This window comes from Erythrobacter sp., assembly GCF_040217515.1.
Lineage (GTDB): Bacteria > Pseudomonadota > Alphaproteobacteria > Sphingomonadales > Sphingomonadaceae > Erythrobacter.
The window spans coordinates 167,003-223,072 of sequence record NZ_JAVJPT010000008.1; the positions used below are offsets into that span (position 1 = coordinate 167,003).

Below are 56,070 nucleotides of genomic sequence, written 5' to 3' on the forward strand. Positions count from 1 at the left end.
AACAATGGCGCGAAATGAACCGCCGTCGCTGAACCGGCTCGCGCACGGCCGCGATGCGCGCGCCTCCCGGGGCGCGCCGATGCCGTTCATCGTTGACTGGGCCCGCAATCCTGCTATGCGCGCGCTTCGCAAATGGGCCCCGCACCCCGGTGAAGCGGTGGCCGCGTCGAGGATGAACCTCGCACGGTGCGATGCCGGGTTGGATGTCCACCACTGGGGTGGATCAGCAAATTTGAAGGACACGACTTATGTCGAAGCGCAAGAGCGCCAAGTACAAGCTCGACCGCCGGATGGGCGAAAACATCTGGGGTCGCCCGAATTCCCCCGTCAACAAGCGTTCCTATGGTCCCGGCCAGCACGGTCAGCGCCGCAAGGGCAAGATGAGCGATTTCGGCCTGCAGCTGCGCGCCAAGCAGAAGCTTAAAGGCTATTACGGTGATGTCACCGAAAAGCAGTTCCACCGCACCTACAAGGATGCGACCCGGATGAAAGGCGATACGGGCCAGAACCTGATCGGCCTGCTCGAACGCCGGCTCGACATGATCGTCTACCGCGCCAAGTTCGCGCCGACCATCTTCGCCGCGCGCCAGATCGTCAGCCACGGGCACATCTACGTCAACGGCGTGAAGTGCAACATCGCCTCGCGCCGCTGCGATGTCGGCGATGTCATCAGCCTCGGCAAGAAGGCGCAGGAAATGGTGCTGGTGATCGAGGCGCAGAGCCTGCCCGAGCGGGACATTCCCGACTATGTCGCACCCGACGGCACCGACAAGGTGACCTTCACCCGCGTGCCCAAGCTCGACGAAGTGCCCTATCCGGTCACCATGGAACCGAACCTCGTGGTCGAGTTCTACTCGCGCTGATTTCGCGTTAGCCCTTCGCCCGGCTCCTGCAAAGGTGCGCGAGATGGAGAGCGGCCCCAGCCCGCGACTGGGCTCGCGGCCACGGAAAACGGGCGGTCCCCCGAGGGCCGCCCTTTTCTTTTGCGCGCCGTTTTGCGATCACTCCGGGCAAGGGGGATCGCTGCCGAATGAACATATTGCTGATCGACGGCCACCCGGACGAAGGCCGCCTCACGACGCACCTTATCGACACCTACGAGCGTGCCCTGCCCGCAGGCTGCGCGGTCACGCGTGTGGCGGTGCGCGATCTCTCCTTCACCCCGACCCTGCGCCACGGTTATGCGAAACGCATCGAGTGGGAGCCCGACATCGCCGCGCTGGCCGAGGCGCTCAATGCCTGCGATCACCTCGTGGTGGCCTTCCCGATGTGGTGGGGCAGCGAGCCGGCCGAGCTCAAGGGTCTCATCGACCGCCTGTTCCTGCCCGGTTTCACCTTCGCCTATCACGATGACGATCCGTGGTGGGACAAGCTCATGGCGGGCCGCAGCGCCGATGTCATCGCGACGATGGATACCCCGCCCTTCGTGCTGCGCTGGGTTCACGGCAATGCCCTGATCCGGCGCTGGAAGGGGCAGGTTCTGGGTTTCTGCGGTTTTGCCCCTGTGCGCACGCTTTCGCTCGGGCCTGCGGATGAAAAACAGGTCGCAAAGCGCCTTGCCGGGTGGGAAAAACGGATCGCGAAGCTGGCGGGCTCGATCCGCCAGAAAAAGCCGGGCGACAAGCAGCCGCGCCTTGCCGCCTTCCTCGAACGCGAAAAGGTCAGTCCCTGATCCGGTCCCATTCCTCGAATTCGTAGGCAATCGATCCCTCGACGAGCCGCTCCCACACTTGCGCGATCACGTCGCCCGGAAGCCCGCGCGTCTCGGCGTCCTTGACGGCGGCAGCGATGACATAGGCCTTGCGCTGTTCGTCGCGCACTGCACCGCGCTCAGGCTTGATCCGCGCGGCCGCACGCATGTAGCCGAAGCGCCGGGCGAGCAGGTCCATCAATTCACGGTCGGTCGCATCGACGCCGACGCGCACCTCGATCATGGTTTCGCATTCCTCGGGCGGCTTGGCTGGCACGTCTGTCATGGCGCCCGGCCTTGCCGCGAAGCCGGGCGTTTGTCGAGAGGCTTGGGCCGGCCCCGGTCAGCCCTCCCCCGGCAAAAGCACAGGTCGGACGATCGTCCGGCTTGCGCCCCGGGGCCGGATGATCGTGCGGGCGGCATAGGTACAGGTCAGGCCCCGAGATATTCGCGCCGGAAATCGCCTGCGAAGGCGGCGAAGGTTCCCTCGACGATCGCCTCGCGCATGGCCTGCATCAGCTGCTGGTAAAAGGCGAGATTGTGCTCGGTCACCAGCATGGCGCCGAGGATCTCGCCCGATTTTTGCAAGTGGTGAAGATAGGCGCGGGAATAGGTCGCGCAGGTCGGGCAGGCGCAGCGCGGGTCGAGTGGACCGGTATCCTCGGCATGGCGCGCATTGCGCAGGTTGAGCGGCCCGTTCCCGGTAAAGGCCTGTCCGTTGCGGCCCGAACGCGTCGGCAGCACGCAGTCGAACATGTCGATCCCGCGCTCGACAGCGCCGACGAGATCGTCGGGCTTGCCCACGCCCATGAGGTAGCGTGGGGAGTGCTCGGGCAGCATGTCCGGCGCATAGTCGAGCACGCCGAACATCGCTTCCTGCCCCTCGCCCACAGCCAGCCCGCCGACCGCGTATCCGTCAAAGCCGATATCGACCAGCTTTTCTGCGGAAATGCGGCGCAAATCCTCGTCCAATGCGCCCTGCTGGATGCCGAACAACGCCGCGCGGCCCGCGTGCTCTTCGCCGCTGTCGAAGCCTTCGCGGCTGCGCCGTGCCCAGCGCATGGACAGCTCCATGCTTTCGGCGATCTCGTCGCGGGGGCGGTCGGCGCGCGGGCATTCGTCGAAGGCCATGACGATGTCGGAGCCGAGCAGGCGCTGGATTTCCATCGAGCGTTCGGGTGTGAGCATGTGCTTCGACCCGTCGATATGGCTGCGAAATTCGACGCCCTGCTCGGTGAGCTTGCGAAGGTCCGACAGGCTCATGACCTGGTAGCCGCCGCTGTCGGTGAGGATCGGGCGGTCCCAGTTCATGAAGGCGTGAAGTCCCCCGAGCCGCGCGACCCGCTCCGCACCGGGGCGCAGCATCAGGTGATAGGTGTTGCCAAGGATGATGTCGGCGCCCCCGGCGCGCACGCTTTCCGGCTTCATCGCCTTGACCGTCGCGGCCGTGCCGACCGGCATGAAAGCGGGCGTACGGATCTCCCCGCGCTGCATGGCAATGGTGCCGGTGCGCGCCTTGCCGTCTGTCGCGTGGAGGGTGAATTGGAAGCGGGGGGACGTCATGGCAGCGGGCGCTAGCCGGGTGCGCGCGCGCTGTCACGCCCACACCAGCCAGCGGCGCTCACTCGCGCAGGCGCCATCCGGTGCGGAATATGACGGCGATGATGATGACGCACAGCGCGAGAAAGCCGACCGTGAGAGCGAGCGAGACCGCAATCGGCACATCGGACGTGCCGTAGAAAGTCCAGCGCAGGCCGCTCACCAGAAAGGCGATCGGATTGACCAGCGCGAGCGCATTCCACGGTTCGGGCAAGTCGTCGATCGAATAGAATGTCCCGCCGAGGAACGTCAGCGGGGTAAGGATGAGCAGCGGGATGATGCCCAGCTTCTCGAACGAATCCGCCCAGATGCCGAGGATGAAGCCGAAGAGCGAAAAGCTTGCCGTCACCAGTACGATGAAACCCACCGCCCAGAACGGATGGACGATAGTGTAATCGACGAAGAAGGTCGCGGTGACGAGGATGATCCCGGCGAGGATCAGCCCCTTGGTCGCCGCCGCCCCGACGAAGCCGATCAGAGTCTCGGCAACGCCAACGGGCGCGGACAGCAATTCGTAGATCGTACCGGTGAAGCGCGGCATGTAGATGCCGAAGGAGGAATTGCTGGTGGTTTCGCCCAGCAGCGTCAGCATCAGCAGGCCCGGAATGATGAAGGCGCCATAAGGCACGCCGTCCACCGGCTCCATCCGCCCGCCGATCACCGTGCCGAAGACGATGAAATACAGCGAGGTCGTCAGCACCGGCGAGAGGATAGACTGGAAGGCGGTGCGAAAGGCACGCATCAGTTCGCGGGCATAGATCGACCACGCCCCGCGCGCATTGAAGGAATAGCTCACGCGGCGCTCTCCTGTCCGGCCAGCAGCGAGACGAAAATGTCCTCGAGCGAGGAATCGTGGATATCGATGCCGACATAGTCGATGCCTTGCGCGACCAGCGCCTTTGTCAGCGCGGCGATCTCGGCCCGGCCCCGGCCCTTGCCGTCGCCGCCGCGATAGACCAGTTCGCGCGCCCCTCCCCCTCCCGCGCTGCCGCGCAGTTCGACCGGGAAATCGGCGATTGCATCGGGGAGCGCGTGCATCGGCTCGGCAAGCGCGATCACGGCCTCGGTCGTGCCGAGCCGTTCCATGATCGCCGCCTTGTCCTCCACCATCAGGATTCGCCCGCCCTGGATGATGCCGACCCGGTCGGCCATTTCCTCGGCTTCTTCGATGTAATGGGTGGTCAGGATGACGGTGACGCCCTGTTCGCGCAACGCGGCGATCTGTTCCCACATGCCCTTGCGCAGCTCGACGTCGACCCCGGCGGTCGGCTCGTCGAGAAACAGCAGTTCCGGTTCGTGGGCAAGCGCCTTGGCGATCAGCACCCGACGTTTCATCCCGCCCGACAGCTGGCGAATCTCCGCCTTGCGCTTGTCCCACAGGCTGAGCGACTTGAGGATCTCGTCGATCCGCGCCTTGTCCGGCGGCCGCCCGAACAGGCCGCGCGAATAGGCGACCGCGCGCTCGACCTTCTCGAACATGTCGGTCGAAAGTTCCTGCGGGACCAGCCCGATCCGCCGCCGCGCCGCGCGCCAGTCGGAGTTCATGTCATGCCCGAAGGCGGTGATCGTTCCACCGGTCGGGCGCACCAGACCGCATACCGCGCCGATCAGCGTGGTCTTGCCCGCGCCGTTGGGCCCCAGCAGCGCGAAAATCTCGCCGCGCCGGATCTCCAGGTTCACATCGTCAAGCGCGCGCGTCCCGCCGCTGTAGACCTTGGAGAGATTTTCGATTTTCAGGATGGTTTCGCTCACGCGCACAGCTGTGACAGCGCGCGCGGCGATTGCAAGGGCGCGGGCGCGGCGGTGTTCACCCTCCGGGCAGAAGCAGCGAGGAATCGCCGTAGGAATAGAAGCGGTAACGCTCGGCGATCGCATGGGCATAGGCCGCCGTCATGCGCTCGCGGGTCATCAGCGCGCTCACCAGCATCATCAGCGTGGACTTGGGCAGGTGGAAATTGGTCATGAGGCCATCGACCGCGTTGAAGGTGTAGCCCGGCGTGATGAAGATGTCGGTGTCGCCTTCGAACGGGGCGAGGGTGCGGTCCTCCCGCGCGGCGCTTTCGAGCAGGCGGAGCGACGTGGTGCCCACGGCGATGATCCGCTTGCCCGCAGCGCGCACCGCGTTGAGCCGCTCGGCCACTTCGGGCCGGATGATGCCGAATTCGGCATGCATCCGGTGGTCGTCGGTATCCTCCGCCTTGACCGGCAGAAAGGTTCCCGCGCCGACATGGAGTGTCAGCATTTCGCGCCCGATCCCCCGCTCGTCCAGCGCATCGACCAGCCTTTGCGTGAAATGCAGCGAGGCGGTGGGCGCGGCGACCGCACCGTCCTTCGCCGCGAACATGGTCTGGTAATCCTCTCGGTCCGCTTCGTCGATCGGCCGTTTGGAGGCGATATAGGGCGGGAGCGGCATGGTCCCGGCACGGTCGAGCAGGACCTCGACCGGCTCCTCGCCCCCGAAGAAGAGCGTCACCGAACCGTCGCCGTGGCGCTCCTCTGCGATCGCGGTGACACCGCCGCCGAAGACGATCCCATCGCCCTCCTTCACCCGCTTGGAATTTCGCAGGAAAGCCTGCCAGCGGCGCAGGTCGATCCGTTTGTGCAGGGTTGCCCCCACTTTCGCCTCGCCCCCGGTGCGCCGACCTTCGAGCTGGGCGGGAATGACGCGCGTGTCGTTGAAGACCAGCACGTCGCCCGGATCGAGCAGGTTCGGCAGATCGCGCACGCCCCTATCCTCCAGCGGAGCGGCGGGATCGGTGCCGCGCACCAGCAGCATCCGCGCCGCATCGCGCGGACGCACCGGACGCAGGGCGATGAGCTCGGGCGGCAAATCGAAATCGAACAGATCGACGCGCATGGCTTGCGCTTAATCGCAATGGGTCCGAGCGAAAAGCCGATTCGGGGCGTTGCCAACGCGCGTTTGTCGGAATGGCCGGCTGCCGCGGTGCCTATTGATCGACGGGAGCGCTCAGCATGTCGGCGGTGATGTCCGGCTCCACCCGGGGCGCCGTGCCCGTGGCGGGCGGCGGAACATTGTCGCTTGCAAGCGAGGCCTGGAGGATACGGGTCGGGTTCTGCGGCGGCTCGCCCCGGTTGATCGCATCGACGGCGGCGATGTTGTCGATGACCCGGCCGAAATTGGTGTATCGTTTGTCGAGGCTGAAGCGCGGATAGAACACGATGAAGAACTGGCTGTTGGCACTGTTCTCCTCGTTCGCGCGCGCCATCGAAACGGTGCCGCGCACATGCGGCATGACGTTGAACTCGGCCTCCAGGTCGGGGAGGCTGGAACCGCCCTGGCCAGTGCCGGTCGGATCGCCGCTTTGCGCCATGAAGCCGTCGATCACGCGGTGGAAAATCACCCCGTCATAGAAGCCCTGCCGGGTCAGTGTCTTGATCCGTTCGACATGGTTCGGTGCCCAGTCGGGCATCAACCGGATCGCGACGCGTTCGCCGTTCGACAAATCGAGCAACCAGACATTCTCCGGGTCCTCTTTCATGTCGTAATTGATCGGCTCGTAAAGGCGCGGGCCCGCCGGGGTGACATCCTCGCGCTCCTCTTCCGCTTCCTGCGGGCTCATGTCCTGCGCAAAGCCAGGCGCGGGCAACAGCAGCAGCGTAGCGAAGGCGGTCACCAGCAGCAGCGCGCCTGCGCTGAGCGCTCTGAGCGAAAAAGGAAGCAGGGCCACGCGGCCTTGCGGGATCTTGGTCATGGGCACGGGTCTTATCGGTTCCTCGTTTGGCAGCAGCCCTTAAAGCTGTGCGCCTGACACTTCAATGAATGATGCCGCCGCCGCTGTCATCGTGCCGCGGGCGGCTCAGTAATCGCCCTTGAGCCCGATGGCCTTCACGCGCTCGAGCACCTCGCCTTCGACATCGGCGCTGACGAACCGGGAAATGTCGCCACCGTAAAGCGCGATTTCCTTGACCAGTTTCGACGCGATCGGCTGGAGCGATACGTCGGCCATGAGAAAGACCGTCTCGATCTCGCTGTCGAGCTGCTGGTTCATGCCGGCCATCTGGTATTCGTATTCGAAATCGGCGACCGCGCGCAGGCCGCGAATGATCACGGAAGCGCCCTGTTTCTGCGCGAATTTCACCAGCAGCGCGTTAAAACCGACCACATCGACATTGCTGAGACCCATCGCCTTCACCTCGCGCTCCACCATGGCGAAGCGTTCTTCCGTCTCGAACATCGGGTTTTTCGAAGGATTGGTGGTGACCCCGATGATCAGCCGGTCGACCAGTTTGGAGCCACGCCGGATGATGTCGGCATGGCCGAGCGTGATGGGATCGAAGGTCCCGGGATAGATCCCGACGCGGCCCGTCATTGCCCGGTCCTTTCCCATTCGAACGCGCCGCGCGTTGCCCCCGGTTCGGTGTAGAATGTCAGCGCCTCGGGCGCGGTCTCGTTTTCGAGCACGTAGGTGCCGCCCCGCCCCTCGGCGAAACCGCGCGCGATCGCCGCTTCGCGCATCGCCTCGACGCAAGGCATGGGCGCGCTGTAGGCGAGCATCTGTCGGAAACCCTCGGCATCGGTGCGCTTGTAGGAACCGACGACTCGGACTTCCTCGCAGCTGTCCACCGCGAAGGCATCCATGACGAGCATGATCTGCTCATCGAGCACGTCGGGTCGCGCGTCTCCCGGCTCCTGGCTGGGGATGAGGACGAACAGCACGACGGCGATCACCACGGCGAGCGTGACGTAAATGGCAAAGAGCGGCGCTTTCATGGGCGGGACTCCTCTCTCCCGGTAGGGATCTTGCAATATCGGGTATGGGTCATGATTGTCGCGTTGTTTCGCAAAAAGTCGCGGGTTCAGCGATCCCGTTCGACGATGAAGCGGGCGAGCGCGCGCAGTGTGTCGGCCTCGCTGCCATGGCCGCCGAGATGGGCGACCGCCTGGTCGACCAAGGCGCGGGCCTGTTCGCGGGCCTTGTCGACGCCCATCAGCGTGACGAAGGTCTGCTTGCCCTGCACCTCGTCCTTGCGCAGCGCCTTGCCCGCCTTTTCCGGATCGCCGGTCACGTCGAGCAGGTCGTCGGCGATCTGGAAGGCAAGGCCGATATCGCGCGAATAGGCGCGCAGATGCGCCCTGCCCTCCGGCGGCACCCGGCCGAGGATCGCGCCCATCTCGACGCTCGCGCCCAGGAGCGCGCCGGTTTTCAATTGCTGGAGCCGGGTGACGGCGCGCAGGTCGTAGTCCACGCCGTCCTCGTCGGCGACCATATCCATCATCTGCCCGCCCGCCATGCCGTTCATGCCCGAAGCCGTGCCGAGAGTCGCGATCAGCTCGCTCCTAACGAAGGGATCGGTGCTGGTGTCGGGATGGCTGAGGATGTCGAAGGCCAGCGCATGGAGCGCGTCCCCGGCGAGAACGGCCGTAGCCTCGTCGTAGACCCGGTGCACGGTCGCCCTGCCGTGGCGCAATTCATCGTCGTCCATGCAGGGCAGGTCGTCGTGGATCAGCGAATAGACGTGGATCGCTTCCACTGCCGTGCCGACACGGATCGCCGCCTCGCGGGAGACGCCGTACATCTCCGCCGTGCTCACCACCAGCAGCGGACGCACCCGCTTGCCGCCACCTATCGTCGCATATCGCATCGCCTCGACAAGGCGCGCGCGCGTGTCATCCGGCACGGGTAGGAGCGCATCGAAGCTCGCATCGATCTCTGCCTGCACGCGCTTCAGGCCATCGGCGAGAAGGTCGCCTTCCATCCCGACCAGCGTCATGTCAGCGCGTCTCGTCGAGGGGTGCCGTGCCGGTCGGCTGGCCACCCGCATCCGTGACGATCTTCTCGATCCGCGCCTGCGCCGCATCGAGTCGGGTCTGGCAGGCCGCGCGCAGCTTTTCGCCGCGTTCGTAAAGCGCGATCGATTCGTCCAGCGGCACATCCCCGCTTTCAAGCTGGCGCACCACCTGCTCGAGCGCGGCGAGCGCCTGTTCGAAGCTCATGCTGTCGATATCGCCCGTCCCGGAGGCGGCGTTCGTTCCCTCGTCCATGTCCCAAGCATTGACGGTGCTCCGCGCGGCGGTCAAGGCTGGCGGGTATCTGGCGCAACAGGGAAAGCAGACAATGGTGAAATGGATCACGGCCTATGTGGTCGCGGCAATCGTGTTCGGCCTGCTCGATGCGATGTGGCTGCGCTGGGCGGCGGGGAACCTCTACCGCCCGGTGATCGGCGAAATCATGGCCGAGGATTTCGATATGACCGCTGCCGGCGTGTTCTACGTGCTCTATCTCGCCGGCATGACGTGGTTCGCGATTCGCCCGGGTGTCGAAAGCGCATCGGTCGGATATGCGCTGCTCAACGGCGTGCTGCTGGGCGCGCTGTGCTATGCGACCTTCGACCTCACGAGCCAGGCGGTGTTCAAGGTTTGGGCGACAAAGATCAGCGTGCTCGACATCCTATGGGGAGCCTTCGCCACCGGCACCACCAGCGCCATTGCGACATGGGTGACACTGCGCTTCTTCGGCGCGGAATGATCCGGGCCAGGGGCACGCAGCCATGTTCATCGGTCATTTCGCCCCGGCCTTCGCCGCTGCCGCGCTGAGCGAACGCAGTCCGAAACTCGGCACGCTGTTCATCGCCGCGCAGCTGGTCGATTGGGCGTTTTTCGGCCTCGCCCTTGCGGGAATCGAGAAGATGCGGATCGATCCGGGGGCGACTGCGATGGTGCCTTTCGACCTCTACCACATGCCCTATACGCACAGCCTTGCAGGCAGCGCGGTCTTCGCGCTCGCTTTTGCGCTTGTCGTGGCCCTGTGGCAGCGCAATGCGGCCGGCGGCCTGATCGCGGGCGCGGTGGTGCTCTCGCATTGGGGGCTCGACTGGCTGACCCATGCGCCCGACCTGACATTGGCCGGCTCACCGCCCGCCTACGGGCTCGGCCTATGGGATTATCCGCTTGTCGCGATGCCGCTCGAGATCGGGATCACGCTCGGCGCTTTCGCCTTCTATCTCGCGCGCAGCCGCGGGCCCGTGGGGCAGCCATTGGTGCTGCTCGCTGCGCTGGTCGCGCTGCAGGCTTTCAACTGGTTCGCGCCGCACCCGCAACAGGCGGGCGCGGGGCTCTACATCCAGGCGCTCTTTGCCTTCGGCGTGCTGACCGCGCTCGCGTGGTGGGTGGGGCAGAACCGTCAGCGCATCAGAAGAGGTGGCTTGGCGGCCCGCGCCGCGTGACTTAAAGGGCCCTGCCAAGGAGCCCGCAAATGACCGCAATCACCCCCGAAATCGTTGCCCAGCACGGCCTGTCCACCGAGGAATACGACCGCGTCCTCAACGCGTTGGGGCGAGAGCCGAACCTTGTCGAGCTCGGCATATTCTCGGTCATGTGGTCGGAGCATTGCAGCTACAAGTCCTCGCGGGTGCATCTGAAAAAGCTGCCGACCGAAGCCGACTGGGTGATCTGCGGGCCCGGGGAGAATGCGGGGGTGATCGACATCGGCACGGGGCCGGAAGGGCAGCGGCTCGCCGCGATCTTCAAGATGGAGAGCCACAACCACCCGTCCTACATCGAGCCCTATCAGGGCGCCGCGACGGGCGTGGGCGGGATCCTGCGCGATGTCTTCACGATGGGCGCGCGGCCGGTGGCGAACATGAACGCGCTGCGTTTCGGGCGGCCCGATCACCCGAAGATGAAGCACCTGGTAAGCGGCGTCGTCTCCGGCATCGGCGGCTACGGCAATTGCGTCGGCGTGCCGACGGTCGGCGGCGAGACCAATTTTCACCCTGCCTATGACGGCAATATCCTGGTCAACGCGATGACCGTCGGGATCGCCGATGCGGACCGCATCTTCTATTCGGCGGCGACGGGTGTCGGCAATCCGATCGTCTATGTCGGGAGCAAGACCGGGCGCGACGGCATTCACGGCGCGACCATGGCGAGCGCGGATTTCGAGGAGGACGCGGATGCCAAGCGCCCCACGGTGCAAGTCGGCGACCCCTTTACGGAGAAGCTGCTGATCGAGGCCTGCCTCGAACTGATGGCGACCGACGCGATCGTCGCGATCCAGGACATGGGCGCGGCGGGTCTGACTTCCTCCAGCGTCGAGATGGCGACCAATGGCAAGGCGGGCATCCGCCTCGACATGAACAAGGTGCCCTGCCGCGAAGAGGGCATGACACCCTATGAAATGATGCTGTCGGAAAGCCAGGAGCGGATGCTCATGGTGCTGAAGCCCGGGCGCGAAGCCGAGGCCGAGGCTATCTTTGCCAAGTGGGAGCTCGATTTCGCAGTGATCGGCGAAGTCACCGATACGCGCCACATGGTGCTCGAATGGAACGGCGAGGTCGTGTGCGACATCCCGCTCGGCCCCCTCGCCGCCGATGCGCCGGAATATGAGCGCCCCTATCTTTCCCGCAAGGAATACGCTGCGTGGGTCAACATCCCGCGCCTGTCCGAAGTGCCGGAATCGAAAGACCCCGGCGCGGACCTGCTCAAACTGCTCGCCAGCCCGCACCTCGCCTCGCGCCGCTGGATCGCCGAGCAATATGATTCGCAGGTCATGGGCGACACGCTCCAGACCGGGGGCGATGCGGCGGTGGTGCGGATCCACGGCACGGACCGGGCGCTCGCGATCAGCACGGACTGCACGCCGCGCTATGTCCATGCCGACCCTTACGAGGGCGGGAAGCAGGCCATCGCAGAGGCGTGGCGGAACCTCTGCGCCGTGGGCGCGCGGCCGCTCGCGGTCACCAATTGCCTCAATTTCGCGAACCCGCAGCGACCCGAGATCATGAGCCAGTTCGTCCACGCTCTCGAAGGCATGGGCGATGCCTGCCGCGCGCTCGATTTCCCGGTCGTGAGCGGAAATGTCAGCCTTTACAACGAATCGAAGGCGACAGGGGGCGGCTCGGCGATTCTCCCCACCCCTGCAATCGGCGGGGTCGGCGTGATCGAGGATGCGGCCAGGATGACCACACCCGCCTTCAAGGCAGAGGGCGATGCGATCTATCTCGTCGCGCCCGAATTCTGGGCGACGCCCGACCCGACCCGCTCGCATCTCGGCCAGTCCTTGTGGCTCGCCGTGATCGAGGGCCGCGAGGAGGGACGCGCCCCGCCGGTCGATCTGGAGGTCGAACGCGGCGCGGGCGAAATCGTGCGCCGCCTGATCGATGAAGACCTGCTCTCGGCGGTTCACGACGTGTCGGATGGGGGGCTTGCCGTGGCGCTGGCCGAAATGGCGCTGTCCGGAGGACGCGGCGCGCAGCTTTCGCGCAATGTCGCCTACACGCCCGCACAGTGGTGGTTCGGCGAGGACCAGGCGCGTTACGTCGTCACCGTCTCCCCGCAAAACGCCGATGCCTTCAATCGGATCGTCGCCGAAGGACCGGAAAGCCCGGAGGCCGAACTGGTCGGCTTCACCCGGATCGGCACGGTCGGGGGAGACACGTTGCTGGGCCAGAGCCTTGCAAGCCTGCGCGAGGCACATGAAAGCTTCTTCCCCGACTGGATGGAAGCTTGACCGGAACGGCGATTCCCTAGGCCGCTTCCGCCCCGCCGAGCGTCAGGTCTTCGCGCACATTGCCCTCGGATTCGAGGATCGCCAGGCACTCGCGGTAAACCACCGGCTTAGCGATACCGAGCCGGGCCCGGGCCTCGTCCAGATCGTCGCGCATCAGCGCCTCGATATCCTGGTGCGCGATTTTCGCCGCGGCGCGGCCATTGCGCTGCCCCTCCCGCACGGCCTTGAACAGCGGGGCCTTCGTGCCCGAAACTTTCGCGATCTGCCGAGCGCCGGCATAGGCTATGAACAGCAGGCCCTTGTTGTGGTTCTGCGAATAGGAGAAGCCCAGCAGGCTCGCCTCGCCCAGCGCGTCGCGGCCATAGCCGGTGAGCACGTGGAACAGGTCGTGCGTATCGCGCAGGCGGTCGAAATACCACTGGGTGAGATCGCGCGGCAGGCTTTCCGGCGGGGCCCATTTGTGGCTCTCGGCAACCAGCCCCGCGGCCGTCAGCCCCTCGCGCTTCATGAAGGCGATGTAACGCTGCGCCACGCTGTTTTCGGGAAGGTCGGTCCAGCGTTCGTGATCGTCGAGCATGGCGGGAATGTCCTGCCCTTCGGCGAGGAAGCGCTGGCCCTGCGCCGAAAGGAGAAAATCGCGCGCCTGTGCATGGCTGCGCTTTCCCTTGGTCGCCTCGATGATGTGGAAGACCTGTTCGGTATCCTCCTTGTCCTCGACCAGCTTGCCGAAATGGTGCAACACCTTGAGCGGGCGGATACCCGAAATCCGGCGTTCGGGCGCGACCAGCGGGAGATCGGTAACGGTCATCGGGGCCTCCATGCAGGAACCGCTACTTACATGGCTGTCAGTTGATAGTCCACTTCACAAAACCGCGAGAGGCCCGGATAGTGGGGCCATGAAACCGCACCAGACCGTCCGCTATTCCCTGCCTCTTCTTGATGATCGGGACAGCATCGCCCGCGCCCGCACCATGCGCGACCGGCTGAAACAGCGCCGCACCTGCCGCTATTTCTCCGACGAACCGGTCCCGCGCGAAGTCATCGAAGCAGCGATCGAGGCTGCAGGGACAGCCCCCAATGGCGCCAACCACCAGCCCTGGCATTTCGCGGTGGTCGCCTCTGCGGATAAAAAGCGCGCGATCCGGCAGGCGGCGGAGGCGGAAGAGCGGCGCTTCTACGGCGCGGACGGGGGCGATCCTAAAGCGAGCGAGGATTGGCTTGCGGCGCTTTCGGACCTTGGCACGGACGCCGACAAGCCGTTCCTTGAGACCGCGCCTTACCTCATCGTGGTCTTCGCCCAGCGCAAGGGCGGGATCGAGGAGGACGGCGAGACGCAGAACTACTACGTCACCGAAAGCGTCGGGATCGCCTGCGGCATGCTGATCACGACCCTGCACGAAGCGGGCCTGGCAACGCTCACCCACACGCCCTCGCCGATGGGCTTCCTGCGCGCGGCCTGCGGACGGCCGGAATGGGAAAAGCCGCTGATGATCGTGGTGGTCGGCCACCCGAGCGCGGACGCGACCGTACCGGCGAAGGCGCTGGCCAAGAAACCACTCGGTCGGATTTCGAGCTGGCTCTGAGGTCCAGCGCGAGGGAAGTTTCAAGCCGCGACCGGCTCGGCATCGTCCCGGTCCGTCGCAAGCAGGTCATAGGGGTCGAGCCCCTCCTCGCGCCAGATATGGTGGCATTCGCGGTATTTGGTCGGCTCGGGAATGTTGAGCGCCTCACGCACCCTTTCGAGCGGCTGTTTGAGAAGTTCGCGGATCGGCTGTTCGATCAGGCGCGGCGCGCCCCTGCCGGTCCGCTTGGCCTGGTTGACCGCACCGATGACCGGTGCCTTGGACCCCCAAACCATCTTCCTGACGTTCGCAGCACCCGCATAGCCGATCAGCAGGTGCCCGTGAGTCGGCGACTGGCCATGGGTGAAGAGCAGGACGCATTGTTCACCCAGCGCATCGCGGCCATAGCCGGTCAGGACGTGGAAAAGATCGTGCGTGTCGCGCGACCTTTCGGCGAACCATTGCACGAGATCGGGATATTTCGGCCGCCCGAGACTTTCGGCCTCGGTCACCAGACCAGCCGCCGACAGGCCCTCGCTTTCCATGAAATCGCAATAGGCATGGGCAAGGCTGCCCTTGGCAGTCCGGCGCAGCGCGGCGTGATCGTCGAGAATTTCGGGCAGGTTCGGCTCGGTCCGGCGCAGGAGTTCGCCGCGCTCGGAAAGGGTGAGCGCCCTTACCCGTGGCATGAAATGCTTTGAGGGGAGCGATTCGTAGATCTTGAAGACGAGGCTGGTGTCTTCCTTGTCCTGCATCAGCAGGCGGAAATTCTTCACCGCTCGCGGCAGCGAATAGCGCGGCTGCGGCCGTTCGGGATGGCGCAGCACGGTGCCGTCGGCGGCGCGCAGGGAGGTATAGTCGATTGCCTTGCTCATGATCGGGAGCCTTCGCTTGATTTCGGAGCCGGGATAGCACCGCACTACTTACACTTGTGTAAATAGCGTGCTTCGAGCGCCGAATCAAATGCCGCCCGACGCCGCTTGCCAACGACTCGCCGTGTTTCAGCCCTTCTCAACCCAGTCGGCGCGCGGAATGCCGAACAGCGAAAGGACGGCGGTAAGGTTCCCCCGGTCGATCCTCCCGTTCGCGGCCGCGCGCGCCTTGGGCTTGGCGCGGTAGGCGAAGCCGTAGCTCGCCGCCTCGATCATCGGAATGTCGTTCGCCCCGTCGCCGGTCGCCAGGCTGTGCGCCTCGCTGCCCAGCTGCGCCAGTTCCTCGTCCAGCACGCGCGCCTTGACGCCGGCATCGGTGATGGCCCCATCGAGCTGCCCGGTCAGGACGCCGCCCTTCACCGCGAGCCGGTTACCCACCACCCTGTCGAAACCGAGCCGGGTGGCGACGGGATCGGCGAAATGATGGAAGCCCCCGGTGACAAGCACGCTGCGCGCGCCCATCTCGGCAAGCGTCGCCACCAAGGTCGCCGCACCCGGATTGGGGCGGATTCGTTCGGACAGACAACGCTCTATCGCGGTTTCCTCCAATCCTTCGAGCAGCGCCACGCGCTCGCGCAGGGCGGCTTCGAAATCGAGTTCGCCCTGCATCGCGCGTTCGGTGATCGCGGCGATCTGCGGCTTGATCCCCGCATAATCGGCCAGTTCGTCGATGCATTCCTGCCCGATCATGGTCGAATCCATGTCCGAGACGAACAGGTGCGGCACGATGATCTCGCCCCCCGCCGCCGCACTCCCGACCAGCGCATCGCAGGGGCCGAAATGGGTGTCGATTACCGCGAGCACGGAGGTCGGATCGGCGTCGGCGAAGGAAAGCTGAAGGACGTTGTCGCAATGCTGGAGCATCACGGCCGCGGCGACCGGCATCCCTTCTTGCGCGAACGCGGCAAGCGCAGCATCGAGCCGTGCTTCCAGACCGGGCGCCGGGGCTGCTTCCCCCGCCTGCCCCTGGGCGGTTTCCTGCGGCGACGGGTCTGCTATCAGCCGGGCTATGAGCACCAGGCAATCTCCTGAAAAATCCTCTCGGGGCGGCGTGGATACGCGCCCGCTCGCGCTCATTGCAGGGCCGACCGCCAGCGGCAAGAGCGCTCTTGCGCTGCGGCTGGCCGATGCGTGGGCCGCCGCGGGCACGCGCGAGGCACGCATCATCAACGCCGATTCCATGCAGCTTTATCGGGACATCCCGATCCTTTCGGCAAGCCCGGGCGAGGAAGAGTGCGCGCGCCATACCCACCTGCTTTACGGGGCGTGGAACGGAGCCGAAGCGTGCTCCGCCGCCGCTTGGGCGCAGGCGGCGAAACGCGAGATCGAGGCCGCGCACGCGGCGGGTGCGCTGCCGATCCTGGTCGGGGGGACGGGCCTTTATATCAAGGTGCTGCTCGAAGGGATCGCCCCCATCCCCGAGATCGACCCGGAAATCCGCGCCGTGGTCCGCGCCCTGCCGGTCGAAAGCGCCCATGCCGCGCTGATGATCGAGGACCCGGAGCGCGCGATCGAGCTGGCCCCCACCGACAGCCAGCGCATTGCCCGCGCGCTCGAAGTCAAGCGTTCGACCGGAGTGATGCTCGCCGACTGGCAGCGCGCCAAGACCGGGGGGATCGCCGAGGAGGTGGACCTTCACGCCGCCGTCCTGCTGCCCGAGCGCGAGGCGCTTTACCGACGCTGCGAAGTTCGTTTCGAGGCGATGCTGCGCGCGGGCGCCGTTGCCGAAGTCGAGACGCTGCTCGAACGCGATCTCGATCCCGACCTGCCCGTCATGCGCGCGATAGGCGTGCCGGAAATCGCCGCCTATCTTGCCGACGAGACGAGCCGCGCGGACATGATCACGGCAGGACAGCAATCGACCCGTAATTACGCCAAGCGGCAATATACCTGGCTGCGCCACCAGCCGGGTCCGGACTGGGCGAAGGTTTCCGAAAGCGGTGAATCCCGAAATATCGCGATTCATGATATTTTTGCAGGATTATTACGCAATTAGGGGTTGACGCATTAGAATATGGCGTCTAGCCCCCAGCCCATATCGCTTCGCGCGGTTGCGAAGCTTGATTAAGGTTCCGTCACGCGGGGCTTGCATGGCCGCCTCGTGGCGAAAACGGTTTGAAAGGCCCTTCTTCATGATCGTGCTCGTTATCGTAGGCGGTGCAGGCTGATCCGGGTTCCTTTCGTTCTTGGATATCCTGATCGGCCCGATGCGACCTACGCTTCGGGCCGGTTTCATTTTGGGAGATGTTTGAAGTGCCGCAGCGTTCGGGAGCCGCCCTGTTGATGGATTGCCTTGGCGAGCAGGGAGTCGAATTCGTGTTCGGCTATCCCGGCGGCGCCGTGCTTCCCATCTATGACGAATTGTTCGGACACCCCACCATCCGCCACATTCTCGTCCGCCACGAAGCGGGCGCGGCCCATGCGGCGGAAGGGTATGCCCGCGCGACCGGCAAGCCGGGCGTCGTGCTCGTCACCAGCGGCCCCGGTGCGACCAATGCGGTGACGGGGATTGCGGATGCGTTCATGGATTCGATCCCGCTCGTCGTCATCACCGGGCAGGTCCCGACCGGCCTGATCGGCACCGATGCCTTCCAGGAGGCCGACACGGTCGGCATCACCCGCCATTGCACCAAGCACAATTACCTCGTGAAGGACCCCGCCGACCTAGCCGCGACGGTCGAGGAAGCCTTCCGCATCGCCACGACCGGGCGCCCCGGGCCGGTCGTGATAGACATTCCCAAGGACGTGCAGATCGCCGTGCCCGGAATGTCGCGGCGCGCCGCGCCGGCTCCGCATCGTTACCAGCCCCAGATGGTCGCGCCGGCCGAACAGGTCGCCGAAGCGATCGAGATGATCGAAAACGCCGAGCGCCCGGTCCTTTACACCGGCGGCGGGGTGATCAATTCAGGCCCCGAGGCAAGCCGCCTCCTGCGCGCCTTCCAGGACCTGACCGGCGCGCCCGTCACGTCGACCCTCATGGGCCTCGGCGCGTTCCCGCACGATCACCCCGACTGGCTCGGCATGCTTGGCATGCACGGCACCTATGAAGCGAACATGGCGATGAATCAGTGCGACGTGATGGTCTGCATCGGAGCGCGCTTTGACGACCGCGTGACGGGAAGGCTCGATGCCTTCAGCCCGGATTCGAAGAAGATCCACATCGACATCGACCGTTCCTCGATCAACAAGAACGTGCCCGTCGATCTCGGCATCGTCGCCGATTGCGCCACCGCGCTCGGCCAGCTGGTCGAAGCCTGGGGCCCCTCGCGCAAGGGTCGGGATATGGGCGAATGGAAGGCCCGCATCGCCGGATGGCGCGCGCGCGAATGTCTTGCCTATCCCGAATCCTCGCGAAGGGACCCGGCCGCGATCATGCCGCAAAAGGCGGTCGAGCGGCTGTTCGCGCTGACGAAGGACCGTTCCCCCATCATCACCACCGAGGTCGGACAGCACCAGATGTGGGCGGCGCAGTATTTCGGCTTTGCCGAGCCGAACAAGTGGCTGACCAGCGGCGGGCTCGGCACGATGGGATATGGCCTTCCCGCCGCGATCGGGGCGCAACTGGGCGAACCGGACACTCTGGTGATCGACATTGCGGGCGAAGCCTCGATCCAGATGAACATCCAGGAACTCGGCACCGCCTCGCAATACCGGCTGCCGGTCAAGGTCTTCATCCTCAACAATGAATATATGGGCATGGTCCGCCAGTGGCAGGAACTGACCTATGAAAGCCGCTATTCCAATTCCTATTCGGACAGCCTGCCCGATTTCGTGGCGCTCGCCGAAGCCTATGGCTGGAAGGGCATCCGTATCATCGATCGCGGCGATCTCGATGCGGGAATCGAGGCGATGCTCGCCCATGACGGCCCGGTGATCGTCGATTGTTGCGTCGCGCAGGATGCCAATTGCCTGCCGATGATCCCGAGCGGCGCGGCTCACACCGACATGCTGCTTTACGGAGACCACGTGGACGGGACGATGGACGACGAAGCGAAGGCACTCGTCTGAGATGGGCATGAAAATCGCCGAAGCGCCATCCGAGCGCCATGTGCTGACTGTCATGGTCGACAACGAGCCGGGCATTCTTGCCAAGATCACCGGCCTGTTCACCGCGCGCGGATACAATATCGACAGCCTGACCGTGGCCGACATCACGGAGGACCACGCGATCAGCCGGATCACCATCGTCACCAACGGGCCGCCGGCGGTCATCGACCAGATCGAGGCGCAGCTCGAACGCCTCGTGCCCGTCCACAAGGTTACCGACCTGACCACGGCCGGACCTCACGTGGAGCGTGAACTCGCGCTCATAAAGGTCGCAGGAACGGGCGAAAAACGGGTCGAGGCCCTGCGCATCGCGGAGCTTTTCCGGGCCAAGGTGGTAGACACGACGACCCACAGCTTCGTCTTCGAACTCACCGGCGCGCCCGACAAGATCGACAGCTTCATCGTGCTGATGCGCGAACTCGGCCTCGTTTCCGTGGGCCGGTCGGGCGTCGTCGGGATGCTGCGCGGCGCCGGGGGGGCGTAAAATGGAACTGGACGTTCAAACTGGGGTGGATGGTAAAGGCTCGAAATATATCGAGTGGAAAATCGGAGAAGGAGGATTCAAGCGGGCGTGGATTCAGCACCGTACTCCTGACAAGGATTGGGCAGGAACAGGCCGATATTTGAATGTGGTTAGGATTGAAGGCTTCCATAAGGGTCCTGCCGGGAATGCTACAGATTTTCCAATTTTCAGCGACCTGCCAGATGAGCAGATTTTGAGGAACTTCGTGATCGCAACTGCCGCGGTCACCGGATTGAAGATTTAAGGGGAATACATGAAAGTCTACTACGATGCCGATGCCGACCTGAACCTGATCAAGTCGAAGAAAATCGCCGTGCTCGGCTATGGTTCGCAAGGGCACGCCCATGCCCAGAACCTGCGCGATTCAGGCGTCGCGGACGTCGCCATTGCCCTGCGCGAGGGATCCTCCAGCGCAAAGAAAGCCGAAGCCGCCGGGTTCAAGGTCCTGTCCAACACCGAAGCGGCGAAATGGGCCGACATCCTGATGATCCTCGCCCCGGACGAGCATCAGGCGGCGATCTGGGAGAACGACCTTGCCGGCCACATGAAGCCCGGCAGCGCGATCGCCTTTGCCCACGGGCTCAACGTGCATTTCGGCCTGATCGAGGCGCCGTCCGACATCGACGTTATCATGATCGCGCCCAAGGGACCGGGCCACACCGTGCGCTCCGAATATGTCCGCGGCGGCGGCGTTCCCTGCCTCATCGCCATCCATCAGGACGCAAGCGGCTCCGCCCACGATGTCGCGCTCGCCTATGCTGCGGGCGTCGGCGGCGGACGTTCGGGGATCATCGAGACCAATTTCAAGGAAGAATGCGAGACCGATCTCTTCGGCGAACAGGCCGTGCTGTGCGGCGGGATCACCCACCTCATCCAGGCCGGGTTCGAAACGCTGGTCGAGGCCGGATACGCCCCCGAAATGGCCTATTTCGAATGCCTTCATGAAACCAAGCTGATCGTCGACCTGCTCTACGAGGGCGGGATCGCGAACATGCGCTATTCGATCTCGAACACCGCCGAATATGGCGACATCACAACGGGTCCGCGCATCATCACCGATGAAACCAAGGCCGAAATGAAGCGGGTGCTCGCCGACATCCAGTCGGGCCGCTTCGTCAAGAACTTCGTGCTCGACAACCGCGCAGGCCAGCCCGAGCTCAAGGCCGCGCGCAAGGCCGCCGAAGCCCACCCGATCGAGAAGACCGGGGCCGAACTGCGCGCGATGATGCCGTGGATCGGCGAAGGCAAGCTGGTCGACAAGGAAAAGAACTGACGGAACCGGCGGCGGCCTTGAGCGATTTCCATTGCGATCGACCCGTTCCGACCGGAGAAGCCATCGCATGAAACGACTCGTTCTTGCCGCCGCCGCGACCACCGCCCTTGTCACCGGAGGAATTGCCGCCGCGCCCACGCTCTTCGCGCAAGGGGCACCCAACGTCCCCGGCGCGCCCGAACCCGAGCGCGTTACGGCCGGAACCTATTCCGCCGACCCGTCCCATTCGCTGGTCCTGTTCGAAGTCGACCATTTCGGGTTCAACGAATATTTCGGCATCTTCGGCGATGTGTCCGGCACGCTCGCGCTCGATCCCGACAATCCCGAAGCGGCGGCCGTCGACGTGACGATCCCGGTCGCCTCGGTCACGACTGCGAGTGCGGCTCTCACCGACCATCTGCTGCGCCCGGCCAAGAATGGAGGGGACCCGGACTTTTTCGGCGCCGACCCCGCCCCTGCGCGCTTCGTTTCGACCGGGGTCGAAGTCGACGGCATGACAGCGATGATCGAGGGGAACCTCACGCTCAATGGCATAACGAAACCCGTCACCCTCGAAGCCGAATTCACCGGCGCGGGCACGAACCCGACGAACGGCAAGGAAACCGTCGGCTTCGAGGCGGAGACCGAGATCATGCGCTCGGATTTCAACGTCGATTACGCGCTTCCGCTCGTCAGCGACGAGGTCGAGCTCGAAATCAGCGTCGCTTTCGAGAAGCAATAGGCGCTCTCGACTCGGGCGGCCCGATCGGGCAGTCGCCAGCCATTATGCGCCTTTCCGACTGTCACCGCATCGATGATTTCCGCAAGCTCGCCCGGCGTCGCCTGCCCTTTCCCGTATTCGACTACATCGACGGGGCGGCGGATGACGAGCTGACCAAGGCGCGCAACACCGCCGCTTACGAAAGCTGCGACCTCGTGCCCGACGTGCTGGCCGGGGTGGCCGAGATCGATACGAGCTGCACGATCCTGGGTCGCAAAAGCGCGCTGCCGCTCATGCTTTCGCCGACGGCAGTGCAGCGCGCCTTTCACTGGCAGGGCGAGCGGGCGGTGGCGAAAGCGGCGGAGAGATACGGCCTGTGGTTCGGCATCTCCAGCCTCGCCACGCGCAGTATCGAGGAGATTGCCGCGCTCACGAACGGGCCGAAGCTGTTCCAGCTCTATGTCCACAAGGACACCGGGCTGAACACTCACATGATCGAACGTTGCCAGGCGGCGGGTTTCGACGCGCTCGCGCTGACGGTGGACACGATCGTGTCGGGCAAGCGCGAGAGGTGCCTGCATTCGGGCTTTACCACCCCGCCCCGCTTCACGCCGGCGAGCGTCGTGTCCTATGCGACCAAGCCGAAATGGACACTCGATTACCTCCTGCGCGAGAAATTCCGCCTGCCCAACCTCGAGACGCATGTGACCGAAGGCACAGGCAAGGCGGTGAGCATAGCGGATTATTTCAACACGATGCTCGATACCTCGATGGACTGGGACACCGCTGCGGCGATCCGCGAGCAATGGGGCGGGGTTTTCGTGCTGAAAGGCGTAATGAGCGCTGCCGATGCGCGCCGCGCGGTCGAAATCGGAGCGGATGCGATCATGCTCTCGAACCACGGCGGGCGGCAGCTGGACGGCAGCCGGTCCCCGTTCGATCAGCTGCCCGAAATCGTGGAGGCGGTCGGCGGGGAGATCGAGATCATCTGCGACGGCGGCATCCGGCGCGGGACCCATGCGCTCAAGGCCCTGTGCGCGGGCGCGAATGCAGCCTCGGGCGGGCGGCTGTATCTCTATGCGCTCGCGGCGGCGGGGCAGGACGGCGTCGAACGCGCGCTTTCCATCCTCAAGGACGAGATCGAGCGCGGCATGCGCCTGATGGGCGTGACGAACATCGACCAGCTGTCGACGGAAAGGCTTCGCTGGCGCTGAGAAATCGCGCCCGGACAGCAACGGTGAGCACGGTGCAAAGAGGAATGTCATGAAATTGCAACCTGCCGGGCGCTTTGGCGCTCGCGTAACGCCTGCAGGACCCACACCCATGATCAAGCCTTTCGCACCCGCCGCGCCTACCCTCGCGCTCGCCCTCTTGCTTGCCGCCTGCGGTTCGCAGACGCCGGAAAGCCCTACCGGAAACGAGGCCGATGCCTTCGCCGAGCGGATCAAGGGCGCCTCGCCCGATCCCGCTCCCGCTCCCGCCCCGACCCAGACCCCGCGCATCGCCGCTCCGCGCCCGGGTGCAGCGCCCGGACCCTATGTCCCCGGAACCGCGACCGATCCCGAGGCGCAGACGTGCAATGCGCCGGCAATGGCTCCCTATCTCGGCAAGGCGGCAGACGATGCGACCCGGGCCGAGATCATGGAGGTGATCGGAGGGGCAAACGAGGTGCGCTTCATCCAGGCGGGATCGTCCTACATCAATCCCGATCCCACCAATCCGCGGCTCAACCTGATGCTCGACAAGGGCGGTATCATCCGCGATGCGCGCTGCGGATAAAGCGCGTTTTGTTGCTCGCGAGCGCGATCAGCGCGCACGATACGTGTCCTTGCCCCTTGCACTGGCGGCCCCGATCGGCATAAGGCGCAGCGCATGACCAGTGCTGGCCTCTCGCTTCTACGACTTACGCGCCCTTGGGCGTGACAGTCCGCGCGTGAAGGAAGCGCGGCTTCGCTCCCAAGGGTGACGCTGCCGCTTTTTCTCCCGCCATGTTCCGCAGAAGCGAATCGTTCCATGCTCAAGAACCCTTCCGCAAAATATCGCCCCTTCGGCCAGATCGACCTGCCCGACCGCCAGTGGCCGAGCCGCCTGATAGAACGCGCGCCGCGCTGGCTCTCGACCGACCTTCGCGACGGGAACCAGTCGATCATCGATCCCATGGACGCGGTGAAGAAGCGCCGCTTTTTCGACCTGCTGGTCGAGATCGGCGCGAAAGAGATCGAGGTTGGCTTTCCCAGCGCCGGAGCGACCGAATTCGATTTCATTTCCGGGCTTATCCGGTCCGGCGATATTCCGGACGATGTGACCGTGCAGGTTCTCACCCAGAGCCGGGAGGACCTGATCCGCACCAGCTTCGACAGCCTCGACGGCGCGCGGGCGGCGATCGTCCACCTCTACAACGCGGTCAGCCCCGCCTGGCGCGAAATCGTCTTTCGCATGACCCGCGAGGAGGTGAAAGAGGTGGCGGTAAAGGGCGCGAAAGTCCTGCGCGACGAAGCGGCCAAGCGACCAGGCACCGACTGGCATTTCCAGTATTCGCCGGAAACCTTCTCGACCGCCGAACTCGATTTCTCGATCGAGGTGGCCTCAGCGGTGATGGAAGTGCTCGCGCCCACACCCGACCATCCGGTCATCCTAAACCTGCCAGCCACGGTCGAGGCGGCGACGCCCAATATCTATGCCGACCAGATCGAATATTTCTGCCGCCACCTGCCGAACCGCGAAAGCGCGGTGATAAGCCTGCACACCCATAATGACCGCGGCACGGGCGTCGCGGCTGCGGAACTGGGCCTGATGGCAGGCGCCGACCGGGTCGAGGGCTGCCTGTTCGGCAATGGCGAGCGCACCGGCAATTGCTGCCTCGTGACGATGGCGCTGAATCTTTACACGCAGGGGATCGATCCGGGTCTGGATTTTTCCGATATCGACCGGGTGATCGAGACGGTCGAATACTGCAACGACCTGCCTGTCCACCAGCGCCACCCCTATGGCGGCGAGCTTGTCTTTACCGCTTTTTCCGGCAGCCATCAGGACGCGATCAAGAAGGGTTTCGAGTCGCGCGAGAGGCAAAATGACGAAGCTTGGCGCGTACCTTACCTGCCGATCGATCCGGCCGATCTCGGGCGCAATTACGAAGCGGTGATCCGCGTCAATTCGCAGTCCGGCAAGGGCGGCTTTGCCTGGGTCCTGGAAAAGGACCAGGGGCTGAAACTACCCAAGGGCATGCAGGCCGATTTCTCGCGCGAAGTGCAGCGGCTCGCCGACGAGATCGGCCGCGAGTTGAACGCAGCCGATATCTGGGAGGCCTTTCGCCGGCATTACCACGTGCGCACCCCGGACAAGCATTTCCAGCTCGTCGATTACGAGGAAAGCCGAGCCTCGGACGGCACGCGGGTATTTGCGGGCACGATCGCGGTAGCGGGTGTCGAACAAAGCGTGTCGGGGCGCGGCAACGGCCTCATCTCGAGCGTGATGGGCACGCTGCGCAAGGCGTTCGGAGTCGAACTCGAGGTCGCCGATTACACCGAACACGCGCTTGGTACGGGCACCGATGCCAAGGCAGCTGCCTATCTCGAATGCCGCACGCCGGAGGGACGCGTGCTGTGGGGCTGCGGCATCGACGAGGATATCGCCACCGCGAGCGTGCGCGCCGTGCTTTCGGCGGCGAATTCCGCGGTCGAGCGGGCCGGCTGACGAACGTTCCGCGCGAGAGCTGCTTGATCGCCGGATCGCCCACGCTTGCGCGGGCGCTCCTTTGGGCGCACTATCAGCCGGTGAGACACTGGGAGGGCTGCTCATGGGGACATTTCCTGAAGGGCTGGTCGACACACCGCAGGCCGAAGGCGGAGCGGGCACGTCGCCGCGCATAGCGACCGACCTTACGCTCGGCGATCTGTCGGCGGCGCTGGCGAAAGGCTGGCGCGACTTTCTTGCCGCGCCGCAATACGGGCTGTTTTTCGGCGGGGTCTATGTGCTCGCGGGTCTGGCGGCCTTTTACGTCGCGCTCGTCGGCGGCGAACTGTCCTGGCTGATCCCGGCGGCGGCAGGCTTTCCGCTGGTCGCACCCTTCGTCGCGGTCGGGCTCTACGAGGCGAGCCGTCGGCGCGAGCGGGGCAAGCCGCTTGGCTGGGGCCCGGTGCTCGGCGCGCTGAAGGGTCATGGCGACGACCAGATCCTCTCAATGGGCGTGATCGTGTTCGTCGCGTTTTCGTTCTGGATGATCGTGGCGCATGCGATCTTCGCGATCTTCATGGCCGAAAGCGGAATGGGCGGCGAAAGCCTTGCCGCACTGGTGACACCCGCAGGCCTCGCGATGCTCGCCGTCGGCAGTGCGGTGGGCGGCGCGATGGCACTCGCCTTCTACGCGATGACCGTCGTCAGCCTGCCGATGCTGGTGGACCGCAAGGTCAGTTTCCCGACCGCGATCATCGCCAGCTTCGCCGTCATGCGCGGCAATCTGTTCGTGATGCTGGCCTGGGCGGCAATCATCGCCGCGCTGCTCGCGCTCGCGATGATCCCGGCTTTTCTCGGCCTTATGGTCGCTCTGCCTGTGCTGGGCCATGCGACCTGGCACCTTTACGTGCGTGCGGTGCGCTGAAGGGTCAGGCTCGCCCGCGCACGAAGGCGATCAAGGCGAGGACCAGGAATACGACGAACAGGACAATGGCGATGTCGCTGGCAACACCCGCAATGCCGCTGAATCCGAGAACAGCCGCAACAAGAGCGACAATGATGAAAATGATAGCCCATTTCAGCATGGATAATACCTCCTGTCATACCAATGGACGGTTGACCCGATTGGGTCCCGATATGGAGAGCTTCTCCAAAATAATTGGGGTCTGACAGGGGCGCATCTCGCGCTTGTCACAAAATGACTTCTCACAAATGTTGTCTTTATCTTAGCAAAATTCTTCGGGACATGCCGCGAGGCCGAGGCGAAATTCTTGCCGAAGGAGGCGTGCACCTTCGGCAGCCGCCGTGCCATAGCATTGCACGAATCGAGCGCAGGGAAACTGCGCCGCATGGGGAGAGCGAGAATGACCGATAAAACCGCCCAGGCCGAAGAGATCCTCGAACCGGACCTGCCGATCATCGATCCGCACCACCATCTGTGGGACCTGCGCCCGCTGCTACCGATGTTCCCCGAGCCGCGCCACCGCTTCATCGAGGCGTTGGTGCCCCACGCCTATTACACCTTCGACCATTTCCACGCGCACGCCACGAGCGGACATAACGTCATCGCCAGCGTCTTCATGGAATGCGGTGCCTTCTACAATTCGGGGCTCGGCGACGCGATGAAACCGGTGGGAGAGGTCGAGTATGTCAACGGCGTCGCCGCCCAGGCGGCGAGCGGACTTTATGGCGATGTGCGCTGGTGCGCGGGCATCGTCGGCCATGCCGATCTTACCCGCGGCGGCGCGGCGGGCGAGGTGCTCGACGCGCTGAAGGCCGCAGCACCGCGGCGCTTTTGCGGCATCCGGCACCAGGGCGCATGGGACGCGGACCCGGACGTGCTCGGCCCGCCCTTCCACGCACCCGAAGGCCTTTACCGCGATGCCGCCTTCCGCGAAGGATTCGCCGAACTGGGCAAAAGGGGCATGAGCTTCGATGCCTGGATCCTCGAGCCGCAGATTCCCGACGTAATCGACCTCGCCCGCGCCTTTCCCGACACGCCGATCTGCCTCGACCATTGCGGCACTCCGCTGGGCTGCGCGAGCTATGCGGGCAGGCTCGAGGAACGGTTCGACACCTGGGCAGCGAACATCCGGGAACTCGGCCAGTGCGAAAACGTAGTGGTGAAGCTCGGCGGGCTCGCCATGCACAATTGCGCAATGCCGAATGACGGGCCGGCCGCCGGATACGGTTCCGCAGAACTCGCGCGCATGTGGCGGCCCTATATCGAAACATGCATCGAGGCATTCGGCACCGGGCGCGCCATGTTCGAGAGCAATTATCCGGTCGATTCCTGGGGCGCGACCTACCCCGTCCTGTGGAACGCCTTCAAGCGCATCACAATCGGTGCGAGCGCCGAGGAAAAAGCGGACCTCTATGCCGGGAACGCGGCGCGCTTCTATGACATTGAAGAGGTGCTGCGTTAGGGACACACTGTCACGTTGCAAGCCGAAACCTTCTCAGGAGACCCAAGACAATGCCGCTTCCCGCCCCGTTCGACCGCCTTCGCCTGCCGCTGATCGGCTCGCCGCTGTTCATCGTTTCCGGCCCCGAACTGGTGATCGCGCAGTGCAAGGCGGGGATCATCGGCAGCTTCCCGGCGCTTAATGCGCGCCCTCAAAGCCTGCTCGACGAATGGCTCCACCAGATCACGGAAGAGCTTGCCAAGCACAATCGCGAGCATCCCGACCGCCCGGCGGCGCCTTTCGCGGTCAACCAGATCATCCACAAGACCAACGACCGGGTCGACGCGGATATGGCGACTTGCGAGAAATGGCAGGTCCCGATGATCATCACCTCGCTCGGCGCGCGCGAGGAAGTCTACCAGGCGGTCAGGAACTGGGGCGGGATCACGATGCACGACGTGATCAACAATCGCTTCGCGAAGAAGGCGATCGAGAAAGGCGCGGACGGACTCATCCCCGTCGCGGCCGGTGCGGGCGGACATGCGGGCGCTCTGTCGCCCTTCGCCTTGATGCAGGAAATCCGCGAGTGGTTCGACGGGCTGGTCGCGCTGTCGGGTTCGATCGCGCACGGCGCCTCGATCCTCGCAAGCCAGGCCATGCGGGCGGATTTCGCCTATTCGGGCAGCGCCTTCATCGCGACTGAAGAAGCCAATGCCGATCAGCGCTACAAGCAGGGCATCGTCGAGGGCGATGCGAGCGGCATCGTCTACACCAACCTGTTCACCGGTGTGCACGGCAATTACCTGCGCTCCTCGATAGAGGCAGCGGGACTCGATCCCGAAAACCTGCCCGAAAGCGATCCCTCCAAGATGAATTTCGGCAGCGGCGGCAACACCAAGGCGAAAGCGTGGAAGGACATCTGGGGCTCGGGCCAGGGTGTCGGCGCGGTCAAGTCGGTCGGCACGGTCGAGGATCTGGTCACCCGGATGGAGCGCGAATATCACGCCGCCAAGGCGCAATTGCTCGCCAACTCCCATTATAACGCCTGGGAAAGCCTCGCCGAAGCGGCCGAATAGATCCGCCCTAGCCCGCTCCGCCGGTCGAGGCCCAAAGTGCGTCGGCCATCGCGTCGAGTTCGCTGAAATCGAAGCCGGTGCCGAGCGGGTCCTTGCGATTGAGGAGGAAGCGCCGCCGCTCGGCAAGGAGTTGGCGGCGCAGGGCGGACTGGAGCAGGCCAAGCCGCATCAGCGCTTCCTCCATCGCCGCTTCGGGATCGTCCTGCCGGGCGAGCGCCCAACGCGCCTCGATCCGGCCGACGCGCTCGATCACCATCTCATTATAGCGCCGATGCGGCCCCCGGTGGAGCGGCAGTCCCATGCGCAAGGTCGCTTCCTCGCTCGCGGGCAGCAGTAGGCCGTTGGACCTGAAATCGTCGAAGCCGACCGCGGGACGGCCTATACGCTCGAACATAGCGCCGAAACAGCGGCGCGAAAGCAATTGGCGCGGGAGCAAGTGGTGGCGCTGGAGGCCGGGATCGAAACCAGGGGCATCCCTGCGATTGACGCTTCGGAACGGGATTGCCGTCCGCGTCGCAGCCGCCGCCGCTTTCGCCCCCGCCCGCAAGACTCACTCCCGCCAGACCCGAATGAAGCGGCCATTGCGTGACGGGCGCAGGACGAGCCGCGTGCCGTCGGGGGCGATGATGCGCTCGCTTTCGTCCAGCCCGCCGACAAGGACGAGTTGGTTGACGAGTCGCACGCCGAGCCGCGTCGCGGTGACGCGGTCGGCCGCAAGCGGCGGTTCGATGCGCAGCTCCTGCCCGATCCAGTGATCGAGACCAACGCTCTGCAGCGCTCCGTCGAGCCCTTCGCTGAAGGCGGTAAGGCCGAGGGCCGGGAAGGCCCCGCCCTCCAGCCACGCGGTAACGGTCGATTCGAAAAAGCGCCGACCAATCGCGCTTTTCGCCGGGGGCCAGGCGACCGCTTCGAGATCGCTGAAATGATGCACGATATCGCGGGCCAGGGCGACCATGCCGCGCATCACCGGAACGGTCCGCTCGCCGCCCGCGAGATGCGGGCCCGGCATGATCCGCATCCCCTCGCAGCTAGAGGGCGCGCTCGCCTCCTCCATGTCGAACAGGTGTTCGGCGTGCGCGACGGGACAGGCGCGCCCGGGAGCCATGCCGCGCAGGTCGAAAGTGAGACCGTCACGCAGTAATTCGACCCAGACCTTTTCGGCAAGGTCGGATTGCGCGGGCTCGCCCGGCTCGTGCGCTTGCGCGCTTGCCGGAACAAGCTCGGCGTCGGGGCCATCGAGAGGATCGTAGCTCAGCGAGACGGATGGGTGGCGCTCGGCGAATTGCAGGATGGCATGGCGATCCGGCCGTTTGCCCGCAGCAAACAGCAGATAAAGCCCGAAATTGCCATTCGCTTGCTGAGCGATGACCCTATCCCCCAATGCATCCGGGCAAGGTGTATCCCAAGAGGAGGCTTTTCTGGCGTGTTTGGCAGGAGTCGTCGAGTCCAGATTGTCGAGTGTTCCACCCTGGCATTGTCGAAGTCAGAAGATTCCTTCGCGCAGTCCCGTCGCGAGCGCCTCGCCAAGCTCCTCGCATTGCTCGAGCGTTGCCGCAGGAACCTCTTTCTGCGCGAGAATCGCCTCGGGCGTCTGGGCCGAGAAATTCACGATCATGCGCTCGGCGACTCGTCTTAGCCGCCACCCTTGCGCGATTCGGTCGAGCTGGCGCTGGGCGCCCTCGCCGTCAGACCCGGCAGCGATGATCGTGGCAAAGGGGCGTCCCTCGATCCGGCCGAGCACGGGATAGTAACAGCGGTCGAACATCTCCTTCATCGCGCCGCTCATGGTGGCGAGGTTTTCGGGACAACAGAAAAGATAGCCCCCCGCGCCGAGCAGCACGTCAGGTCCGACCTCGTCGCAGGACAGGAACAGCGCGTCCCCGGCCCCGCGCGCGGCCGCGCGCGCCATGGCTTCGCTCGCCCCCGTGCGGCTGTGCCAGGCAATGATCAAACGGCGCGAACGATCGGTTGCATCCATCGCTCCCGCCTGCCGCTCCAGCCTGTCGATTGTCAACGGCGTGCCCCTGTTGCGCGCCCGCGCGCTGGTGTAGCTTTCGCCCATGGCCACCCGACCGCTTTCCCCTTCATCCGCCCGCAGCGAAGCGCGCGCCTGCGTGCTCGGCGTGACGCAATCGCTCACCGGCCGGGCATGGCATTGGCGCGGGAGCAACATGGAACTGGATGCGCAGGCAGGCGGCGCACCGGGGCTCGAACAGGGCCTCCTCGCCCAGCTGCTCATGACACGCGGTGTCGCGCCTGCGGACGTCGCGCGCAATGCAAGCCCCACATTGCGCGCATTCCTGCCCGATCCTTCCGAATTCCGCGACATGGACCGCGCGGCCGAGCGGATCGCGGCAGCGGTGCTTTCGGGCGAAAGGATCACGATTTACGGCGATTACGATGTCGACGGTGCGACCAGCGCGGCGTTGATGATCGAATTGCTGCGCGCGCTCGGCTCGGATGCCGACTATTACATACCCGACCGCCTGCTCGAAGGCTACGGACCGAGTGGAGAGGCTCTTGTCCGGCTCGCCGAACAGGGCTCGAGCCTGATCGTCACCGTCGATTGCGGGGCCATGGCACACGAAGCGCTCGCCATGGCAAAGGCCGCGGGGGTCGACGTCATCGTCGTCGATCATCACAAATGCTCGCCCGAGCTTCCCGCCGCAACTGCGCTCGTCAATCCCAACCGGCTAGACGAAAGCGATCTCGCCGCCGCGCACGGGCATCTTGCTGCCGTCGGCGTCGCCTTCCTGCTCGCGGTGGCAGTGGTGCGGACCCTTCGCGGACAGGGTTTCTTCGCCGACCGGGCGGAACCCGATCTGATGGCCCTGCTCGATCTCGTCGCGCTCGGCACGGTCGCAGACGTGGCCGCGCTGCACGGGCTCAACCGCGCTTTCGTGGCTCAGGGGCTCAAGGTGCTCGCGCGGCGCCAGCGCATCGGCATGGCGGCCCTGATCGATGCGAGCCGGATCACCCGCGCGCCCATCGCGAGCGATCTCGGCTTTGCGCTGGGGCCCCGGATCAACGCAGGGGGAAGGATCGGCGAATCGACACTCGGCGTGCGGCTGCTGACGACCCGCGACCCGGAGGAGGCCCGCGGTATCGCCGAGCAGCTTTCGCAATTGAACGAGGAACGCCGCGCGATCGAGGCGGCCGTGCAGGAGGCGGCCGAGGCGCAGCTTGTCCACCAGCATAACATGGCGGTCCACGTGCTCGCCGGTAGCGGCTGGCATCCTGGCGTGATCGGCATCGTTGCCGGGCGGATCAAGGAGAAGACCGGCAAGCCCGCCATCGTCATCGCCGAGGACGAAACCGAGAAGACCGGCAAGGGTTCGGGCCGATCTGTTTCCGGCGTCGATCTGGGGGCCGCAATCATCGCCGCGCGCGAGGCCGGCCTGTTGGTCGCGGGCGGCGGGCACGCCATGGCGGCGGGGCTGACGATCCCGACCGAGAAGCTCGCCGCCTTTACCGAATTCCTCGACGAGCGGCTCGCACGCGATGTCGAGCGCGCCCGCGCCGGGGCGGCGATGACGCTCGACCTTTCGCTCGCGCCGGGCGGGCTGACGCCGGAATTGTGCGACACGCTCGAGGCGGCGGGGCCCTATGGCGTTGGCTGGCCCGCCCCGCGTGTTGCGGTGGGGCCGGTGCGCATCGTCAAGGCCGATATCGTGGGCAAGGATCACCTGCGCCTGATCGCGAGCGGGAATGACGGCCGCTCGTTCAAGGCGATCGCGTTTCGCGCCGGCGAGACCGAGATGGCGCAGACCCTGCTCCACCGCCACAAGGGCCGCCAATTCCACCTCGCCGGCCGGGTCAAGCTCGACGATTGGGGTGCGCGGCCCGCAGCGGAACTGCACCTCGAAGATGCCGCTTTCGCCGACTGATATGCAGACCGATATGCAGACCGTTACGAAGGCGCGGGCGGGGCGCTGTCAAAAAATCGAAGCATGGCGGCAAAGCAGGGTTGACCCGTTCCTGCGGGGCCCCTAAGTGCGCGCTCTCACGAGCGACAGGCGCTTCCAGAGGCGCACGTGGCCCCTTCGTCTAGCGGTTAGGACGCGGCCCTTTCACGGCTGAAACACGGGTTCGAGTCCCGTAGGGGTCACCATTCGCTCGCCTGTGTCGCCCGGCTGATGTCGGTCGGTCTTTCCTTCCAAGCTTCCCTGATCGGGCCCGAAACGATAAGGCACATATCGATGGGCCGGATCGAAACCTTCCCCGTGGCCGGTATCAGCCTTGCCGCCGTGACCTTCGTCGCGCTGCTGCTGCTCGGGATCGATGCGGTGGTCGCTCTGGCCGTGCTTGCGGTATGGGTCGGCTCGCTTCTCGTGGCCGCGATCCGTCCACCCGAACCGCCCACCGTTATCGTCGAGCGGCAATTCACCGTCGAATCGATGCGCGACCTGATCGAGAATTCCTCGATCCCGCTGCTTGTCACCGAACTGGGCGCGATCGCGCTTGCCAACCGCGCCGCCCGGAGGATGCTCGGCCAGCATGTCGTCGGGCAGGATGCGCGCGTCATCTTCCGGCAGCCCGAGGCGATCACCCTGCTCGGCGAAGGACGCGACGGCCAGGCGATCGTGCGCGGGCTCGTGCGCAGGCAGGATATCTGGCAGATCAATCGCCAGTCCGTAGACGAGAAACTCGCGGTAATCGAGTTGATCAACCAGACAGCCGAAGCCGACATCTCGCGCGCCCACACCGATTTCGTCGCCAATGCGAGTCACGAATTGCGCACCCCCATGGCGGCCATTCTCGGCTATGTCGAAACCCTGCGCGAAAGCGGCGAAAGCCTCGATTCGCCCACGGCTCAGAAATTCCTCGCCACGATCGAGCGCGAGGCGCTGCGGCTGCAGAGCCTTATAAGCGACCTCATGAGCCTGTCGCGGGTCGAGGCGGAAAAGCACGATCCGCCGCAGGATCGGATCGAGCTCGCCCCCCTTGTCGAACGCGCCGCGCGCGAGGGCGCGGGCCCGGCCCGGGCGGAACGGCTCGAAATCGAACTCGATGCCGACCCCGTTGTGCAGGGCGATCGCCAGCAGCTCGAGCAGGTAGTCCGCAACCTCGTCGACAATGCGCTCAAATACGGTTCCGGGGATATGCCCGTGCGCGTGATGCTCGATCTCTCGCGCGAGAAGCAGGCGAGGCTCGTCGTGATCGACCGCGGCGAAGGCATCGCCCCCGAACAGATCCCGCATCTCACCCGCCGATTCTATCGCACCGATCCCGGTCGCAGCCGGGCTTCGGGCGGGACCGGTCTCGGCCTTGCCATCGTCAAGCATATCGTCGAACGCCATCGCGGGCGGCTCGACATCGACAGCACGCTCGGCGAAGGAACGCGCGTCGCGGTGCGCCTGCCCCTTGCCGAAGCCGGAGCGCGCGCCCGGCAGGAGACACCGGACACCGAGACGCAGCCGCGCGAAGCGCAGGAAATGTCGTGAACCGCCTGTCTTATTTCTTCAACATGCGCCCGCCAAAGGACGAAGACTAGGACGGGGGCCCTCCACCGGTTCGATGCCCACATCGCACACACCCCGGCGCGGGGAAAACAGAGTCGTTCAATGTCGCCGATCACGCTTCTCCTGATTGCCATCGGGCTTGGCCTCGCCGGCTGGCTGGCTGGGCGCGCGCGGGCATGGACCTTCCAGAAGGCCGATCCAGAGAGTCGCCCGATTGCCCGGCCGGTCTATCATGCCTGGTATGTCGCGCTCTGGATCGTCCTGCCACTGCTCGCTTTCATCGCCCTGTGGTCGATCGTCGCCCCCCAGCTTGTCGCGCAGAGCGTTCTGGCAACGCCCGCGGCGGCGGCCTTGCCCGAATTCGGTTTCGAGCGCGAGGCATGGCTGTCCGAGGCGCGCGCGGTCGCGCAGGGCAATGCGCCGGGCGTCTTCAATGAGGGTGCAGAGGCGCTGATAGAGCCCTATCGCGAGGCGATTTCGCGCTACAACGTTATCGGCATCGCGATCGCGCTTGTCATTGCGTTCGGGGGCGGGGCCTTCGCCTACCTGCGCGTCAGGCCGGATTTCCGCGCCCGCACCAAAGTCGAACGCACCGTGCTCGCGATCCTGCTGCTCGCCTCGCTGGTCGCGATCCTGACGACGTTCGGCATTTTCGTGAGCCTCGTGTTCGAGACGGTGCGTTTTTTCGGCATGGTCTCGCCCATCGATTTCCTGTTCGGGACGTTCTGGAATCCCGACCCGATGAGCAATCCCGAAAATCCCGACGGGTCGCGCTATGGCGCGATCCCGCTGTTCTGGGGGACGATCTTCATCGGTGCGATCATTGCCATGGTGGTCGCCATCCCGCTCGGCTTGATGAGCGCGGTCTATCTCACCCAGTATGCCGACCGGCGGCTGCGTTCCTGGGTCAAGCCCATGCTCGAGATCCTCGCCGGCGTTCCCACCGTGGTCTACGGCTATTTCGCCGCGCTGACGGTCGCGCCCGCCTTCCGCGATGCCGCGGTCGCGCTCGGCATGACCAACGCCTCGACCGAAAGCGCGCTCGCCGCAGGGATCGTCATGGGGATCATGATCATTCCCTTCGTCTCCTCGATGGCGGACGATTCGATTGCCGCGGTGCCGGGCGCGATGCGCGACGGGAGCCTTGCGATGGGCGCGACCCAGTCGGAAACCATCAAGAAGGTGCTCTTTCCCGCCGCCCTGCCCGGCATCGTCGCCGGCGTGATGCTTGCGGTGAGCCGCGCGATCGGGGAAACGATGATCGTCGTCATGGCCGCCTCCACAGCGGCGAACCTGTCGGCCAACCCGTTCGACCGGATGACCACGGTCACGGTCCAGATCGTCAAGATGCTCACCGGAGAAGGCAGTTTCGACCACCCGGCGACGCTCAGCGCCTTTGCCCTGGGCTTCGTCCTGTTCCTCGTCACCCTCGCTCTCAACATCGTCGCCCTGCGCGTCGTCAAACGGTTCCGCGAAGCCTATGAGTAGCACGCCCTTGACCCCCGGAATGGCCGCAGAGCCCGCCCGCGAGCGCCCGACCCGCACGGCCGAATTTGAAAAGCGGCTGGCGAAGCGTTACCGCGCCGAGCGCAATTTCCGCGCGCTCGGCCTCGGGGCAATCGGCCTGTCGATCGCCGCGCTGATTTTCCTGCTGGCCAACATGCTGATCAACGGGATTCCCGGGCTCCAGCGGGCCGAACTCGCCGTCGAGATCGACTTCGCCGAAGCCGGCGTGACCGGCGACGAGGTTTCCCTCACGGCGCCTTCGGCAATGCAGGTGCTTGAATTGCAGGGCCTGCCCGAAGTCGTGGACCTCTATGCCGAACGCTCGCTGGGCGAAGAAGGCGCCGAGGAGATATACAAGGACGCCTGGCGCGACGTCGCCCGCGCGCTCGCGGAAGATCCCGCGCTGATCTATGGCAGCGCGACCCTGTGGTTGCCCGCGTCCTCCGACCTAGCCTCGGGCCTCAATGACGAAGGTTCAAGCGAGATGCAGGCCCTTGCCGACCGCCTCCAGGCCGAGGGCAAGCTGGCCAAGAACTGGGACATGGGCTTCTTTGCGCGTTCGGACGCGACGAGCCCGCAAATGGCCGGGATCTGGGGCGCTCTCAAGGGTTCGATCCTGACCATGCTGGTCACGTTCGCGCTGGCATTCCCGGTCGGGATCCTCGCCGCGCTCTATCTTGAGGAATATGCGCCCAAGAACCGCTGGACCGATCTCATAGAGGTATCGATCAACAATCTTGCCGCCGTCCCCTCGATCATTTTCGGCCTGCTCGGCCTTGCGGTATTCCTCACGCTGTTCCCGAACCTGCGGTCGACCCCGATCATCGGCGGCATGACGCTCGCGCTGATGACGATGCCGGTGATCGTCATTTCCGGGCGCAACGCGATCAAGGCGGTCCCGCCCTCGATCCGCGACGGGGCGCTCGCTGTCGGGGCATCGCCGGTGCAGGTGGTGTTTCACCATGTCCTGCCGCTCGCCCTGCCCGGCATGCTGACCGGCACGATCATCGGCATGGCCCGCGCGCTGGGCGAGACGGCCCCGCTCATCCTGATCGGCATGCGCGCCTTCGTCGCAACGCCCCCGGATGGCTTTACCGCGCCGGCTACTGTACTGCCCATGCAGATCTTCCTGTGGTCTGACGAAATCGACCGCGGTTTCGTCGAGCGGACCAGCGCGACGATCATCGTCCTCCTGCTGTTCCTCCTCCTGATGAACGGCATCGCCATTTACCTGCGCAACAAATTCGAGAAGACCTGGTGACTGTCATTCACGAAAACATGGAAGACACCGGCGCCAAGATGAAGGCGCGCGATGTCTCGGTCTTTTACGGGGACAACAAGGCGATCGATTCGGTTTCGATCGACATCTCCCCCGATTACGTGACCGCCTTCATCGGCCCGTCGGGTTGCGGCAAGTCGACCTTCCTGCGCTGTTTCAATCGCATGAACGACACGATCTCGACCGCCCGCGTCACGGGATCGATCGAGCTCGAGGGCGAGAACATCCTCGGCGACGCCATGGACGTGGTGCAATTGCGCGCTCGGGTCGGGATGGTCTTCCAGAAGCCCAATCCCTTCCCCAAATCGATCTACGACAACATCGCCTATGGCCCGAAGATTCACGGCCTTGCGGAGAAAAAGGCCGATCTCGACGTGATCGTCGAGAAATCGCTCACTCGCGCGGGGCTGTGGGACGAGGTCAAGGACCGGCTCGCCGATTCGGGCACCGCGCTGTCCGGCGGGCAGCAGCAGCGCCTGTGCATTGCGCGCGCCATTGCGGTCGATCCCGAAGTGATCCTGATGGACGAGCCCGCATCCGCACTCGACCCGATCGCCACGGCCAAGATCGAGGAACTGATCGACGAGCTTTCGGGGCGCTACGCCATCGTCATCGTGACCCATTCCATGCAGCAGGCGGCCCGCGTCAGCCAGCGTACGGCTTTCTTTCACCTCGGAAAGATGGTCGAATACGGGCCGACGTCGGACATCTTCACCAATCCGATCGAGGAACGGACGAAGGATTACATCACGGGACGCTACGGTTGATGGGTGAACATACGGTCAAGGCCTTTGACGAGGACATAACGCGCCTGCGGGGCCTGATCGCGGAAATGGGCGGCCTTTCCGAAGTCGCGATCGCCGACGCGCTCGATGCGATGGTCCGCGGCGATGTCGAACTGGGCGACAAGGTGGTGGCGCGCGACCGCAAGATCGACGCGCTTGAAACCGAAGTCGACAAGCTCTCGGTCCGGATCATCGCCCTGCGCGCCCCGATGGCAGACGATCTGCGCGAAGTGATCGCCGCGCTCAAGATCGCCGGGGTCATCGAACGCATCGGCGATTATTCCAAGAACATCGCCAAGCGTGTCGGCATGATCGAAGGGCGCGACCGTTTCGAACCGCTCACCCTGCTGCCCGCCATGGGCGAACTCACCAGCGAGATGGTCCACGACGTGCTTACCGCCTATGCGGCGCGCGACCCCGACCTCGCCCGCGAGGTCATCGCGACCGATGCCAAGGTCGACGCCTTTTACAACAGTATTTTTCGCAATCTCGTCAGCCATATGGTTGAAAACCCGGCGACCATTTCGAGCGCCGCCCAGTTGCTTTTTGTCGCGCGCAACCTCGAGAGGATCGGGGACCATGCAACCAATGTGGCCGAAATGGTCCACTTCGCCGCGACCGGGAATTACCCGCCCGAGGACGAACGCTGAGGCGGGACTGTCCTCTCGGCGCATGTGGAAAAGTAAGCGGACCCGATTTCATCAAAGTGCAGCAAAACTGAAACATGGGAACAGGCGTTCGCTCGCGGCGCTGCCGGGGCAGAATCGAGGATTAAAGCCATGTCCGCTGCGAAATTGCTGCTTGTCGAAGACGATCCCGCGCTTTCCGAACTGCTCGAATATCGTTTCCAGAACGAGGGCTACCAGGTCCGCTGCACCGGAGACGGTGACGAGGCGATGGTGCTCGCGAGCGAGGACGTGCCCGATCTCATCATTCTCGACTGGATGATCGACGGCACCAGCGGGATCGAGGTGTGCCGCCGCCTGCGCCGCGACAAGGAAACCGCGCATGTCCCGATCATCATGCTGACCGCGCGCGAGGCCGAGGACGACCGCGTGCGCGGGTTGGAGATCGGGGCGGACGATTACATGACCAAACCTTTTTCGCCGCGTGAATTGCTTGCCCGCGTGGCCGCCGTAATGCGCCGCATCCGCCCGGCCCTTGCCGGCGAGACGATCGAGGTCGGCGACATCAAGCTCGATCCGGTCGCCCACAAGGTCCAGCGCCGCGGTCGCTCGCTCCAGCTGGGTCCGACCGAATATCGCCTGCTCAAGTTCTTCATGGAAAGCCCGGGTCGGGTCTTCAGCCGGGGCCAGCTGCTCGACGGAGTGTGGGGCACCGGCTCGGACATCGAATTGCGTACGGTCGATGTCCATATCCGGCGCCTGCGCAAGGCGATCGGGATCGAAGGGGCGAAGGATCCCATCCGCACGGTGCGTTCGGCCGGTTACGCGCTGGAGACTGCCTGATCCGGTCCTAACGGCACGCGCCGCTCCAACTTGCGCCCTGGTCGAAGTGGAAGTGGTCGGCGTGGGCCGCGTTGTAATCGGGCGAGAGCACGGTCGCGAACGCATCGCACGCCCCGGCGCGCACTTGGCGCAGGAAGCGTGCCTTGTCGGTGTCACTCGCCCAATCGCCGAGCACGCTGATGCGGGTTCCGTCATCGAGAACGAAAGCGCCGATGTCGATCGCGTTTCCGGTTGCGTGTTCGCTCCAAGGGGCATCCGCGTCACCATACATGCGCCGACATGAAAAAGCGCCGAGATGCTCGATCCGCGCCACGCCGGTTCCGAAGATCTGCCGCGCTGCCGGTTCGACGCGTCTCTCACGCCACAATTCGAGTCCGACGGCGAGGGGACAGGTGACGGGCGGTGTTGCGGGGGCAAGGGGATAGGTTTCGAGCCGGGTCCGGTCGGGCCGCGCGCATTCGCCCTCGCCCGCCGGAGCGAGAGCTTGAAAGGCAACGGCGCTGCGCTCGAGCACTGCGCGGCATGCGTCGGCGTCTTGGCGCAGCGCGTTGAGCTTGCCGGCAGTCGCCATGCCGATGGGGTCGTCAAGGTCTAGCGGGACGCGGGGATTGTGCTCGGGATGGGCGCTCAGCCAACTCCATCCCGCGACGACCAGCGCGAACAACGCCAACAGGCCGAGCGCGCGGCGATCCCATCGAAAGCGCCCGATCCGGCGGCTGATCGCGACAGTTTGGCGGCGACGCCCCATGTTCAATGAAAGTCGCGCGACTTGGGAATGATCCGGGCATTGCGCGGATGGCCGCGCGTGTTCGGCAACTGGTCGATGAGGTCGCGCGGAGAGATCGCCTCCCGGCCCTGCCCATCGCCGCCCGCGCTGCCGGTGCGGCTCGCGGGATGCTTGTGCCCGGTCAGCGGCGTATTGACATGGTCGGCGCGCGCGACGGGCGCGTTCAGCATGTCGTCCGACAGGCGATAGAGCGTATCGGTCGCATCGGTCATGTGGTGGGCGATGACGTGAATCACTTCGTCGTCATATTCGACGCGGCCGCGCACTTCCATCAGCCGCGCACCCATCACGACGCGGCGCTGCCTTTCCTTGAGATCGGGCCACACGACGAGATTGATGACCCCCGTCTCGTCCTCCAGCGTGATGAAGCACACGCCCTTGGCGCTGCCCGGGCGCTGGCGGATGAGAACGACGCCGGCCACCTGCACCATGCTGCGAAATTTGCGGTCCCTCAGGTCGCAAGCGCGCACGAAACCGCGATCGGCGAGAGCGGGGCGCAGGAAGGCCATCGGATGCGCTTTCAGCGAGAGGCGGGTAGTCTGGTAATCGGCCACCACCTCCTCCGACAAAGGCATCTGCGGGAGCGCGATTTTCGCCCGTTCGACCCCTTCTTCGCGCTCTTCGGCGGCCCGGAACAGCGGCAGGTCGGGCGCGGCGACGAGGCTGCGCGCATCCCACAAGGCCTGCCGGCGCGACAGGCCAAACGAGGTGAAGGCATCCGCGCTCGCAAGCCGTTCGACATGGGCCGGGCCGATGCGGGCACGTTCGCGCAAGGCGGCGACATCCGCGTAGGCACCGTTCTCCTCACGCTCGGCGATCAGCTGTGCGGCGACGTGTTCGGGCAGGCCGTCGATCTGGCGCAGGCCGAGCCGCAGGGCGATGTGTCGGTCGAAGCGCCCCTCGCACACCTCCCTCGCCTCGCCGACCTCCTCCAAAGTGCAGTCCCACTCACTCAGGTTCACATCCGCCGGGAGCACTTCGACCCCATGCTCCCTCGCATCGCGCACGATCTGTGCGGGCGCGTAGAAGCCCATGGGTTGCGAATTAAGGAGGGCACAGGCGAAGGCGGCGGGGAAGTGGCACTTCAGCCAGCTCGAAACATAGACGAGATGCGCGAAACTCGCCGCATGACTTTCGGGAAAGCCGTATTCGCCGAAACCGCGGATCTGGTTGAAGCAGCGTTCGGCGAAGTCGCGCTCATAGCCGCGCGTCACCATACGCTCGACCATCATGTCCTGAAGCTCGTCCACCATGCCGCGTGAACGGAAGGTCGCCATCGCCTTGCGCAGCCGGTTCGCTTCGGCGCTTGAAAACCTGGCCGCATCCAATGCGATCTTCATCGCCTGTTCCTGGAAGATCGGAACGCCCAGCGTGCGTTCGAGAATGCTCGAAAGTTCGTCGGGCGGACCGTGTTGCGGCGAGGGCGCAGGGATCGTCACGGCTTCCGCCCCGCGTCGGCGCTTGAGGTAGGGATGCACCATGTCGCCCTGGATCGGGCCGGGCCGCACGATGGCGACCTGGATCACGAGGTCGTAGAATTCGCGCGGACGCAACCTCGGGAGCATGTTCATCTGCGCGCGGCTTTCGACCTGGAACACGCCCAGCGAATCGCCCTTGCGCAGCATCGCGTAAGTCTCGGGGTCCTCACGGGGAACGCTCGCCAGCGTCAGGCTGCGCTCGTGGTGATTCTCCAGCAGGTCGAGGCACTTCCTGATGCAGGTCAGCATGCCCAGCGCCAGTACGTCGACCTTGAGGATGCCGAGCGCCTCGATATCGTCCTTGTCCCATTCGATGAAGCTGCGATCGGGCATGGCGCCATTGCCGATCGGCACGGTTTCGGTCAGCGCGCCCTCGGTCAGGATGAAGCCGCCGACATGCTGCGAAAGGTGGCGCGGCATCCCGATCATCTGCTCGGTGAGCTTGAGCACGCGGCGAAGGTGCGGGTCGGTCACGTCGAGCCCGGTTTCGGCAGCGTGCTTTTCGGAAACCTCGCGGCCCCACCCGCCCCACACCGTCCGTGCGAGCGCACCGGTCACGTCCTCGGACAGCCCCATCGCCTTGCCCACCTCGCGGATCGCCATGCGCGGGCGGTAGTGGATGACGGTGGCGCACAGCCCCGCGCGGTGGCGGCCATAGCGGCGATAGATGTACTGGATCACCTCCTCGCGCCGCTCGTGCTCGAAATCGACGTCGATGTCGGGCGGCTCCTTGCGCTCTTCCGAGATGAAGCGGTCGAACAAAAGCTGGTGTTTCGCCGGATCGACGCTGGTGATGCCAAGGCAGTAGCACACCGCCGAATTGGCCGCGCTGCCCCGCCCCTGGCACAGGATCGGCGGGTCGACGCTGCGAGCGAAATCGACGATGTCCTTGATCGTGAGGAAATAGCGCGCAAGATCGAGCTTCGCGATCAGCGCCAGTTCGCGTTCGAGCGTGTCGGTGACGCTGTCGGGCACGCCCCCCGGATAATCTTTGGCGGGGTAGCGCCGCTCTGCCCCGGCCCAGGTCTCGATCTCGAGATATTCCTGCGGTTCCATCCCGTCGGGATAGATTTCTTCGGGGTATTCGTAACGCAGTTCCTCGAGGCTGAAGGTGCAGGCATCCGCCACTTCGCGCGCGGCGCGGATCGCATGCGGCCAGCGCTCGAACAGGCGACACATTTCCTGCGGGGATTTGAGGTAGCGCTCGGCATTGGCGTGGAGCAGGTGCCCGGCTTCGGCCACCGTAGTCTTGTTGCGCAGCGCCGTCATCACGTCCTGTAGCGGTCGGCGCTCGGCCGCGTGGTAATGCACGTCGTTCGTTGCCAGCAGGCCAAGCCCGTTCGCCCTGGCGAGCGCATCGAGCCGGTCGATCCGGGCGGTGTCGTCGCCGCGATATAGGAAGCTCGCCGCGATATGGCGCATGCCCGGCAGGCCGCGCACCAGGTGGGGCAGGAGATCGGGCAGCGTCCCGGTGACGGTTTCGGCGAATTCGCTCCCGTCGAGCGCGACGACATTGCTCGCCCAGGCGGGGATAGTGAAATGTTCGCCCAAGTCATGGGGCGGGATCAGGATGAGCTCGCTTCCTTCGGCATGTTCCGCGAGCATGGCGCAGTCGATCTCGCACACGCCCTTGTCCTGCCACTCGCCTTCGAGCGTGCTCATGCGGCCTGCGCTGATGAGGCGGCACAGTCGGCCATAGGCGGCGCGGTCCCGGGGGTAGGCAAGGAAGGCAAGGCCCTCCACCGTCTCGATCCGCGTGCCGATGACGGGGCGCAGCTTCAGCGTCCGCGCTTCGGTGTGGATGCGCACGACGCCTGCGAAACTGTTGGCATCGGCGATTCCGATCGCGTCGTAGCCTTGGGCGCGGGCGGTCAGCACGAGGTCGACCGCATCCGAAGCGCCGCGCAGGAAGCTGAAGCAGCTCACCAGTCCCAGTTCGACGAAGGGTGCGCGCGGCGGGGCCTCGATTCTGTCGGGATCGACCTCGAGCCGGCGTTTTTCGGGCGTGAGCGGAGCCTCGGGCATGGGCTCGCTAGGCCTCCAGTTCCGCGAGCCGCTCCCTGACCGCAGCGAGATCAGCCTCGAACAGCGCCGCCTGCTTGTCGCGCGCCTCGCCGTCCAGTCGCAGCAGGTAGGAGGGATGCGCCGTCACCCATAGCTCCGCTCCGCCTTCGAGCAACATCGGCTCTCCGCGCACCTTCGAGATGCTCACCGTACGCCCAAGCAACCCGCGTGCCGCGCTTGCGCCCAGCGCCAGGATCACGCGCGGCTTGACGAGGTCGCGTTCCGCCTCGAGCCACCAGCGGCAGGTGTCGATCTCCTTGGCCGCCGGGGACTGGTGGAGGCGGCGCTTGCCGCGAGGGGCGTATTTGAAATGCTTGACCGCGTTGGTGACGTAGGCCTCGCCCCGGTCGATCCCGGCGCGCTGCAGGTATTCGTCGAGCAATTGCCCCGCAGGCCCCACGAAAGGCCGGCCTGTCACGTCCTCCTGGTCGCCCGGCTGTTCGCCGACGATCATCAGCGGCGCGGTGCGTGGCCCCTCGCCCATGACGGCGCGGTTTTCGAGTTCGCCGATGGGGCAGGCGCGGCAGCGGGCGATTGCCTCTGCGACCTTGTCCAGCGTTTCGGGCTTATCGCCCATGTCCTTCGCGCCGGTGTCGACCATTTGCGCTTCCCTCGCCTGCGCGCCGGCGATGAGATCGGGGATCAGCGCCGCCTCGGGCAGGTTCTTCCAATACTTGCGCGGCATTTCGGAAAGCATCGCCCCGACTTTCAGCCGCGCGGGGTTGAATATGGAAGCGTAGTAGGAGCGCCACAGTTCCTCGACCGGATCGCCGCCGGGGGCATCGCCGCGCTGCGCGGGGCCACTTTCGCGCATGGTCTCGCCGTCCCAGTGGATGCAGCCCCTGGGCGTCAGGATCGACCAGTTCATGTTCGCAAAGCGGCGCATGAAGAAGCCCGCCTCGGCGCGCACGATGTGATGGTCGGGTTCGAACCAGGCGACGTAGTGTTCGCCGCCGTCTTCGGTGCGGACTTCGCGGAAGCGGACGAAGGCATGCATCTTGTGCGCATCGCGCCGCACCGCCTTGTCGAGCTCCTCGATCCGGCGCACGTCCGGGTCGGCCTTGTCCTCCATCGCGCGGGGACTGGACTGGAGCCGCCAGAGCATCCGGTAGAGCAGGCCGAAACGCGAAGGGTCGCAATGGAGCGCGACCTTGCGGGCGAGCTGAAGGAAACGCTTGCTGGCGCGAACCTCGCGCGGGTTTTCGGGCGGCACGGGAAGGCGGCGCTCCCCCCGCGAGGGGCCTTCCTGCGCGAACAGGTTGCCCGTTCCGCCGGGCTCGATCCAGCTCACCCGGTCGGGCGGCACGTCGCACTGGATCAGTCCCCGCGCCCGCTCGCGCCAGAAGGCGAAGTCGTCGGGCTCGGGGATATGGACGACGTAATGCGCGCCGAGGGAGGCGTTCTGCATACTGGAGCTTTGGGCTGTCATCAGAACAGCTCCAACTGCTCGGACTTGGGCGCGAGCAGGCTGCGCAGGTCGATCCGGTCAGTCAGCCGCGTCGGGCGCCAGTCGGCCGCGACGAGGAACGGCCGCACCTTGGCGATGGACTGGGTCAGCCGCGCAAGGTCATCGAGACGCAATGTGCGGTGCCGCCGCGCGGCGAGGATCTTCGCCACCGCCTTCGTCCCCAGCCCCGGCACGCGCAGCAATTCCTCTTTCGAGGCGCGGTTGACGTCGACCGGGAAGCGTTCGCGGAATTTCAAAGCCCAGGCGAGCTTGGGGTCGATGTCGAGCGGGAGGTTCCCGTCCGCTTCCGCCGCCTGCGCCACTTCGCCCGGCGCATAGCCATAGAAGCGCATCAGCCAGTCCGACTGGTAGAGCCGATGCTCACGGATAAGCGGCGGACGCTTCAGCGGCAGGACAGCGGAGGCATCGGGGATCGGCGAGAAGGCGCTGTAATAGACCCGGCGCAGGCCGAAATTGCCGTAAAGCGCGCTCGCCCGGCCCATGATGTCGACATCGCTCGCCCCGTCCGCGCCGACGATCATCTGGGTCGACTGGCCCGCCGGCGCAAAACGCGGCGCGTGGCGGAAGCGCTTACGCTCGTCCTTCGCCTGGAGGATGCGCGACTTGGTGCGGTCCATCGCGCCTTCGATCTGGCGCGCATTCTTGTCCGGCGCGAGCCGGGTCAAACCGCTGTCGGTCGGCAGCTCGACATTGATCGAGACGCGGTCGGCGTAAAGCCCCGCCTCGTGGATCAGCTCGGCATCGGCCTCAGGAATGGTCTTCAAATGGATGTAGCCGCGAAAATCGTGTGCCTCGCGCAGGATCCGAGCCGCCTCGATCAGCTGTTCCATCGTGTGGTTTGCGCTCTTCACGATGCCTGAGGAGAGGAACAGGCCCTCGATGTAATTGCGCTTGTAGAAGGACAGCGTGAGGTCGGCGACCTCCTGCGGGGTGAATCGCGCGCGGCGGACGTTCGAGCTCTTGCGATTGATGCAGTAATGACAGTCGAAGATGCAGTGATTGGTCAGCAGGATCTTCAGGAGCGAGATGCAGCGGCCGTCGGGCGCATAAGCGTGGCAGATGCCCATCCCCTCGGTCGAGCCGATCCCCTTGCCTCCGCGCGAATTCTTCTTCGCCGTGCCGGAAGAAGCGCAGGACGCATCGTATTTCGCCGCATCGGCGAGGATTTCGAGTTTCTGTCGGAGGGAGAGCTGCTGCTGGGCCATGGACACCTACATGTTCCATATATGTTCCCATGCACCGCTGCTCCAGTGCTTTCTTTGCAAGTGGTCGGCGACTCTCCGGCGATCAGACGCGGCGCAATGCCTCATGCTCTTCGGGTGCAGCCGAAGCACCGTGGGAATGGCACAGATAATCGAGCACCGCGCTGTGCATCTCGCCCTCGAAAGCGACACCGGCAATGCGCCCCTCGACCCAGGCGATCGTGCCAAGCGGGGCGTTCACCCCGCCGACTTTCATCACCACACGGTCGCCGATGCTGGCAAAGCCCTGCGTCCCGCGGATCTTGCAACCGCCTTCGGAAATGTCGATCAGGTCGACATAGACCGGGCGCGAGCGCACGCGTCCGCGCACCTGCAGGCTTAGCGGTCGACGCTCCGAGGTCCGGGGGATCGAATGCATGTTCATGACCGGCTTGGGTTAATCCATAAACCCTAAGGAAAACCTGACAGGGGTCCCGGGAAGCCATGCGATAGGGGCGTGAATCAGGCAAACAGGCCGTGCAGGAACCAGTCGGGCGCGCGCCCCTTGCGGTCGTCGCCGCGCCCGTCTCCGGCAAGGCCGTGCCGGTAGATCCAGTAACGCCGCCCGGCCGCATCCTCGATCCGGTAATAGTCCCGCAGCCGCGCGCTCGAACGTTCGCGCCACCATTCGGGCGCGATCCGCTCCGGCCCCTCGACCCGCGCGACCTCGCGCACCTCGCCCCGCCAGCGGAAACGCTGGGGAAAGCCGTCGGGCGAGGCGTAGAGCACCGCGATGCGTTCGGGCCGGTCGAGAAGCTTCAGGGGCCTCTGGTGAAATTCGAGCATTCCCTGCGCGGGCGGCGCGGGTTGGAGCGGGCCCTGCCAGCGGACCGCGCGTTCGGGCAGGTGGCTTGCGCGCGGGACCGGGCGGCGCACGGCCTCCACCCCGAGCCGGACGGTGAGCCGGTCGATGCAGGCGGCGAGCGAGGTGCCGCGGTTCTCGGCGGATTGCTCGATCTCCCCCTGTTCGAGCGCGAGCGGTTCTGCCCAGCTGGCGCGAAGGCGCACCGTCTCGATCCCGAAGCCCGCATCGACATCGTCGAGCTTGCGAGCGAACAGGCGGATGACATGGTCGGGGTCACGCGTCGCGGCGGCGAGTTCGAGGCGGCGCACGATCACCTCGCCATCAACCCGCCACAGCCCGATTTCGAGCCGCCGCGCGCCCTCGCCCCGCCCTTCGAGTTCGCGCGCCATGTCCCCGGCAAGGTCGGCCAGCACCCGGTCGAGCAGGTCGCGGTGGCGGATCGGCTCGACGAGGCGGCGCTGGACCAGCGGCGTGGATTGCGGAACCACCGGCAGGAGCGGCTCGGGCACGCGGCCCAACAGCTGGTCGAGCCGGATGAGCGGATTGGCGGCGGGCGACTTGCGATTGCGGAAGCGGCGCTGGATGGCATCGCGCGAGGCGGCCTCGCCCTCCTCGTCCAAACCGCCTGCGCCGTGGCCCGCGACTCCGGCCAGCTCGCCGAGGCGCTTGAGGCCGAGGCGGCGCAGCACGGTGAGCACATCCTCGTCGAGCCGCAGCGCCGCGACCGGCAGGTCGGCAAGGGGGGCGAGGAGATCGCCCTCAGGCCCCACGATGGCGCGCGACGGGCCGTAATGTGCGAGCGCCCAGGCCGCCCCCGCAGTCGGCGCGATCGCGCAGCGCACTGCGAGCCCGCGCTTCGTGCAGGCCGCCTCGACATCGGCCGTAAGGCGCGCCTCCCCGCCGAACAGGTGCGCGGCCCCGGTCACGTCGACCAGCACGCCATCGGGCGCATCGAGCGCGCTCCAAGGGCCCCAGCGCTGCGCCCAGACGGCGAGCTTTTCGAGGAAGGCGAGATCGCCCGCAGGGTCCGCCGGGGCGGTGCGCACCTGTGGGCAGACGGTCCGCGCATCGGCGAGCATCGTGCCCACCATCACCCCGGCGGCGCGGCCCGCATCGTTGACCGCGGCGATGCGCGGGCCATGCGCGGTTTCCGCGATCAGTGCAGTGGGCTCGGCATCCGCGCCCTTACCCGGCGCGCAGGCCTGTTCAGGCCCGAGCCCGAGCCGCCAGCGATCGACCGAAAGTCGTGCGCACCACAGGGCGAGAATCCGGCGGGGGGGAGAGTTGCGGGGCGTTGTGGTTGGCGGCGGTTTCGGGGCGCGCCGACCGATCGGTGTGGAGGCGTCCGTCGTCATCGCGAAGGGTCCATTGTCCGGGAATGTGGGAGCGTGCGCGGAACAGTTCGGCGGCCCACGCGGAAGACCCGGGCGCATCGGCGTTCCAGCGCGGGCGGGCGGAGGGAGCAGCCGCGACCCGCCAGCGCATTCGGGCCGAGGACAGATCCGCCTCCGCCCCGAGCCGGACGAGCCACAGCGCGATGCCATGCTTTTCCGCCGTCAGGCTGAGCCGGCGCGAAGCGGTGAAATCGAGCGCGCGCGGATTGCCCGCGATTTCCCCGATCACACAGGCGAGATCGCGGCACTTTAGCCCTTCCTCCAGCGCGAACAGGGCATCTTCGGGCGTGCGCGCGGCGACGTGGATCAACCGATTACGAAGGTCGCGCGGCAGGCCGTGAAGATAGGGCCGCCCGCCCCGCTCGACCGCGCGGGCATCCTGCACCCACAGGACATGGCGCCGGTCATGCGGTTCGGCGAGAGGATCGGGCGACGCGGTCACCACGGCCAACGCATCGCGGGCGAGCGCGAGGGCCAGCCCCGCCCCGCTCGCATCGCCGATGCTGGCGAAAATCTCGCTATGCAGCGGTTGATCGACAAGCCCCGGCCGCCAGCGTCCTTCGCGCGGCGAGGACAGGCTGGCGAGGTCACCCGCCGCCGTCAGTCGCGCAGCCGCTCCGCCTCCCTTCGGACGGGAGGGAACGGGAAAGGCCTGGAGCGCGCTTGCGCCGTGAGAGAGTGCGGGTTTCGTCATGGGAACTGCTTTTGGGAGGGACTCGCGAAGACGCCTCTTCGTTCCCATTATGTTCCGCGTGGAACGCAATTGCAATCCCGCTTGTCGCGCGCCGGGAAATCAGCTGCCCAGCACCTGTGGAAAGAGACCGGTCACCAGGATCACCCCCACCGCCAACGGGCACAGCCAGGCGATCAGCGCCCGCCAGACCGACAGCCAGAAACCCGAAAGGCCGGTCATTTCCTCGACCAGCCGCTTGTCCGCGCGCCAGCCCACGAAAACTGCCGTGAAGAAAGCGACCAACGGAAGCATGACCTTGCCCGTGAACCCGTCGACCGTGTCGAGAATGTCCGTATCCGCGAAAAGCGGCCAAAAGCCGAGCGGGCGCACGTCCGACCAGACATTGTAGCCGAGCAGGCACGCCACCCCGATCAGGAACGCCCCTCCCCCGAAGACGAGCGAGGAGATACGCCGGCTCCAGCCCATCTCGCCGATCCCCCATGCAACCGGGACTTCGAGCAGCGAGATCGAGCTCGTGATTGCCGCGACGAGGATAAGGACGAAGAAAAGGAGGCCGATCAGCGCGCCCGCAGGCATGGTCTGGAAGGCGAAGGGCAGGGTCTGGAACACCAGCGTCGGCCCCGCCGCCGGGTCGAGGCCCACGGCCAGCACGATGGGAAAGATCATCAGCCCCGCGATCAGCGCAACGCAGGTATCGGCGATGGCGATGGTGACCGCGGTGGGACCGAGCGGGGCGGGCCCCTTGATGTAAGAGCCATAGGTAATCAGCCCGGCCACCCCCAGCGAGAGCGAAAACAACGCCTGTCCCAGCGCCTCGTTCATCGCCTGCGGGGTCAGCTTCGCGAAATCGGGCGTGAACAGGAAAGCAATCGCCCCGCTCATTTCGCCGACGAAAGCGCCGTAGACGGTGATCCCGACAAGCAGGACGAAGAACATCGGCATCAGGATGGTTGCCGCCGCCTCGATTCCCGAACCGATCCCGCGCGCGACGATGAACAGCGTCACGCCCATGAAGACGAGATGCATTGCCAGGAGCAGCATCGGATCGGCGAACAGGCTGCCCATCCGGCCCTGGATCATCTCCCGGCTTTCCCCTGCAAGCGCCCCGCGAAACGGATCGCCCGAAAGAACCGCACCGAGGAAATCCCCGCCCATCACGCCGACATAATAGAGCACCCAGCCAGCGACGACCGAATAAAACGAGAGGATCAGGAAAGCCGCGAGGACACCGATCACGCCGAAACCCGACCAGCTGCCAGATTTGCCCGAACGCTGCGCCACCTTGCGGATCGATCCCACGGCATCGTCCTGCCCCGTGCGTCCGATGAAAATCTCCGCCATCACCAGCGGCAGGCCGAGCAGGACCACGCAGCCGACATAGAACAGCACGAAGGCCCCACCCCCGTTTTCCCCTGCGAGCGTGGGGAAGCGCCACACATTGCCGAGCCCGACCGCAGCGCCGATCGCTGCGAGGATGAAGGCACTGCGCGAAGACCAGCCCTCGCGCTCGGTCGAACCGGTGGATGCTACCATGGCGTGAAGAAAACCCTCTGATCGCGCGGCCCTGTCGGCGCGCACCTGTCCCGTTGCCACCCTACTGCAACGAAAAGCGCTGGCCGCCAAGGGGGCAGTCTTTGCCTTTGCCCGACAGCGGCGCTAAACGCCCTCGATATGTCCACGACCTTCCAGCTCGACACGAGCACCAGCCGGGCCAATCCCACGCCCCAGCCGATGAAGCGCCTGACCGTCCCGCGCATTCGCGCGCGCAAGACGGACGGCGCGACCGACGAACCGCTGGTCATGCTCACCGCCTATACCGCGCGTCAGGCGCAATTGCTCGATACGCACTGCGACCTGTTGCTGGTCGGGGATTCGCTGGGCCAGGTAATCTACGGCCTGCCTTCGACCATTCCCGTGACCATGGAGATGATGGCGAACCACGGCGCCGCGGTCGTGCGCGGGAGCTATCACGCAGTGGTCGTGATCGATATGCCTTTCGGCTCCTACGAGAGTTCGCCCGAGCAGGCCTTCGAAAGCGCTGCGCGGCTGCTCAAGGAAACGGGCGCCGCTGCGGTCAAGCTTGAGGGCGGCGCGGCGATGGCGCCGACGGTGGAATTCCTCAACACGCGCGGCATTCCTGTCATGGGCCATGTCGGCCTCACCCCGCAGGCGGTCAACGTTCTGGGCGGCTATGCAGCGCGCGGGCGCTCGGATGCGGAGGCCGAGAAAATCGTGAGCGATGCGAAGGCCCTCGACGAAGCGGGCGCCTTCGCGATCGTCGTAGAGGGTGTGGTCGAATCCATCGCCATCACCGTCACCGAAGCGGTCTCCTGCCCCACGATCGGCATCGGCGCTTCGGCGCGCTGCGACGGGCAGGTGCTCGTCACCGACGACATGCTTGGCATGTTCGAGCGCGTGCCCCGCTTCGTGAAGCGCTATGAGAACATCGCCGAAATCATCGAGAAGACCGTCGCCACCTACGCCTGTGAAGTGCGCGCGCGCAGTTTCCCGGGCGAGGAACAGACCTACCAGCCCAGGGATTGATCGGACACCCGCCCGCGACCCTTACAGCCCGCCGGAACCCCCGCTGCCATGCAGACCCTGCTTCGCTATTACACCTTCTCGCTGTTCTTCACGGCGGCCTGTTTTGCGGGGGCGGCCTATTATGGCTGGGTCAGCAGCGGGACCGTGGGCGGCATGCTCTCGGTCCTGTGGATTGTCATCGTCCTGTCGATCCTCGAGGTTTCGCTGAGCTTCGACAATGCGGTCGTCAACGCGACCGTTCTGCGCGAGATGGACCCGGTGTGGCAGCAACGCTTTCTCACCATCGGCATCCTTATCGCGGTATTCGGAATGCGGATCGTCTTTCCCATCGCCATCGTCTCCATCGCCGCCAATATCGGGCCGTGGGCGGCCGTGCAGCTTTCGCTCGGCAATCCGCAGGAATATGAACGCATCGTGTCGGCTGCCCATATCGGGATCGCCGGTTTCGGCGGCGCCTTCCTTGCCATGGTCGGCCTCAGCTTCTTCTTCGATGCGGACAAGGAGGTCCACTGGATCGGCGCGCTCGAGCGTTCGATCAATCGTTTCTCGACGCTGCCCGCGGTCGAGATCGGACTGGTACTCGGCCTGCTTTACGGCGTTTCGACGCTGCTGACGGCAGAGGAATCGCTTACCTTCCTCACCGCCGGGCTGCTGGGGCTGCTCACCTACATCGCGGTCAATGCGCTCGGCGAATGGATCGAGCAGCGCGAAGAGGCGAAGAAAGCCAGCGGGCAAATGGTGCGCTCGGGGCTCGGCGGGTTCCTCTATCTCGAAGTGCTCGATGCGAGCTTCAGTTTCGACGGGGTGATCGGAGCCTTCGCCTTATCGAACAACATGATCGTCATCGCCATCGGCCTGTCGGTGGGTGCGATGTTCGTGCGTTCGATGACCGTGCACCTCGTGCGTGCGGGGACGCTGGCGCAATATCGCTATCTCGAACACGGGGCGTTCTGGGCGATCATCGTGCTCGGCGCGATCATGTTGCTGTCGGCCCGCTGGCATATTCCCGAAACAATCACCGGGCTGATCGGGGCGGTGCTGATCGGATTGTCGCTGGTCTGGTCGATCCGCCACAACCGGGCCGAAGCGCAGGCCGAGGCTAGCGCGAAGCCCGCGCCAGCCGACTAGCGAGCGGAGCGGCGACCACCAGCTGCAAAAGATGGTAGAGCAGCAGCGGCGCGATCACGAAGCCGGCCGTTTCGGGCGCGAACAGGATAGCGGCCATGGGCGCGCCGATCGCAACGCTCTTCTGCGACCCGGCGAACAGGAACGCGATCCTGTCGGCCCTTGCGAGGCCGAGCGCGCCCCCGGCGAGCCAAGCCCCCGCAATCGCGAGCGCGAGGAAGCCGACCACCAGCCCCAGCAGCGCCGCCCATTCGCCCGCACCGAACAGCCCCGCCAGCCCCTGCTCCACTGCGCCTGAAAAGGCGACATAGACCGCAATCCCGATGACCGCCCGGTCGAGCCAGGCGATCCGCGCCTTGCGCTCCGCGATCCATCTGCGCGTCCAGCCTTGCACCGCCTGCCCGATCACGAAAGGCAGGACGAGGATGACACCGATCCGCGCGATCGTGTCATATCCGATCTCGGCTGCGGCTCCGCCCCCGAGAGCCGCGAAAAGCGGCGCGGTGACGAAAACGCCGACAATGTTGACGAGCGCCGCACCCACCACCGAGAGCGCGACATTGCCGCCGGCGAGGCTGGTATAGCTCGTCGCCGACTGCACGGTGGAAGGCAGGCAGCCGAAATAGAGAAAGCCGAGCGCGACCAGCGGCGGCAGCGCCAGATCGGCCAGATGCATGAAACCGAGCCCGAACAATGCCATCGCGCCGAAGATCCATGCCAGCAGCGGCACGAAGTAACGCCAATTGACCAGTCCGCGCGCGATTTCGCTGCGCGCGATACGCATGCCGTTGACAAGGAAGAGCACGAAGATCGCCACGTTCGATACCAACTGCGCGGCTCCGCGTGCCTCTCCGGTGGCGGGAAGGAAGAGGGCGAGCGCAGTCGCGATCACGAGCACGGCGATCATCGGATCGGAGAGGATGGCCGGGCGCGCGAGCATGGGACGCGCCCCTGCCCTTGCCCACGGTGAATGTCGAGCGGTTCCCGCCTATCGCGGGACGAAGCCGGCCGGGGCGAGCGCATCGGCGCGCGCGGCGAAACGCGCCGCTCGATCGGGCTCGCCCACGGCCTCGGCCGCGTCGGCGCGCAGGCGAAGCAACGCCGGATCGCTTCCCGACCCAAGGGCGATGGCGCGGTCGATCAGCAGCTTCACGCGCAGCCAGTCCTCGCGTTGCGCGCTGCGTGCAGCGAGCATGGCAAGCGCTTCGGCATTGTTCGGCTCGCCCGCGACATGCCGCGCGAGCAGGCGGTCCGCCGCCGCTTCGTCGCCGAGCGCGCGATAGGCGCGGATCGCCTTCTTCGCGAGGGGCCAGGGGCGCCGCACACTGACGGCAACGCGGTAAAGGGCGAGCGCGCCTTCGGCATCGCCTGCGGCAAGCGCGACATCGCCCGCAAGCGCTGCAATGTCCGAAGACGTTTCGTAACGGCCCCGAAGAGTCTCGGCCTCGCGCATGGCGGCCCGCCGATCGCCCGATGCGAGCCGCGCGCGAAGCCGAGCGGTCGGTTCGGGCAGGTTTTCGTTCCCGGCAAGCAGGGCAAGCTCTCCCGAGGGGCCGGTATGGGCGCGCTCCAGAAACGGTGCCGCCTCGTCCCTCTGCCCAAGCCGTTCGAGCGAGCGCCCGACCAGCATGGCGAGATAGGCCGAGGCATCGGCGCGCCGGGCATTGGGAGCATAAAGATCAACCAGTTCGCGGTTCCTCTGCCCGAGCCAGAGCGCGCGCGCATGCAATTCGGCGACGCGGACATTGCCGGGCTGGCGGCGCGCAAGGTCGCCCAGGGTCACCGCCGCGCTGTCGTGATTGCCCTGTGAAAGATCGATCAGCGCATCGAGCAGCAGCGCCGCCGGCACGCCCTCTTCGGCCAGTTCGCTGCGGGCGAGCAGGCTGCGCGCAAGCACATGCTCCCCTGCCCGCGCAGCGAGCACGGCGCGGAGGAGATGCGCCCGCCGCGCTTCCGGCGAGGTTTCCCCCACTCGGTCGAGTGCGACGAGCATGGCGCGATAATCCCCGCTTTCGCCGAGCGTCGCCGCGTGCTCGACCCGGATAGCCGCATTCGCGGGATCGGCCGCAAGCGCCGCCTCGAACCAGTCGCGCGCTGCTGCGGCCCCGTGTGCATCGCGCACCAGCTGCGCCCGCATCAGCAGCGCAGGGCCATGGGCAGGACCAAATTGCAAGGCACGGTTGGCCGCTTCCACCGCCGCGACCTGCTCGCCGCCGCGAAATCGCAGGCGGGCGATGGCGACCCACAGGGCGGGATTGTCCGTCTCCACCGTGCGCGCCTCGTCCAGCAACCGGCCGGCTTCGGCCAGCTCGCCCGATGCCATCTCCCCGCGCGCCTGTTCCAAAAGCGCGATGAACGGTTCGCTCCCCACAGGTTTTTGCGCCGCCTTATCGGCCGGCGCCTCGCCGCAGGAGGCCAGCACCAGAAGCGCCGCGATCAGCGCTGCGCCGACTGCCCTTTCAGGTCTGGAGATCATATTGCTTGAGCAGGTCGTAAAGCGTCGGGCGACTGATGCCGAGCAGCTTGGCCGTATTGGAGATGTTCCCCTCGCTGCGTGCCAGCGCGTGACGGATCACCCGCCGATCGGACTGTTCGCGCGCGGCCTTGAGGTTGAGCACCTCGGCGGCCTCCTCCTCTTCCTCGCGGGCGAAATCGAGGTCCTCGGCGCTCACCAGCTTGCCGTCGGCCATGATAACGGCGCGCTTCACCCGGTTTTCGAGCTCGCGCACATTGCCCGGCCATTCATGCGCGTCGATCGCCGCCAACGCGTCGGGCGCGAAACCGGTGACGGAGGGGTTCATCTCCTTGGCAAAGCGCTTGAGAAAGGCCTTGGCGAGCAGCACCGCGTCGCCATGGCGTTCTGCCAGGCCGGGGATGCGAACGACGATCTCGGCGAGGCGATAGAACAGATCCTCGCGGAACGTGCCCTCGGTGATCATCGCCTCTAGGTCCTGGTGGGTCGCGCACACGATCCTGGTGTCGACCGAAATCGCCTTGCGCCCCCCGATCCGCTCGATCGT

General features: G+C 65.6%; 56 protein-coding genes and 1 tRNA gene (2 of these 57 only partly in view). 29 read left to right on the forward strand and 28 right to left on the reverse strand.

All coding sequences use genetic code 11. The features are described 5' to 3' along the window. The 3 genes from RIB52_RS10915 to RIB52_RS10925 all read left to right on the forward strand — a co-directional run. A protein-coding gene (locus RIB52_RS10915) for a hypothetical protein (RefSeq protein ID WP_350175467.1) crosses the window boundary here: on the forward strand, positions 1-32 show its 3' end. Its footprint begins 247 nt before the window's first position; the window shows 32 of its 279 coding nt (coding positions 248-279); its start codon lies beyond the left edge, outside the window; its stop codon occupies positions 30-32. A 216-nt stretch (positions 33-248) separates the two neighbouring features. Then, entirely contained in the window at positions 249-863 is a 615-nt protein-coding gene (rpsD, locus tag RIB52_RS10920) for a 30S ribosomal protein S4 (RefSeq protein ID WP_350175468.1), read from the forward strand. A gap of 167 nt (positions 864-1,030) precedes the next feature. Continuing rightward, a complete protein-coding gene (locus RIB52_RS10925; protein WP_350175469.1) occupies positions 1,031-1,672 on the forward strand; it encodes an NAD(P)H-dependent oxidoreductase in 642 nt (213 codons plus the stop codon). Here RIB52_RS10925 and RIB52_RS10930 read toward each other — a convergent pair. The 10 genes from RIB52_RS10930 to RIB52_RS10975 all read right to left on the reverse strand — a co-directional run bounded on the left by RIB52_RS10930 (position 1,662) and on the right by RIB52_RS10975 (position 9,293). Next, complete coding sequence (locus tag RIB52_RS10930) at positions 1,662-1,976, reverse strand: chorismate mutase (protein WP_350175470.1); 315 nt, start codon at positions 1,974-1,976, stop codon at positions 1,662-1,664. The genes RIB52_RS10925 and RIB52_RS10930 overlap by 11 nt on opposite strands. Positions 1,977-2,122: 146 nt before the next feature. Continuing rightward, entirely contained in the window at positions 2,123-3,253 is a 1,131-nt protein-coding gene (gene tgt, locus RIB52_RS10935) for a tRNA guanosine(34) transglycosylase Tgt (protein WP_350175471.1), read from the reverse strand. A gap of 58 nt (positions 3,254-3,311) precedes the next feature. Then, positions 3,312-4,085, reverse strand: a complete 774-nt coding sequence (locus tag RIB52_RS10940) for an ABC transporter permease (RefSeq protein WP_350175472.1) — start codon at positions 4,083-4,085, stop codon at positions 3,312-3,314. Continuing rightward, the gene (locus tag RIB52_RS10945) at positions 4,082-5,041 is read right to left on the reverse strand and encodes an ABC transporter ATP-binding protein (RefSeq protein ID WP_350175473.1); all 960 of its coding nucleotides are present in this window, start codon (positions 5,039-5,041) and stop codon (positions 4,082-4,084) included. The genes RIB52_RS10940 and RIB52_RS10945 overlap by 4 nt, the downstream gene beginning before the upstream one ends. Positions 5,042-5,096: 55 nt before the next feature. Further along, complete coding sequence (gene queA, locus RIB52_RS10950) at positions 5,097-6,146, reverse strand: tRNA preQ1(34) S-adenosylmethionine ribosyltransferase-isomerase QueA (RefSeq protein ID WP_350175474.1); 1,050 nt, start codon at positions 6,144-6,146, stop codon at positions 5,097-5,099. A 91-nt stretch (positions 6,147-6,237) separates the two neighbouring features. Then, positions 6,238-6,870 (reverse strand): peptidylprolyl isomerase, encoded by a 633-nt coding sequence (locus tag RIB52_RS10955; protein WP_350175705.1) that lies wholly within the window; start codon positions 6,868-6,870, stop codon positions 6,238-6,240. Positions 6,871-7,107: 237 nt separating this feature from the next. Beyond that, entirely contained in the window at positions 7,108-7,620 is a 513-nt protein-coding gene (gene coaD, locus RIB52_RS10960; RefSeq protein ID WP_350175475.1) for a pantetheine-phosphate adenylyltransferase, read from the reverse strand. Continuing rightward, the gene (locus RIB52_RS10965) at positions 7,617-8,021 is read right to left on the reverse strand and encodes a hypothetical protein (protein WP_350175476.1); all 405 of its coding nucleotides are present in this window, start codon (positions 8,019-8,021) and stop codon (positions 7,617-7,619) included. Before RIB52_RS10965 ends, coaD begins: the two co-directional genes overlap by 4 nt. Before the next feature lie 86 nt (positions 8,022-8,107). Next, positions 8,108-9,022 (reverse strand): polyprenyl synthetase family protein, encoded by a 915-nt coding sequence (locus tag RIB52_RS10970; RefSeq protein ID WP_350175477.1) that lies wholly within the window; start codon positions 9,020-9,022, stop codon positions 8,108-8,110. Position 9,023: 1 nt separating this feature from the next. Next, positions 9,024-9,293, reverse strand: a complete 270-nt coding sequence (locus RIB52_RS10975; RefSeq protein ID WP_350175478.1) for an exodeoxyribonuclease VII small subunit — start codon at positions 9,291-9,293, stop codon at positions 9,024-9,026. A 73-nt stretch (positions 9,294-9,366) separates the two neighbouring features. Here RIB52_RS10975 and RIB52_RS10980 point away from each other — a divergent pair, with 73 nt between their 5' ends. The 3 genes from RIB52_RS10980 to purL are packed head-to-tail and all read left to right on the forward strand — an operon-like array spanning position 9,367 to position 12,759. Continuing rightward, positions 9,367-9,777, forward strand: a complete 411-nt coding sequence (locus RIB52_RS10980) for a DUF2177 family protein (protein WP_350175479.1) — start codon at positions 9,367-9,369, stop codon at positions 9,775-9,777. A 22-nt stretch (positions 9,778-9,799) separates the two neighbouring features. Beyond that, positions 9,800-10,474: a hypothetical protein gene (locus RIB52_RS10985; RefSeq protein WP_350175480.1), complete on the forward strand. Its 675-nt coding sequence runs from the start codon at positions 9,800-9,802 to the stop codon at positions 10,472-10,474. A 29-nt stretch (positions 10,475-10,503) separates the two neighbouring features. After that, positions 10,504-12,759 (forward strand): phosphoribosylformylglycinamidine synthase subunit PurL, encoded by a 2,256-nt coding sequence (purL, locus tag RIB52_RS10990; RefSeq protein WP_350175481.1) that lies wholly within the window; start codon positions 10,504-10,506, stop codon positions 12,757-12,759. 16 nt (positions 12,760-12,775) lie between these two features. Here purL and RIB52_RS10995 read toward each other — a convergent pair whose 3' ends face one another. After that, a complete protein-coding gene (locus RIB52_RS10995; protein ID WP_350175482.1) occupies positions 12,776-13,567 on the reverse strand; it encodes a Coq4 family protein in 792 nt (263 codons plus the stop codon). 88 nt (positions 13,568-13,655) lie between these two features. Between RIB52_RS10995 and RIB52_RS11000 the strand changes: the two genes are divergently transcribed. Beyond that, positions 13,656-14,342, forward strand: a complete 687-nt coding sequence (locus RIB52_RS11000; RefSeq protein ID WP_350175483.1) for a nitroreductase family protein — start codon at positions 13,656-13,658, stop codon at positions 14,340-14,342. A 20-nt stretch (positions 14,343-14,362) separates the two neighbouring features. On the opposite strand, the gene RIB52_RS11005 is transcribed toward RIB52_RS11000, so the two are convergent. Beyond that, the gene (locus RIB52_RS11005; RefSeq protein WP_350175484.1) at positions 14,363-15,196 is read right to left on the reverse strand and encodes a Coq4 family protein; all 834 of its coding nucleotides are present in this window, start codon (positions 15,194-15,196) and stop codon (positions 14,363-14,365) included. Between the two features lie 126 nt (positions 15,197-15,322). Next, a complete protein-coding gene (gene serB, locus RIB52_RS11010) occupies positions 15,323-16,270 on the reverse strand; it encodes a phosphoserine phosphatase SerB (protein WP_502879522.1) in 948 nt (315 codons plus the stop codon). Between serB and miaA the strand changes: the two genes are divergently transcribed. The 10 genes from miaA to RIB52_RS11060 all read left to right on the forward strand — a co-directional run bounded on the left by miaA (position 16,263) and on the right by RIB52_RS11060 (position 26,393). Then, entirely contained in the window at positions 16,263-17,249 is a 987-nt protein-coding gene (gene miaA, locus RIB52_RS11015; RefSeq protein ID WP_350175485.1) for a tRNA (adenosine(37)-N6)-dimethylallyltransferase MiaA, read from the forward strand. The two genes, serB and miaA, sit on opposite strands and share 8 nt — an antisense overlap. 248 nt (positions 17,250-17,497) lie before the next feature. Then, positions 17,498-19,261, forward strand: coding sequence for a biosynthetic-type acetolactate synthase large subunit (gene ilvB, locus RIB52_RS11020; RefSeq protein WP_350175486.1), 1,764 nt, complete (start codon positions 17,498-17,500; stop codon positions 19,259-19,261). Between the two features lies 1 nt (position 19,262). Further along, the gene (gene ilvN, locus RIB52_RS11025) at positions 19,263-19,784 is read left to right on the forward strand and encodes an acetolactate synthase small subunit (protein WP_350175487.1); all 522 of its coding nucleotides are present in this window, start codon (positions 19,263-19,265) and stop codon (positions 19,782-19,784) included. A gap of 1 nt (position 19,785) precedes the next feature. Then, positions 19,786-20,067 (forward strand): hypothetical protein, encoded by a 282-nt coding sequence (locus RIB52_RS11030; protein ID WP_350175488.1) that lies wholly within the window; start codon positions 19,786-19,788, stop codon positions 20,065-20,067. Between the two features lie 9 nt (positions 20,068-20,076). After that, positions 20,077-21,096, forward strand: coding sequence for a ketol-acid reductoisomerase (gene ilvC, locus RIB52_RS11035; protein WP_350175489.1), 1,020 nt, complete (start codon positions 20,077-20,079; stop codon positions 21,094-21,096). Between the two features lie 67 nt (positions 21,097-21,163). Further along, a complete protein-coding gene (locus tag RIB52_RS11040) occupies positions 21,164-21,817 on the forward strand; it encodes a YceI family protein (protein WP_350175490.1) in 654 nt (217 codons plus the stop codon). A 44-nt stretch (positions 21,818-21,861) separates the two neighbouring features. Next, positions 21,862-23,010: an alpha-hydroxy acid oxidase gene (locus RIB52_RS11045; RefSeq protein WP_350175491.1), complete on the forward strand. Its 1,149-nt coding sequence runs from the start codon at positions 21,862-21,864 to the stop codon at positions 23,008-23,010. Positions 23,011-23,119: 109 nt separating this feature from the next. Continuing rightward, the gene (locus RIB52_RS11050; RefSeq protein ID WP_350175492.1) at positions 23,120-23,575 is read left to right on the forward strand and encodes a hypothetical protein; all 456 of its coding nucleotides are present in this window, start codon (positions 23,120-23,122) and stop codon (positions 23,573-23,575) included. A 234-nt stretch (positions 23,576-23,809) separates the two neighbouring features. Continuing rightward, entirely contained in the window at positions 23,810-25,489 is a 1,680-nt protein-coding gene (leuA, locus tag RIB52_RS11055) for a 2-isopropylmalate synthase (RefSeq protein ID WP_350175493.1), read from the forward strand. Positions 25,490-25,592: 103 nt separating this feature from the next. Continuing rightward, complete coding sequence (locus tag RIB52_RS11060; RefSeq protein ID WP_350175494.1) at positions 25,593-26,393, forward strand: DUF2189 domain-containing protein; 801 nt, start codon at positions 25,593-25,595, stop codon at positions 26,391-26,393. Positions 26,394-26,397: 4 nt separating this feature from the next. Here the strand turns inward: RIB52_RS11060 and RIB52_RS11065 are convergent, their stop codons facing one another. Then, entirely contained in the window at positions 26,398-26,553 is a 156-nt protein-coding gene (locus RIB52_RS11065) for a DUF1328 domain-containing protein (protein ID WP_350175495.1), read from the reverse strand. Positions 26,554-26,832: 279 nt separating this feature from the next. Here RIB52_RS11065 and RIB52_RS11070 point away from each other — a divergent pair, with 279 nt between their 5' ends. Next, a complete protein-coding gene (locus RIB52_RS11070) occupies positions 26,833-27,894 on the forward strand; it encodes an amidohydrolase family protein (protein ID WP_350175496.1) in 1,062 nt (353 codons plus the stop codon). Positions 27,895-27,944: 50 nt separating this feature from the next. Continuing rightward, positions 27,945-28,949, forward strand: a complete 1,005-nt coding sequence (locus tag RIB52_RS11075) for an NAD(P)H-dependent flavin oxidoreductase (protein WP_350175497.1) — start codon at positions 27,945-27,947, stop codon at positions 28,947-28,949. A 7-nt stretch (positions 28,950-28,956) separates the two neighbouring features. Here the strand turns inward: RIB52_RS11075 and RIB52_RS11080 are convergent, their stop codons facing one another. The 3 genes from RIB52_RS11080 to RIB52_RS11090 all read right to left on the reverse strand — a co-directional run bounded on the left by RIB52_RS11080 (position 28,957) and on the right by RIB52_RS11090 (position 30,927). Beyond that, positions 28,957-29,496 (reverse strand): AHH domain-containing protein, encoded by a 540-nt coding sequence (locus RIB52_RS11080; RefSeq protein WP_350175498.1) that lies wholly within the window; start codon positions 29,494-29,496, stop codon positions 28,957-28,959. A gap of 3 nt (positions 29,497-29,499) precedes the next feature. Then, positions 29,500-30,330 (reverse strand): hypothetical protein, encoded by an 831-nt coding sequence (locus RIB52_RS11085; RefSeq protein ID WP_350175499.1) that lies wholly within the window; start codon positions 30,328-30,330, stop codon positions 29,500-29,502. Positions 30,331-30,432: 102 nt separating this feature from the next. After that, positions 30,433-30,927, reverse strand: a complete 495-nt coding sequence (locus RIB52_RS11090; RefSeq protein ID WP_350175709.1) for a flavodoxin family protein — start codon at positions 30,925-30,927, stop codon at positions 30,433-30,435. An 82-nt stretch (positions 30,928-31,009) separates the two neighbouring features. Here RIB52_RS11090 and recJ point away from each other — a divergent pair, with 82 nt between their 5' ends. From recJ to phoB, 8 genes are all read left to right on the forward strand, one after another. Next, complete coding sequence (recJ, locus tag RIB52_RS11095; protein WP_350175500.1) at positions 31,010-32,836, forward strand: single-stranded-DNA-specific exonuclease RecJ; 1,827 nt, start codon at positions 31,010-31,012, stop codon at positions 32,834-32,836. A gap of 149 nt (positions 32,837-32,985) precedes the next feature. After that, a tRNA-Glu gene (locus tag RIB52_RS11100) sits at positions 32,986-33,060 on the forward strand. Positions 33,061-33,148: 88 nt separating this feature from the next. Further along, positions 33,149-34,393, forward strand: coding sequence for an ATP-binding protein (locus RIB52_RS11105; protein ID WP_350175501.1), 1,245 nt, complete (start codon positions 33,149-33,151; stop codon positions 34,391-34,393). Between the two features lie 120 nt (positions 34,394-34,513). Continuing rightward, positions 34,514-35,899: a phosphate ABC transporter permease subunit PstC gene (gene pstC / locus RIB52_RS11110; RefSeq protein ID WP_350175502.1), complete on the forward strand. Its 1,386-nt coding sequence runs from the start codon at positions 34,514-34,516 to the stop codon at positions 35,897-35,899. A 19-nt stretch (positions 35,900-35,918) separates the two neighbouring features. Next, complete coding sequence (pstA, locus tag RIB52_RS11115; protein WP_350175503.1) at positions 35,919-37,178, forward strand: phosphate ABC transporter permease PstA; 1,260 nt, start codon at positions 35,919-35,921, stop codon at positions 37,176-37,178. Between the two features lie 17 nt (positions 37,179-37,195). After that, positions 37,196-37,963, forward strand: a complete 768-nt coding sequence (pstB, locus tag RIB52_RS11120) for a phosphate ABC transporter ATP-binding protein PstB (protein WP_350175711.1) — start codon at positions 37,196-37,198, stop codon at positions 37,961-37,963. Then, the gene (gene phoU, locus RIB52_RS11125) at positions 37,963-38,631 is read left to right on the forward strand and encodes a phosphate signaling complex protein PhoU (protein ID WP_350175504.1); all 669 of its coding nucleotides are present in this window, start codon (positions 37,963-37,965) and stop codon (positions 38,629-38,631) included. Before pstB ends, phoU begins: the two co-directional genes overlap by 1 nt. A 129-nt stretch (positions 38,632-38,760) precedes the next feature. Beyond that, positions 38,761-39,450: a phosphate regulon transcriptional regulator PhoB gene (gene phoB / locus RIB52_RS11130; protein ID WP_350175505.1), complete on the forward strand. Its 690-nt coding sequence runs from the start codon at positions 38,761-38,763 to the stop codon at positions 39,448-39,450. A 7-nt stretch (positions 39,451-39,457) separates the two neighbouring features. Here the strand turns inward: phoB and RIB52_RS11135 are convergent, their stop codons facing one another. From RIB52_RS11135 to RIB52_RS11170, 8 genes are all read right to left on the reverse strand, one after another. Then, positions 39,458-40,198: an extensin-like domain-containing protein gene (locus tag RIB52_RS11135; RefSeq protein WP_350175506.1), complete on the reverse strand. Its 741-nt coding sequence runs from the start codon at positions 40,196-40,198 to the stop codon at positions 39,458-39,460. 2 nt (positions 40,199-40,200) lie between these two features. Further along, positions 40,201-43,740 carry an error-prone DNA polymerase gene (locus tag RIB52_RS11140; protein WP_350175507.1) on the reverse strand — a complete coding sequence of 1,180 codons (3,540 nt, stop codon included), beginning with the start codon at positions 43,738-43,740 and terminating at the stop codon, positions 40,201-40,203. Positions 43,741-43,747: 7 nt separating this feature from the next. Further along, on the reverse strand, positions 43,748-45,208 hold the full coding sequence (locus tag RIB52_RS11145) for a UdgX family uracil-DNA binding protein (RefSeq protein WP_350175508.1): 1,461 nt from the start codon (positions 45,206-45,208) through the stop codon (positions 43,748-43,750). Further along, positions 45,208-46,452 carry a putative DNA modification/repair radical SAM protein gene (locus RIB52_RS11150; RefSeq protein ID WP_350175509.1) on the reverse strand — a complete coding sequence of 415 codons (1,245 nt, stop codon included), beginning with the start codon at positions 46,450-46,452 and terminating at the stop codon, positions 45,208-45,210. Before RIB52_RS11150 ends, RIB52_RS11145 begins: the two co-directional genes overlap by 1 nt. 82 nt (positions 46,453-46,534) lie before the next feature. Then, the gene (locus tag RIB52_RS11155; protein WP_350175510.1) at positions 46,535-46,873 is read right to left on the reverse strand and encodes a PilZ domain-containing protein; all 339 of its coding nucleotides are present in this window, start codon (positions 46,871-46,873) and stop codon (positions 46,535-46,537) included. A gap of 77 nt (positions 46,874-46,950) precedes the next feature. After that, positions 46,951-48,561: a DUF6504 family protein gene (locus tag RIB52_RS11160; protein ID WP_350175713.1), complete on the reverse strand. Its 1,611-nt coding sequence runs from the start codon at positions 48,559-48,561 to the stop codon at positions 46,951-46,953. Beyond that, positions 48,500-49,381, reverse strand: coding sequence for a recA-like protein (locus RIB52_RS11165; protein WP_350175511.1), 882 nt, complete (start codon positions 49,379-49,381; stop codon positions 48,500-48,502). The genes RIB52_RS11160 and RIB52_RS11165 overlap by 62 nt, the downstream gene beginning before the upstream one ends. A gap of 99 nt (positions 49,382-49,480) precedes the next feature. Continuing rightward, positions 49,481-50,914, reverse strand: a complete 1,434-nt coding sequence (locus RIB52_RS11170) for a sodium-dependent transporter (RefSeq protein ID WP_350175512.1) — start codon at positions 50,912-50,914, stop codon at positions 49,481-49,483. Between the two features lie 138 nt (positions 50,915-51,052). Between RIB52_RS11170 and panB the strand changes: the two genes are divergently transcribed. Both panB and RIB52_RS11180 read left to right on the forward strand, forming a co-directional pair. Further along, a complete protein-coding gene (gene panB / locus RIB52_RS11175) occupies positions 51,053-51,925 on the forward strand; it encodes a 3-methyl-2-oxobutanoate hydroxymethyltransferase (RefSeq protein ID WP_350175513.1) in 873 nt (290 codons plus the stop codon). A gap of 48 nt (positions 51,926-51,973) precedes the next feature. Further along, positions 51,974-53,053, forward strand: coding sequence for a DUF475 domain-containing protein (locus tag RIB52_RS11180; protein ID WP_350175514.1), 1,080 nt, complete (start codon positions 51,974-51,976; stop codon positions 53,051-53,053). Here RIB52_RS11180 and RIB52_RS11185 read toward each other — a convergent pair. The 3 genes in view from RIB52_RS11185 to prsR are tightly spaced (at most 48 nt apart) and all read right to left on the reverse strand, a layout consistent with a single transcriptional unit that may run on beyond the window. Next, entirely contained in the window at positions 53,025-53,990 is a 966-nt protein-coding gene (locus RIB52_RS11185; protein WP_350175515.1) for a bile acid:sodium symporter family protein, read from the reverse strand. The genes RIB52_RS11180 and RIB52_RS11185 overlap by 29 nt on opposite strands. 48 nt (positions 53,991-54,038) lie before the next feature. Beyond that, a complete protein-coding gene (locus RIB52_RS11190) occupies positions 54,039-55,526 on the reverse strand; it encodes a tetratricopeptide repeat protein (RefSeq protein ID WP_350175516.1) in 1,488 nt (495 codons plus the stop codon). After that, positions 55,510-56,070, reverse strand: partial view of a PEP-CTERM-box response regulator transcription factor gene (prsR, locus tag RIB52_RS11195; RefSeq protein ID WP_350175517.1) — the end only. 807 nt of this gene lie beyond the right edge of the window; 561 of the gene's 1,368 nt are visible here — the last part of the coding sequence; its start codon lies off the right edge, out of view; the stop codon is at positions 55,510-55,512. Before prsR ends, RIB52_RS11190 begins: the two co-directional genes overlap by 17 nt.

Excerpts from the sequence above, each read along its gene's own strand:
- rpsD (WP_350175468.1), top strand. The coding sequence starts at position 249 with ATGTCGAAGCGCAAGAGCGCCAAGTACAAGCTCGACCGCCGGATGGGC.
- RIB52_RS10925 (WP_350175469.1), top strand. The coding sequence starts at position 1,031 with ATGAACATATTGCTGATCGACGGCCACCCGGACGAAGGCCGCCTCACG.
- RIB52_RS10930 (WP_350175470.1), bottom strand. The coding sequence starts at position 1,976 with ATGACAGACGTGCCAGCCAAGCCGCCCGAGGAATGCGAAACCATGATC.
- tgt (WP_350175471.1), bottom strand. The coding sequence starts at position 3,253 with ATGACGTCCCCCCGCTTCCAATTCACCCTCCACGCGACAGACGGCAAG.
- queA (WP_350175474.1), bottom strand. The coding sequence starts at position 6,146 with ATGCGCGTCGATCTGTTCGATTTCGATTTGCCGCCCGAGCTCATCGCC.
- RIB52_RS10955 (WP_350175705.1), bottom strand. The coding sequence starts at position 6,870 with ATGAGCCCGCAGGAAGCGGAAGAGGAGCGCGAGGATGTCACCCCGGCG.
- coaD (WP_350175475.1), bottom strand. The coding sequence starts at position 7,620 with ATGACGGGCCGCGTCGGGATCTATCCCGGGACCTTCGATCCCATCACG.
- RIB52_RS10965 (WP_350175476.1), bottom strand. The coding sequence starts at position 8,021 with ATGAAAGCGCCGCTCTTTGCCATTTACGTCACGCTCGCCGTGGTGATC.
- RIB52_RS10970 (WP_350175477.1), bottom strand. The coding sequence starts at position 9,022 with ATGACGCTGGTCGGGATGGAAGGCGACCTTCTCGCCGATGGCCTGAAG.
- RIB52_RS10975 (WP_350175478.1), bottom strand. The coding sequence starts at position 9,293 with ATGGACGAGGGAACGAACGCCGCCTCCGGGACGGGCGATATCGACAGC.
- RIB52_RS10980 (WP_350175479.1), top strand. The coding sequence starts at position 9,367 with ATGGTGAAATGGATCACGGCCTATGTGGTCGCGGCAATCGTGTTCGGC.
- RIB52_RS10985 (WP_350175480.1), top strand. The coding sequence starts at position 9,800 with ATGTTCATCGGTCATTTCGCCCCGGCCTTCGCCGCTGCCGCGCTGAGC.
- purL (WP_350175481.1), top strand. The coding sequence starts at position 10,504 with ATGACCGCAATCACCCCCGAAATCGTTGCCCAGCACGGCCTGTCCACC.
- RIB52_RS10995 (WP_350175482.1), bottom strand. The coding sequence starts at position 13,567 with ATGACCGTTACCGATCTCCCGCTGGTCGCGCCCGAACGCCGGATTTCG.
- RIB52_RS11000 (WP_350175483.1), top strand. The coding sequence starts at position 13,656 with ATGAAACCGCACCAGACCGTCCGCTATTCCCTGCCTCTTCTTGATGAT.
- RIB52_RS11005 (WP_350175484.1), bottom strand. The coding sequence starts at position 15,196 with ATGAGCAAGGCAATCGACTATACCTCCCTGCGCGCCGCCGACGGCACC.
- miaA (WP_350175485.1), top strand. The coding sequence starts at position 16,263 with ATGAGCACCAGGCAATCTCCTGAAAAATCCTCTCGGGGCGGCGTGGAT.
- ilvB (WP_350175486.1), top strand. The coding sequence starts at position 17,498 with ATGTTTGAAGTGCCGCAGCGTTCGGGAGCCGCCCTGTTGATGGATTGC.
- ilvN (WP_350175487.1), top strand. The coding sequence starts at position 19,263 with ATGGGCATGAAAATCGCCGAAGCGCCATCCGAGCGCCATGTGCTGACT.
- RIB52_RS11030 (WP_350175488.1), top strand. The coding sequence starts at position 19,786 with ATGGAACTGGACGTTCAAACTGGGGTGGATGGTAAAGGCTCGAAATAT.
- ilvC (WP_350175489.1), top strand. The coding sequence starts at position 20,077 with ATGAAAGTCTACTACGATGCCGATGCCGACCTGAACCTGATCAAGTCG.
- RIB52_RS11040 (WP_350175490.1), top strand. The coding sequence starts at position 21,164 with ATGAAACGACTCGTTCTTGCCGCCGCCGCGACCACCGCCCTTGTCACC.
- RIB52_RS11045 (WP_350175491.1), top strand. The coding sequence starts at position 21,862 with ATGCGCCTTTCCGACTGTCACCGCATCGATGATTTCCGCAAGCTCGCC.
- RIB52_RS11050 (WP_350175492.1), top strand. The coding sequence starts at position 23,120 with ATGATCAAGCCTTTCGCACCCGCCGCGCCTACCCTCGCGCTCGCCCTC.
- leuA (WP_350175493.1), top strand. The coding sequence starts at position 23,810 with ATGCTCAAGAACCCTTCCGCAAAATATCGCCCCTTCGGCCAGATCGAC.
- RIB52_RS11060 (WP_350175494.1), top strand. The coding sequence starts at position 25,593 with ATGGGGACATTTCCTGAAGGGCTGGTCGACACACCGCAGGCCGAAGGC.
- RIB52_RS11065 (WP_350175495.1), bottom strand. The coding sequence starts at position 26,553 with ATGCTGAAATGGGCTATCATTTTCATCATTGTCGCTCTTGTTGCGGCT.
- RIB52_RS11070 (WP_350175496.1), top strand. The coding sequence starts at position 26,833 with ATGACCGATAAAACCGCCCAGGCCGAAGAGATCCTCGAACCGGACCTG.
- RIB52_RS11075 (WP_350175497.1), top strand. The coding sequence starts at position 27,945 with ATGCCGCTTCCCGCCCCGTTCGACCGCCTTCGCCTGCCGCTGATCGGC.
- RIB52_RS11090 (WP_350175709.1), bottom strand. The coding sequence starts at position 30,927 with ATGGATGCAACCGATCGTTCGCGCCGTTTGATCATTGCCTGGCACAGC.
- recJ (WP_350175500.1), top strand. The coding sequence starts at position 31,010 with ATGGCCACCCGACCGCTTTCCCCTTCATCCGCCCGCAGCGAAGCGCGC.
- RIB52_RS11105 (WP_350175501.1), top strand. The coding sequence starts at position 33,149 with ATGGGCCGGATCGAAACCTTCCCCGTGGCCGGTATCAGCCTTGCCGCC.
- pstC (WP_350175502.1), top strand. The coding sequence starts at position 34,514 with ATGTCGCCGATCACGCTTCTCCTGATTGCCATCGGGCTTGGCCTCGCC.
- pstA (WP_350175503.1), top strand. The coding sequence starts at position 35,919 with ATGGCCGCAGAGCCCGCCCGCGAGCGCCCGACCCGCACGGCCGAATTT.
- pstB (WP_350175711.1), top strand. The coding sequence starts at position 37,196 with ATGGAAGACACCGGCGCCAAGATGAAGGCGCGCGATGTCTCGGTCTTT.
- phoU (WP_350175504.1), top strand. The coding sequence starts at position 37,963 with ATGGGTGAACATACGGTCAAGGCCTTTGACGAGGACATAACGCGCCTG.
- phoB (WP_350175505.1), top strand. The coding sequence starts at position 38,761 with ATGTCCGCTGCGAAATTGCTGCTTGTCGAAGACGATCCCGCGCTTTCC.
- RIB52_RS11135 (WP_350175506.1), bottom strand. The coding sequence starts at position 40,198 with ATGGGGCGTCGCCGCCAAACTGTCGCGATCAGCCGCCGGATCGGGCGC.
- RIB52_RS11140 (WP_350175507.1), bottom strand. The coding sequence starts at position 43,740 with ATGCCCGAGGCTCCGCTCACGCCCGAAAAACGCCGGCTCGAGGTCGAT.
- RIB52_RS11145 (WP_350175508.1), bottom strand. The coding sequence starts at position 45,208 with ATGACAGCCCAAAGCTCCAGTATGCAGAACGCCTCCCTCGGCGCGCAT.
- RIB52_RS11150 (WP_350175509.1), bottom strand. The coding sequence starts at position 46,452 with ATGGCCCAGCAGCAGCTCTCCCTCCGACAGAAACTCGAAATCCTCGCC.
- RIB52_RS11155 (WP_350175510.1), bottom strand. The coding sequence starts at position 46,873 with ATGAACATGCATTCGATCCCCCGGACCTCGGAGCGTCGACCGCTAAGC.
- RIB52_RS11165 (WP_350175511.1), bottom strand. The coding sequence starts at position 49,381 with ATGACGAAACCCGCACTCTCTCACGGCGCAAGCGCGCTCCAGGCCTTT.
- RIB52_RS11170 (WP_350175512.1), bottom strand. The coding sequence starts at position 50,914 with ATGGTAGCATCCACCGGTTCGACCGAGCGCGAGGGCTGGTCTTCGCGC.
- panB (WP_350175513.1), top strand. The coding sequence starts at position 51,053 with ATGTCCACGACCTTCCAGCTCGACACGAGCACCAGCCGGGCCAATCCC.
- RIB52_RS11180 (WP_350175514.1), top strand. The coding sequence starts at position 51,974 with ATGCAGACCCTGCTTCGCTATTACACCTTCTCGCTGTTCTTCACGGCG.
- RIB52_RS11185 (WP_350175515.1), bottom strand. The coding sequence starts at position 53,990 with ATGCTCGCGCGCCCGGCCATCCTCTCCGATCCGATGATCGCCGTGCTC.
- RIB52_RS11190 (WP_350175516.1), bottom strand. The coding sequence starts at position 55,526 with ATGATCTCCAGACCTGAAAGGGCAGTCGGCGCAGCGCTGATCGCGGCG.